Source organism: Tenacibaculum ovolyticum DSM 18103, from assembly GCF_000430545.1.
Classification (GTDB): domain Bacteria; phylum Bacteroidota; class Bacteroidia; order Flavobacteriales; family Flavobacteriaceae; genus Polaribacter; species Polaribacter ovolyticus.
In genome coordinates this window covers 57672-115134 of the sequence record NZ_KE387166.1, presented here as the reverse complement: position 1 = coordinate 115134, position 57463 = coordinate 57672, and the positions used below count along the sequence as shown (strand labels likewise).

Annotated in this window: 68 protein-coding genes (2 of these 68 only partly in view); 10 read left to right on the top strand and 58 right to left on the bottom strand. The window is 28.1% G+C overall.

Translation table 11 applies throughout. The features are described from left to right. On the bottom strand, nt 1–131 hold the beginning of the coding sequence (locus H518_RS0118435; RefSeq protein WP_028890447.1) for an Lrp/AsnC family transcriptional regulator. 280 nt of this gene lie to the left of the window's left edge; the window shows 131 of its 411 coding nt (coding positions 1–131); the start codon lies at nt 129–131; its stop codon lies beyond the left edge, outside the window. A 120-nt stretch (nt 132–251) separates the two neighbouring features. Between H518_RS0118435 and H518_RS0118430 the strand changes: the two genes are divergently transcribed. Both H518_RS0118430 and H518_RS0118425 read left to right on the top strand, forming a co-directional pair. Continuing rightward, nucleotides 252–1181 carry a 2-hydroxyacid dehydrogenase gene (locus H518_RS0118430; RefSeq protein ID WP_028890446.1) on the top strand — a complete coding sequence of 310 codons (930 nt, stop codon included), beginning with the start codon at nt 252–254 and terminating at the stop codon, nt 1179–1181. A 3-nt stretch (nt 1182–1184) separates the two neighbouring features. Further along, on the top strand, nt 1185–1598 hold the full coding sequence (locus tag H518_RS0118425) for a VOC family protein (protein ID WP_028890445.1): 414 nt from the start codon (nt 1185–1187) through the stop codon (nt 1596–1598). A gap of 35 nt (nt 1599–1633) precedes the next feature. On the opposite strand, the gene H518_RS20205 is transcribed toward H518_RS0118425, so the two are convergent. The 22 genes from H518_RS20205 to H518_RS21205 form a co-directional block, all read right to left on the bottom strand. Continuing rightward, entirely contained in the window at nt 1634–2488 is an 855-nt protein-coding gene (locus H518_RS20205; RefSeq protein WP_051263856.1) for a mechanosensitive ion channel family protein, read from the bottom strand. Beyond that, a complete protein-coding gene (locus H518_RS0118415) occupies nt 2489–3175 on the bottom strand; it encodes an aspartate/glutamate racemase family protein (protein ID WP_028890444.1) in 687 nt (228 codons plus the stop codon). Beyond that, nucleotides 3176–5881 carry a DNA gyrase/topoisomerase IV subunit A gene (locus H518_RS0118410; RefSeq protein ID WP_028890443.1) on the bottom strand — a complete coding sequence of 902 codons (2706 nt, stop codon included), beginning with the start codon at nt 5879–5881 and terminating at the stop codon, nt 3176–3178. It abuts the gene before it with no gap. A gap of 204 nt (nt 5882–6085) precedes the next feature. After that, a complete protein-coding gene (locus tag H518_RS0118400; protein WP_028890441.1) occupies nt 6086–6280 on the bottom strand; it encodes a hypothetical protein in 195 nt (64 codons plus the stop codon). Further along, complete coding sequence (locus H518_RS0118395; RefSeq protein WP_028890440.1) at nt 6267–8126, bottom strand: DNA topoisomerase IV subunit B; 1860 nt, start codon at nt 8124–8126, stop codon at nt 6267–6269. The genes H518_RS0118400 and H518_RS0118395 overlap by 14 nt, the downstream gene beginning before the upstream one ends. A 93-nt stretch (nt 8127–8219) precedes the next feature. Beyond that, nucleotides 8220–8978: a thermonuclease family protein gene (locus H518_RS20675; RefSeq protein WP_051263854.1), complete on the bottom strand. Its 759-nt coding sequence runs from the start codon at nt 8976–8978 to the stop codon at nt 8220–8222. Nucleotides 8979–8980: 2 nt separating this feature from the next. Beyond that, nucleotides 8981–9886, bottom strand: coding sequence for a hypothetical protein (locus H518_RS0118385; protein ID WP_028890439.1), 906 nt, complete (start codon nt 9884–9886; stop codon nt 8981–8983). Between the two features lie 6 nt (nt 9887–9892). After that, the gene (locus H518_RS0118380) at nt 9893–11158 is read right to left on the bottom strand and encodes an ABC transporter permease (RefSeq protein WP_028890438.1); all 1266 of its coding nucleotides are present in this window, start codon (nt 11156–11158) and stop codon (nt 9893–9895) included. A 3-nt stretch (nt 11159–11161) separates the two neighbouring features. Further along, entirely contained in the window at nt 11162–11560 is a 399-nt protein-coding gene (locus H518_RS0118375) for a hypothetical protein (RefSeq protein WP_028890437.1), read from the bottom strand. 3 nt (nt 11561–11563) lie between these two features. Beyond that, the gene (locus tag H518_RS20670; protein WP_051263852.1) at nt 11564–11980 is read right to left on the bottom strand and encodes a DUF6804 family protein; all 417 of its coding nucleotides are present in this window, start codon (nt 11978–11980) and stop codon (nt 11564–11566) included. Between the two features lie 4 nt (nt 11981–11984). Further along, nucleotides 11985–12182 (bottom strand): hypothetical protein, encoded by a 198-nt coding sequence (locus H518_RS0118365; protein ID WP_028890436.1) that lies wholly within the window; start codon nt 12180–12182, stop codon nt 11985–11987. A gap of 79 nt (nt 12183–12261) precedes the next feature. Next, nucleotides 12262–12672 (bottom strand): SH3 domain-containing protein, encoded by a 411-nt coding sequence (locus tag H518_RS0118360; protein ID WP_028890435.1) that lies wholly within the window; start codon nt 12670–12672, stop codon nt 12262–12264. A 49-nt stretch (nt 12673–12721) separates the two neighbouring features. Then, nucleotides 12722–12880 carry a YegP family protein gene (locus H518_RS20945; protein WP_081411225.1) on the bottom strand — a complete coding sequence of 53 codons (159 nt, stop codon included), beginning with the start codon at nt 12878–12880 and terminating at the stop codon, nt 12722–12724. Nucleotides 12881–12963: 83 nt separating this feature from the next. Next, entirely contained in the window at nt 12964–13245 is a 282-nt protein-coding gene (gene yidD, locus H518_RS0118350; protein WP_028890434.1) for a membrane protein insertion efficiency factor YidD, read from the bottom strand. A 2-nt stretch (nt 13246–13247) separates the two neighbouring features. Then, nucleotides 13248–13478, bottom strand: coding sequence for a hypothetical protein (locus H518_RS0118345; protein ID WP_028890433.1), 231 nt, complete (start codon nt 13476–13478; stop codon nt 13248–13250). A gap of 377 nt (nt 13479–13855) precedes the next feature. Next, complete coding sequence (locus H518_RS0118340) at nt 13856–15376, bottom strand: DUF4041 domain-containing protein (RefSeq protein WP_028890432.1); 1521 nt, start codon at nt 15374–15376, stop codon at nt 13856–13858. 94 nt (nt 15377–15470) lie between these two features. Then, nucleotides 15471–15806, bottom strand: coding sequence for a YegP family protein (locus H518_RS0118335; protein ID WP_028890431.1), 336 nt, complete (start codon nt 15804–15806; stop codon nt 15471–15473). 111 nt (nt 15807–15917) lie between these two features. Beyond that, nucleotides 15918–17144, bottom strand: a complete 1227-nt coding sequence (locus H518_RS20665) for a hypothetical protein (protein WP_051263850.1) — start codon at nt 17142–17144, stop codon at nt 15918–15920. A gap of 18 nt (nt 17145–17162) precedes the next feature. Beyond that, nucleotides 17163–17462 (bottom strand): hypothetical protein, encoded by a 300-nt coding sequence (locus H518_RS0118325; RefSeq protein ID WP_028890430.1) that lies wholly within the window; start codon nt 17460–17462, stop codon nt 17163–17165. A 159-nt stretch (nt 17463–17621) separates the two neighbouring features. Then, a complete protein-coding gene (locus tag H518_RS0118320; RefSeq protein ID WP_028890429.1) occupies nt 17622–18287 on the bottom strand; it encodes a helix-turn-helix domain-containing protein in 666 nt (221 codons plus the stop codon). 2 nt (nt 18288–18289) lie between these two features. Next, a complete protein-coding gene (locus H518_RS0118315) occupies nt 18290–20059 on the bottom strand; it encodes a tetratricopeptide repeat-containing sensor histidine kinase (protein WP_028890428.1) in 1770 nt (589 codons plus the stop codon). 67 nt (nt 20060–20126) lie between these two features. Beyond that, the gene (locus H518_RS21205; protein ID WP_155995266.1) at nt 20127–20288 is read right to left on the bottom strand and encodes a hypothetical protein; all 162 of its coding nucleotides are present in this window, start codon (nt 20286–20288) and stop codon (nt 20127–20129) included. Nucleotides 20289–20667: 379 nt separating this feature from the next. On the opposite strand from H518_RS21205, the gene H518_RS0118305 reads away from it, so the two are divergent. Then, nucleotides 20668–21432, top strand: a complete 765-nt coding sequence (locus tag H518_RS0118305) for a hypothetical protein (RefSeq protein WP_028890427.1) — start codon at nt 20668–20670, stop codon at nt 21430–21432. A gap of 99 nt (nt 21433–21531) precedes the next feature. Here the strand turns inward: H518_RS0118305 and H518_RS0118300 are convergent, their stop codons facing one another. From H518_RS0118300 to H518_RS0118290, 3 genes are all read right to left on the bottom strand, one after another. Next, on the bottom strand, nt 21532–21717 hold the full coding sequence (locus tag H518_RS0118300; protein WP_028890426.1) for a hypothetical protein: 186 nt from the start codon (nt 21715–21717) through the stop codon (nt 21532–21534). A gap of 5 nt (nt 21718–21722) precedes the next feature. Continuing rightward, complete coding sequence (locus H518_RS0118295) at nt 21723–23708, bottom strand: alpha/beta hydrolase family protein (protein ID WP_028890425.1); 1986 nt, start codon at nt 23706–23708, stop codon at nt 21723–21725. Nucleotides 23709–23772: 64 nt separating this feature from the next. Continuing rightward, complete coding sequence (locus tag H518_RS0118290; protein WP_028890424.1) at nt 23773–24120, bottom strand: hypothetical protein; 348 nt, start codon at nt 24118–24120, stop codon at nt 23773–23775. 260 nt (nt 24121–24380) lie between these two features. Between H518_RS0118290 and H518_RS20660 the strand changes: the two genes are divergently transcribed. Then, entirely contained in the window at nt 24381–25823 is a 1443-nt protein-coding gene (locus H518_RS20660) for a sensor histidine kinase (RefSeq protein WP_051263848.1), read from the top strand. 1 nt (nt 25824) lies between these two features. Next, a complete protein-coding gene (locus tag H518_RS0118280; protein WP_028890423.1) occupies nt 25825–26532 on the top strand; it encodes a response regulator transcription factor in 708 nt (235 codons plus the stop codon). Nucleotides 26533–26557: 25 nt separating this feature from the next. Here the strand turns inward: H518_RS0118280 and H518_RS0118275 are convergent, their stop codons facing one another. The 5 genes from H518_RS0118275 to H518_RS0118255 all read right to left on the bottom strand — a co-directional run bounded on the left by H518_RS0118275 (nt 26558) and on the right by H518_RS0118255 (nt 31953). Then, nucleotides 26558–27223 (bottom strand): class I SAM-dependent methyltransferase, encoded by a 666-nt coding sequence (locus tag H518_RS0118275; RefSeq protein ID WP_028890422.1) that lies wholly within the window; start codon nt 27221–27223, stop codon nt 26558–26560. 98 nt (nt 27224–27321) lie between these two features. Further along, nucleotides 27322–27720 (bottom strand): GlcG/HbpS family heme-binding protein, encoded by a 399-nt coding sequence (locus H518_RS0118270; protein WP_028890421.1) that lies wholly within the window; start codon nt 27718–27720, stop codon nt 27322–27324. Nucleotides 27721–27826: 106 nt separating this feature from the next. Beyond that, a complete protein-coding gene (locus tag H518_RS0118265) occupies nt 27827–28660 on the bottom strand; it encodes a helix-turn-helix domain-containing protein (RefSeq protein WP_028890420.1) in 834 nt (277 codons plus the stop codon). Between the two features lie 20 nt (nt 28661–28680). Then, complete coding sequence (locus tag H518_RS0118260) at nt 28681–29676, bottom strand: PLP-dependent cysteine synthase family protein (RefSeq protein WP_028890419.1); 996 nt, start codon at nt 29674–29676, stop codon at nt 28681–28683. Between the two features lie 114 nt (nt 29677–29790). Further along, nucleotides 29791–31953: a S9 family peptidase gene (locus H518_RS0118255; RefSeq protein ID WP_081411224.1), complete on the bottom strand. Its 2163-nt coding sequence runs from the start codon at nt 31951–31953 to the stop codon at nt 29791–29793. A gap of 74 nt (nt 31954–32027) precedes the next feature. On the opposite strand from H518_RS0118255, the gene H518_RS0118250 reads away from it, so the two are divergent. The 4 genes from H518_RS0118250 (at nt 32028) to H518_RS0118235 (ending at nt 33752) form a co-directional block, all read left to right on the top strand. Beyond that, the gene (locus H518_RS0118250) at nt 32028–32351 is read left to right on the top strand and encodes a YbaB/EbfC family nucleoid-associated protein (RefSeq protein WP_028890417.1); all 324 of its coding nucleotides are present in this window, start codon (nt 32028–32030) and stop codon (nt 32349–32351) included. 14 nt (nt 32352–32365) lie between these two features. Then, nucleotides 32366–32647 carry a DUF2752 domain-containing protein gene (locus H518_RS0118245; protein WP_028890416.1) on the top strand — a complete coding sequence of 94 codons (282 nt, stop codon included), beginning with the start codon at nt 32366–32368 and terminating at the stop codon, nt 32645–32647. Between the two features lie 16 nt (nt 32648–32663). Beyond that, complete coding sequence (locus tag H518_RS0118240; RefSeq protein WP_028890415.1) at nt 32664–32981, top strand: CCC motif membrane protein; 318 nt, start codon at nt 32664–32666, stop codon at nt 32979–32981. Nucleotides 32982–33062: 81 nt separating this feature from the next. Further along, nucleotides 33063–33752: a hypothetical protein gene (locus H518_RS0118235; protein WP_028890414.1), complete on the top strand. Its 690-nt coding sequence runs from the start codon at nt 33063–33065 to the stop codon at nt 33750–33752. Nucleotides 33753–33858: 106 nt separating this feature from the next. On the opposite strand, the gene H518_RS0118230 is transcribed toward H518_RS0118235, so the two are convergent. From H518_RS0118230 to H518_RS0118200, 7 genes are all read right to left on the bottom strand, one after another. Then, nucleotides 33859–35190, bottom strand: a complete 1332-nt coding sequence (locus H518_RS0118230) for a DUF58 domain-containing protein (protein ID WP_028890413.1) — start codon at nt 35188–35190, stop codon at nt 33859–33861. A gap of 2 nt (nt 35191–35192) precedes the next feature. Beyond that, nucleotides 35193–36200, bottom strand: coding sequence for an AAA family ATPase (locus H518_RS0118225; RefSeq protein ID WP_028890412.1), 1008 nt, complete (start codon nt 36198–36200; stop codon nt 35193–35195). An 84-nt stretch (nt 36201–36284) separates the two neighbouring features. Then, nucleotides 36285–36884, bottom strand: coding sequence for a M23 family metallopeptidase (locus tag H518_RS0118220; RefSeq protein WP_028890411.1), 600 nt, complete (start codon nt 36882–36884; stop codon nt 36285–36287). Continuing rightward, nucleotides 36881–38128, bottom strand: coding sequence for a DUF4350 domain-containing protein (locus H518_RS0118215; protein WP_028890410.1), 1248 nt, complete (start codon nt 38126–38128; stop codon nt 36881–36883). The genes H518_RS0118220 and H518_RS0118215 overlap by 4 nt, the downstream gene beginning before the upstream one ends. Before the next feature lie 4 nt (nt 38129–38132). Continuing rightward, nucleotides 38133–38864 carry a DUF4129 domain-containing protein gene (locus H518_RS0118210; protein WP_155995265.1) on the bottom strand — a complete coding sequence of 244 codons (732 nt, stop codon included), beginning with the start codon at nt 38862–38864 and terminating at the stop codon, nt 38133–38135. A gap of 4 nt (nt 38865–38868) precedes the next feature. Continuing rightward, nucleotides 38869–39726, bottom strand: a complete 858-nt coding sequence (locus H518_RS0118205; protein ID WP_028890408.1) for a hypothetical protein — start codon at nt 39724–39726, stop codon at nt 38869–38871. After that, the gene (locus H518_RS0118200; protein WP_028890407.1) at nt 39719–40684 is read right to left on the bottom strand and encodes a stage II sporulation protein M; all 966 of its coding nucleotides are present in this window, start codon (nt 40682–40684) and stop codon (nt 39719–39721) included. Before H518_RS0118200 ends, H518_RS0118205 begins: the two co-directional genes overlap by 8 nt. A gap of 118 nt (nt 40685–40802) precedes the next feature. On the opposite strand from H518_RS0118200, the gene H518_RS0118195 reads away from it, so the two are divergent. Continuing rightward, complete coding sequence (locus tag H518_RS0118195; protein ID WP_028890406.1) at nt 40803–41519, top strand: RDD family protein; 717 nt, start codon at nt 40803–40805, stop codon at nt 41517–41519. On the opposite strand, the gene H518_RS0118190 is transcribed toward H518_RS0118195, so the two are convergent. The 20 genes from H518_RS0118190 to H518_RS0118095 form a co-directional block, all read right to left on the bottom strand. Continuing rightward, nucleotides 41488–42027 carry a hypothetical protein gene (locus H518_RS0118190; RefSeq protein ID WP_028890405.1) on the bottom strand — a complete coding sequence of 180 codons (540 nt, stop codon included), beginning with the start codon at nt 42025–42027 and terminating at the stop codon, nt 41488–41490. The genes H518_RS0118195 and H518_RS0118190 overlap by 32 nt on opposite strands. A 210-nt stretch (nt 42028–42237) precedes the next feature. Continuing rightward, nucleotides 42238–42435 (bottom strand): hypothetical protein, encoded by a 198-nt coding sequence (locus tag H518_RS0118185; protein WP_028890404.1) that lies wholly within the window; start codon nt 42433–42435, stop codon nt 42238–42240. Next, nucleotides 42413–43708: a restriction endonuclease gene (locus tag H518_RS0118180; RefSeq protein WP_028890403.1), complete on the bottom strand. Its 1296-nt coding sequence runs from the start codon at nt 43706–43708 to the stop codon at nt 42413–42415. The genes H518_RS0118185 and H518_RS0118180 overlap by 23 nt, the downstream gene beginning before the upstream one ends. Before the next feature lie 250 nt (nt 43709–43958). After that, a complete protein-coding gene (locus tag H518_RS20180) occupies nt 43959–44453 on the bottom strand; it encodes a hypothetical protein (protein WP_051263845.1) in 495 nt (164 codons plus the stop codon). Between the two features lie 36 nt (nt 44454–44489). Further along, complete coding sequence (locus H518_RS20175; RefSeq protein WP_043707292.1) at nt 44490–45014, bottom strand: mechanosensitive ion channel domain-containing protein; 525 nt, start codon at nt 45012–45014, stop codon at nt 44490–44492. Nucleotides 45015–45182: 168 nt separating this feature from the next. Further along, nucleotides 45183–45566, bottom strand: coding sequence for a DUF4345 domain-containing protein (locus tag H518_RS0118165; RefSeq protein WP_028890402.1), 384 nt, complete (start codon nt 45564–45566; stop codon nt 45183–45185). Continuing rightward, the gene (locus H518_RS0118160) at nt 45563–45970 is read right to left on the bottom strand and encodes a hypothetical protein (protein ID WP_028890401.1); all 408 of its coding nucleotides are present in this window, start codon (nt 45968–45970) and stop codon (nt 45563–45565) included. The genes H518_RS0118165 and H518_RS0118160 overlap by 4 nt, the downstream gene beginning before the upstream one ends. Before the next feature lie 74 nt (nt 45971–46044). Beyond that, entirely contained in the window at nt 46045–46635 is a 591-nt protein-coding gene (locus H518_RS0118155; RefSeq protein ID WP_028890400.1) for a hypothetical protein, read from the bottom strand. A gap of 84 nt (nt 46636–46719) precedes the next feature. Continuing rightward, nucleotides 46720–47544, bottom strand: a complete 825-nt coding sequence (locus tag H518_RS0118150) for a tetratricopeptide repeat protein (RefSeq protein ID WP_028890399.1) — start codon at nt 47542–47544, stop codon at nt 46720–46722. A 137-nt stretch (nt 47545–47681) separates the two neighbouring features. Next, on the bottom strand, nt 47682–48167 hold the full coding sequence (locus H518_RS0118145) for a DUF2938 domain-containing protein (RefSeq protein ID WP_028890398.1): 486 nt from the start codon (nt 48165–48167) through the stop codon (nt 47682–47684). Between the two features lie 85 nt (nt 48168–48252). Continuing rightward, nucleotides 48253–49104: a helix-turn-helix domain-containing protein gene (locus H518_RS0118140; protein ID WP_028890397.1), complete on the bottom strand. Its 852-nt coding sequence runs from the start codon at nt 49102–49104 to the stop codon at nt 48253–48255. Between the two features lie 206 nt (nt 49105–49310). Further along, nucleotides 49311–49700: a VOC family protein gene (locus tag H518_RS0118135; RefSeq protein WP_043707290.1), complete on the bottom strand. Its 390-nt coding sequence runs from the start codon at nt 49698–49700 to the stop codon at nt 49311–49313. Further along, the gene (locus H518_RS0118130) at nt 49684–50175 is read right to left on the bottom strand and encodes a GNAT family N-acetyltransferase (protein ID WP_081411223.1); all 492 of its coding nucleotides are present in this window, start codon (nt 50173–50175) and stop codon (nt 49684–49686) included. Before H518_RS0118130 ends, H518_RS0118135 begins: the two co-directional genes overlap by 17 nt. Nucleotides 50176–50422: 247 nt before the next feature. Further along, nucleotides 50423–52237, bottom strand: a complete 1815-nt coding sequence (locus tag H518_RS0118125) for a S41 family peptidase (protein ID WP_028890394.1) — start codon at nt 52235–52237, stop codon at nt 50423–50425. Nucleotides 52238–52302: 65 nt separating this feature from the next. Then, entirely contained in the window at nt 52303–53076 is a 774-nt protein-coding gene (locus H518_RS0118120; protein ID WP_028890393.1) for an AraC family transcriptional regulator, read from the bottom strand. 414 nt (nt 53077–53490) lie between these two features. After that, complete coding sequence (locus H518_RS0118115; RefSeq protein WP_043707288.1) at nt 53491–54900, bottom strand: pyridoxal phosphate-dependent decarboxylase family protein; 1410 nt, start codon at nt 54898–54900, stop codon at nt 53491–53493. A gap of 30 nt (nt 54901–54930) precedes the next feature. Next, a complete protein-coding gene (locus tag H518_RS0118110) occupies nt 54931–55329 on the bottom strand; it encodes an NUDIX hydrolase (RefSeq protein ID WP_028890391.1) in 399 nt (132 codons plus the stop codon). A gap of 58 nt (nt 55330–55387) precedes the next feature. Continuing rightward, nucleotides 55388–56200, bottom strand: a complete 813-nt coding sequence (locus H518_RS0118105; RefSeq protein ID WP_028890390.1) for an MOSC domain-containing protein — start codon at nt 56198–56200, stop codon at nt 55388–55390. A gap of 128 nt (nt 56201–56328) precedes the next feature. Continuing rightward, a complete protein-coding gene (locus H518_RS0118100) occupies nt 56329–56718 on the bottom strand; it encodes a VOC family protein (RefSeq protein WP_081411233.1) in 390 nt (129 codons plus the stop codon). Between the two features lie 162 nt (nt 56719–56880). Beyond that, on the bottom strand, nt 56881–57463 hold the 3' portion of the coding sequence (locus H518_RS0118095; RefSeq protein WP_028890388.1) for a helix-turn-helix domain-containing protein. The gene runs 233 nt beyond the window's last position; the window shows 583 of its 816 coding nt (coding positions 234–816); its start codon lies beyond the right edge, outside the window; its stop codon occupies nt 56881–56883.

The window sequence follows — 57463 nt, the reverse complement described above, 5'->3', positions numbered from 1 at the left end:
TCTTCTAATTTTTGTACCCGCTCTCTTACTGCTGATGGTGATAAGTTTATTTTTCTACCTAAATCAGCAAAAGACAATCTAGAATTGTTTTTTAACTCTTCAATTAATTGTTTATCTAAATCATCTACCATCGAATCAATTTTAATTAAGCTATAAAATAGCTATTTCAATTGTAAATATAAATAAATTACAAACATTCAATTTTAACTTCTATTAATTTATTTCTAATTTTATATAAAAATTCACAAAGTATGAGTATCCTTTTAGTCTTTGAAAATAAAAACGTTTCACCTTGGATAAAAGCTCTAAAAAAAGAGTTACCAAACACAACAATTGAAGTATATCCTGAAGTAAATGATAAAAATACTGTTGATTTTGTTATTTGCTGGAAACCTACTAAAAATGTATTAACAGAGTTTCCCAACATCAAAATAATTCAATCTGCTGGTGCCGCTATAGATCATATTACGAATTCACAGATAATATCTAAAAACACCATTATTACGCGTATTATTGACGAAAGACTATCTAACGATATGTGGGAGTTTTTAATTACTGTTGTTTTATCTGAGTTAAAAAACATGTCGCTATATTCAACTCAAAAAACAACAAAAAACTGGAAACAAAACAGTTATAGATCTATTAACAATACCACCATTGCTATTTTAGGTTTGGGAGAAATAGGTGGTTATGTTGCTAAGAAATTTACTGAGATTGGTTTTAATGTAAAAGGTTGGAGTAATTCTAAAAAAGAAATACCTAACGTTAAGAGTTACCATGAAAAAGACAAGTTTGATGCTTTTTTAAACAATGCTGATTTTCTAATTAATCTTTTACCTTTAACAGCCAGTACAAAAAATATTTTGAATAAAAACACCTTTAATAAATTGCCTAAAGGTTCTTTTCTTATCAATGTTGCACGGGGTGAACATTTAGTTGATAATGATTTAATAAATGCTCTTGATACCTCAATGCTTTCTGGTGCCTTTTTAGATGTTTTTAGAACAGAGCCTTTGCCAGCTGAACATCCTTTTTGGAAACATCCGAAAATTAAAATAACACCACATATAGCGAGTTTAACGAATGTGAATACTGCTATCAATCAAATTACAGAAAACTACAAAAGCTTCTTAAATAAAGAAGAAATAAAAAATAGTGTATCATTAAAAAAAGGATATTAAATTATGAACAGTAAATTTCATCTTGCATTTAAAGTAAAAGATATTGAAAGTACTATTAAATTTTACCACACAATTTTAGATTGTGAATTAGGTCGACAAACAAAAAATTGGGTTGATTTTAATTTTTTCGGACATCAGTTATCTGCCCATGTATCTAAAGATATTCCAGAATTAGATTACTGCGGAATTGTAGAAAACCTAGAAGTTCCTATTCCTCATTTTGGTTGTATTGTTGATAATACTACTTTTAATACCATAAAAGTTAGTTTAGAAAAACATGGAATAAATTTTATTGTTAAGCCTCAAAAAAGATATGAAGGCAAAAAAGGAACGCAACAAACAATGTTTATTTTAGATTATAGTAATAATGCTTTGGAGTTTAAAAGTTTTGAAAATAGTGAAGAAATTTTCAAATAACCGTAATTATAATCTCTCTCTCCTATTTACAGCTATTATATTTTTGCTATTTTATAAATAGGAATAGGTAATGCAACACCTTCTGCTAAAAATCGTTTATGTACTGCTTCTTTTAAAGCACATTTGGTTTTAAACTCTTGAAATGGTTCATTTAACCAAACATAAGCACGCATATGTATATGATCTGTATGTACATCAATTACTCGTACGTCAACCTGTTTTGCATCTGCCATTACTTGTTCTGGCGTTCTAAAATCAATTACTGAAGGTAACTTAATAGCTTCTTCTTGTATAATTTGTCGAGCTAAATCAATATTTGCTTTTATTCCTAACTTAAAATTATTAAAACTAAGCACGTGAGAGTCTTCAATAGTATGGTTTAATACCGAATCGGTACTTATTACCGAGTTTGGTATAATTAATCGTTTATTTTCAAAATTATTAATTACAGTATGCCGTAACGTAATGTCTTCAACAATACCTACACGGGTATCATCTAACTTAATATAATCTCCTACTCGAAAAGGTCTGAAAATAACAATAAATGCCCCTGCTATTAAATTAGATAAAGCTGCTTGCGCAGCAAAACCAATAATAGCTGCTAAGATACCGGCTCCAGAAAAAATTAAAGTAGCTTTACTTCTAAAAACAGGCACGGTCATAATAATATAGAGTATACCTAATACTCCCATAAAAAACTTTACGGAGTTACGTAAAAACTGAATACTAGTTCTTCCGTTTTGGTCTGTTTTTCTAATTTTTATAATCTGTACTATACAATATCTTATAATTCGTGAAATTACCCAAGTAATGAAAACTATGAGTAATACATACGCTAAAATCCCTAAAAAAGAATCTAAATTAAAACGATATGATAGTAAATATTCCATTTATACCGATTGTTTAAATGCTGCTGTTGCATGTATGGTTGTTGTATCGAAAACAGGAATTGAAACGTCTTTTTGTGCAACTAACAAAGGGATTTCTGTACATCCTAAAATAACACCCTCAGCTCCTTTTTGTGCTAATTTTTCTATAATTGCTATATATGCTTTTTGGGATGCTTCATTTAAAATTCCTTTAGATAATTCGTTATAAATTACATCGTGAATTATTGTTCTGTCTTCTTCTTCTGGAATTATTGCTTCTATCCCCATGTTTTTTAAAACATCGGTATAAAAGGTTTTCTCCATAGTATATTTCGTTCCCAACAAGGCTACTTTCTTTAGTTTACTTTCTAAAATTATAGTACCTGTGGCTTCTGCGATATGAATTACAGGAATAGTAACTGCTTCTCTAACCTCAGCAATGGTTAAATGCATGGTATTCGCACAAATTAAAATACAATGTGCACCTGCTGCTTGTAAACTTTTTGCAGCATCTACCATTATCCTAGCTAAAAGATCCCATCTACCTTCTGATTGTAACTTAGAAATCTCTCCAAAGTCTACAGCGTTCATTACTACTTTTGCTGAATGTTTTTCACCAAATGTTTCACTGGCTAATTTATTTAGCACTTGATAATACATAATGGTAGACTGCGGTGTAATACCTCCTATTAATCCTATTGTTTTCATTTAAAATAAACTTTCTTGACTATCGTCATCTTTTGCCTTTTTCTTTTGAAGCGCTCTTTCTAATGCTTTTTTTGCTTTATCTTCTTTTGTTGTTTTAAACTCTTTTTGGGGCACTTCTTCAATATCTAAAGGTAAGCTATCTTCAATAATTTCTTCTTCTTCATTTACCTCAATCTCTTCTACCTTTTCTTCTTCAGGTTCTTCATATGGGAAAGATTCTAATAAATTAACGGTACGTATTTTATCTGTAGTTAATTGATTTCCGTTTGCTTTTATACCTTTTATTGCTATAAAATCTTCAAAATTCACTTCTATTTTATCTAAGCTTCGTTTTGAAAATAGTACTTCTGCAACTGGTCGATAATCTGTAGAAACAATCTCTAATTTCGATTTTTCTGTATCTGAAATAAAAAGTTCTTCTTTATCTGTACTTTCTATTAAAAAACGTTTTACATAATAACGTTCTTTTTCTCCATCGAAATAAATAGCAGAAATAGGTTTGTTAGGTTTCCATTTTTCTAAGATAATCATATCATTATCAAAATGCATTGCTAAATCTGGCGCTACTGCTTTGATTTTACCTGATTGAGTTGCAATTAATATTTTATCTTCAGCTCTAAACTCACCTAATAAATCACCTCTATCATCAACATTTAAACGTTGTACAGCTTCATCAAACCAAATTTTACGAGGTTTTAGTGTAGAAACACCCGCAGATTTAAATTCAATTTTTCGAATTGCAAACTTGGTTATTTGATTACCACGAACTGCACGTCCTTTAATTGCTAAATCAGCAAAATCAATATCCCATTTCAACTTTTTTATACTTCCTACAGATCGTAAATTAATGGTAACAACCTCAGCTTCTCCATTAGGGTTTACTGTAAAGTATAAAACTTTAGAGCCTTTATTTCCTGTTGTTAAATCGTACTCTTTATCTCTTGTTACACTTGTTACATTAAAACGCTTCATATAACTCGGTCCCTTTGTACCGTCTTTATACATCATATTATACACCGTACGCTTATCTTTCTTTTTAAAGATTGCGATATGAATAATGTCTTTACCTACAAAAGTTTTCGATGCTACTTTGGTAACAATCATTTTACCATCGCTTTTAAAGATAATTATGTCATCAATATCGGCGCACTCAGTAACATATTCGTCTTTTTTAAGTGAAGTACCTACAAAACCTTCTTCTCTATTTACATAAAGTTTGGTGTTTCGCATTACTACTTTGGTTGCTACGATATCGTCAAAAATTCTAATTTCTGTTTTACGCTCACGACCTTTACCGTACTTTGTTTTTAAGTTTTTAAAATAGTTTATAGCAAACTCAATTAAATTATCTAGGTAATTTTTTACTTCCGCTATTTGTTCTTCTAAACTTTCAATATGTTGTTTCGCTTTGTCAATATCAAATTTTGATATTTTTTTAATTCTAATTTCTGTTAAACGAACAATATCTTCTTCTGTTATGTCTCTTTTTAAGTGTTTTATATGTGGTTGTAGACCTTTATCAATTGCTTCAATTACTCCTTTCCAAGTATCAACCTCTTCAATATCACGATATATTCTATTCTCAATAAAAATTCGCTCTAAAGATGCAAAGTGCCATTGTTCTTGTAATTCATTTAACCGAATTTCTAATTCTTGTTTTAATAATTTTACGGTTAAATCTGTAGAGTGTTTTAACATCTCTGAAACTCCAACAAAAACGGGCTTATTATCTTCAATCGTACAGGCTAATGGTGAGATAGATGTTTCACAATTTGTAAATGCATATAAAGCATCAATTGTTTTATCTGGCGATACATTTGGTGGTAAATGCACCAAAATTTCTACATTGGCTGCTGTATTGTCTTCAATTTTCTTAATTTTTATTTTTCCTTTGTCATTCGCTTTTAAGATACTATCAATCAACGAGGTTGTTGTGGTTGAAAAAGGAATTTCTGTAATAACCAACGTCTTTTTATCTTGTTGAGAAATTTTTGCTCTAACACGAACTTTTCCTCCACGTACTCCATCATTATAATTAGTTACATCTGCGATTCCTCCTGTTAAAAAATCAGGTATAATACTAAAGCTTCTTCCTTTTAAATATTTAATAGAAGCATCTATTAACTCATTAAAATTATGTGGTAATATTTTTGTTGATAATCCTACTGCAATTCCCTCTGCTCCTTGTGCTAGTAATAAAGGAAATTTTACTGGTAAATCTATTGGTTCTTTTCTTCTACCATCATACGACATTTTCCAATCTGTCGTTTTTGGATTAAAAACAACTTCTAATGCAAATTTTGATAAACGAGCTTCTATATAACGAGAAGCCGCTGCACGATCTCCTGTTAAAATGTTACCCCAGTTTCCTTGCATATCAATTAGCAATTCTTTCTGTCCAATTTGCACCATCGCATCTGCTATTGACGCATCACCATGTGGGTGATACTGCATGGTGTGTCCAACAATGTTCGCTACTTTATTATAACGCCCATCATCTAAGTCTTTCATAGAATGCATTATTCTACGTTGTACTGGTTTTAAACCATCTTCTAATGACGGAACTGCTCTTTCTAAAATTACATACGAAGCGTAATCTAAAAACCATTCCTTATACATTCCGGTAACTTTCGTTATCGTTTCTACCGGATCAGCTTGGTGCTGCATTTCTTCGTCGTGTTCGTTTTCGTTTATTTCTTCACTCATTAAATAATAGGTATTCGTTTAAGAGTTTATTTATTGTATTTTTTACTAAGTATTAAAATTGAAATGCAAACTAGTGCAGCAACAATCATATTTATATAATGTCTTTTATTAGTTACCCAACTCAAGTTATCAAAATCGACATTAAATAAATTAACACAAAAAATTGTAAAAGCAATTATTATATATATTCTTACTCTCTTAAGTTTATCCATTATTGCTTTTTGTTTTCATTTGTAATGAAAAAATAATCATTACGGCTGTTAAAACACCTAAGAAAGCTCCTGAATTATTTTTATTAAATATATTATTCCAATCAATATAATACAACCAAAATAATAAAACCAACACAAACAAAACAGTAATAATATTCTTTATTTTCTTTGCATTATATTTCTTCATCAGCAACGTCTAATTCAACTTTTAAATTTTCGATAATAAACTTTTGTCTATCTGGTGTATTCTTTCCCATATAGAATTCTAACATTTGCTCAATCGACATTTCTTTATCTAACATTACCGGATCTAAACGAATATCGTCTCCAATAAAATGAACAAACTCATTGGGAGAAATCTCCCCTAATCCTTTAAATCGAGTTATTTCTGGTTTCCCTCTTAATTTAGCTATTGCTTCTCTTTTTTCTTCTTCTGAATAACAGTAATAAGTATCTTTCTTATTACGAACTCTAAATAAAGGAGTTTCTAAGATATATAAATGTCCTTCTTTAATTACTTCTGGAAAAAATTGTAGAAAGAAGGTAATTAATAACAAACGAATATGCATACCATCTACATCGGCATCGGTAGCAATTACAATATTATTATATCGTAAATCTTGTAAACCATCTTCAATATTTAAAGCTGCTTGTAATAAATTGAATTCTTCATTTTCGTATACAATTTTCTTACTAAGTCCGTATGAATTTAAAGGCTTTCCTTTTAAACTAAAAACGGCTTGTGTGTTTACATTTCTAGATTTTGTAATTGATCCAGATGCAGAATCTCCCTCCGTAATAAATAAAGTAGAATCTAAATACGCTTCCTTTTTTGTATCTCCTAAGTGTATTCTACAATCACGTAATTTTTTATTATGTAAACTTGATTTTTTTGCCCTGTCTTTAGCTAATTTTCTAATTCCAGATAATTCTTTACGTTCTTTCTCTGCTTGAATTATCTTCTTTTGAAGTGCTTCGGCTGTATCAGTATTTTTATGTAAAAAGTTATCTAATTTCGTTTTTAGAAAGTCGTTAATATAAGTTCTTACCGTTGGTAATTCTCCACCCATATCAGTAGATCCCAGTTTTGTTTTTGTTTGACTTTCAAAAACTGGTTCCATCACTTTAATGGCTATTGCCGAAATAATAGATTTACGAATATCTGAAGCTTCAAAATTTTTACCGTAAAACTCACGAATAGTTTTTACAATAGCTTCTCTAAATGCTGCTTGGTGTGTACCTCCTTGTGTTGTATGTTGCCCATTTACAAACGAATGGTATTCTTCTGAATATTGTGTTTTACTATGCGTTATTGCAACTTCTATGTCGTCTCCTTTTAAGTGAATAATCGGATATAACATATCTTCCTGGCTATTGTTATCTTCTAATAAATCTTTCAATCCATTTTCTGAAACATACTTTTCACCATTAAATACAATTGTTAATCCCGTATTTAAGTATACATAGTTTTTAAGCATTTTAGAAACATACTCGTTTCTAAATTTATAGTTTTTAAAGATGGTTTCATCTGGTATAAAAGAAACTTTTGTTCCTTTTCTACGTGATGTTTCTTCTAAAAATTCTTGATTGGTTAAATTACCTTGTTCAAATTCAGCTGCTGCAGATTTACCATCTCTTGATGATTCTACTCTAAAAAATGAAGAAAGTGCATTTACTGCTTTGGTACCTACACCGTTTAATCCTACTGATTTTTTAAATGCTTTAGAATCGTATTTACCACCAGTATTCATTTTAGATACTACATCAACCACTTTACCTAAAGGAATACCACGACCATAATCTCTAACAATTACTTTATTTCCTTGAATAGAAATTTCGATGGTTTTACCCGCCCCCATTACATATTCATCAATAGAGTTATCTAAAACTTCTTTTACTAAAATATAAATTCCGTCATCGGCTGATGAACCATCACCTAATTTACCAATGTACATTCCCGGACGCATACGGATGTGTTCTTTCCAATCGAGCGAGCGTATATTATCTTCGGTATATTTTGTTTCTTGAGTCATAAAAGTTGAGGAAATTGAAGTCTTTGCTAAAGTAGTATTTCCTACGGTAAAAATAAAAAAACTCAGCTAATTTAGTTATTAACAGCGTTTCGTTTATTTCTTTTCTAATTGTTTTTTTTCAAATTTACACAATATTCTCCCCAGTCTTTCTGCCTTCTTTACCGTTGTTGTTTTCACTTCTGTCTTACACATTTTCAAACCTTTACATGTTTTTTTTAAATGATAGCGTTTACTTGCAACACTCTTACATATAAATACTTTTTTAACTTCTTTTTCTTGAAAGGCTGTTAATGCAAATCCTATTAACATAAATGGTATTATTTTTCTCATTTTTATAATCTTTTGTTTACTTACATGTAATTTTTCAATGCTTTTTCTCTTTTTGCCTCCTCTTCTGTATTCCCAAGGGGATATTAAACTTGAGTTTGACCAAATACCAATCTTACTATTTTTGGCCTCAATCTCTAATTCACTATATTTTTTGTCTTTTGAGTATTTTTTAAAGTGCATTGCCAAACCATTACTTATCAATTCTTTATTTAAATTTTTGTTGTTATCATAATACACCTCAGCTATTAATCTATTCCAATGCCACTTACCGTTATGAATTATCTTCACTTTTTTTCCAAAAATTTCATTGGATACGAATTGTTTTGATTTTTTACCAAAGGGTTGTTTTTTTTCTGGACAATCAATATGCGCCAATCGTATGTGTATTGGTTTGTTTTCGTATAACACCTCTATAGTATCTCCATCTATAACACCAATTACTTTAGCACAGAAATTTTCTGGTAGTTTTACTGTTTTTGGTGTTATAAATAGTAGTAAAATGAATAGTGTTTTTAAATGCATAGTTATTTAAAGAGAAACTTTTTTATAATTTTGTCAATATGTGAAGGCAGATCAGTTCTTTTCAATTCAAACTTTTTCACATTCATAGCTGTTAGCCACTTTTTCCAATACTCCTTCATTACATCTTCTTCATACGGGTTTCGTGTATCTGGATTAATACCTAATACTAAAACTTCTAAATTTTCTAAATTCTGATCTATTGGTAAAAACCCTAGTTCTTTTTCATCAAACTTCTTTTTCCATTTACTTGTTCTTAAATTAAATCCTTTAATAGTTTCTGGAGTTAAATAGGTAGTACTGTTCTTTTCTTTTCTTATATTATCCCTATGATAAATATAACCGTCTGTTAAAATTACAACGATGTTTCTGTAATTATCATCTATACAGTAATCTTCAATCTTATTTTTAAAGAAACCCCAAGTATCTGACCCTACATATTTTCCGTCTGATATTGCCTGTTCATAAATAGCGGTACAAGTTTTTGTATATTTTTTTGAAGTTTCTAATATTAACTCTTTAGTTGCGTTTGTTTTATCAAAAGATATTTTTAAATCTGATATTTTTTGATTCAACGCTTTATCTGACGGCTCTGGATCTAAAAACAACTGAATTTTATCTTTTATTTTTCTACTTTTTTTATTTCGAATATGATTTTCAAAATTTTTAGCTATCAATTCTATATACCCTATATCTCTTTGAAAAAGCTCCATTGATTCTTTAGGATATTTTTCTGGATCTATTCTATCTGAAAGATCTAATAAAATGCTAATATTCAAATTCGAATTTTTCTTCTTTACCTCAATCTGTTTTGCTGTTTCTAATACTACCTCTGAAGCATTTTCTTTTTTACAGGCATTTGTAGTAAAAAAGAAAATAGCTACTAGTATAAATAATATACTTCTTTTCATTGCTTTTTAATTTAATTGTGATTTATAAATAATTCCCTCTGTATGTTCGTCATTCAAATCATATTTTGTTAAATGATCTTTTTCTACCACTTCACATGTAGAGAGTACTTTATTCTTTTTATCTAGCTCTAGATAATTATCTGCTATTGATAAATACCAACCTTTTACATATTCTGCGTGGTATGTTAAATAACGTTTGTTAGGAAAAACAAAACCATCAATAGTTCTTTGCATCTCTGCGATTTTTCCTTCTTTTTCTGATATTGCTTTTTTTACTTCATTTAGTTTATCCGCTATTTTCGATATCGATTTATCTAAATTTACAATAGCTTCTCTTTTAGCTCTTATAAATGCTTTTATTTTATCTATGTTATCGTATTCTTTCATTATAAAATCGAATACTAATCCCCAAATAATATACACTACAAAACCTGCAAAGATGATTCCCCAAAACTCTGCTTTGGTAAAAGCTATTGACAAATTAAACTCTGGAGAGTTTGGTGTTTTATTAAAATTATAAATCTTCATTTCTATTAGATATGCCAAAATAGCATCGAAAATAAAAGTGATAATAAATAAAGCCCCCACTTTAACATGCGACAACCAATTTTTATGTTTTTGAAACATATGAATCAAATACCCTAAGCCCATAAAAGCAAATGGTATTGTAATTATAAAAACAGCTTCTAACCAACCGTGCTCTAAAGATTTTGATAATGAATTACCATCAAATATTGCTGCGGATAATTCTGCTTCTTCAAAATTTTTAAAAAAGGCCGAAAATGATGCTGACATGTAAAATACCAAGAGATAAAAAGTTATTGGTATTAATACTGCCAACCCTAAATAAAATTGTGCTCTAGGTTTCTTATCAACATCTTCAACATATTTTTCTGGGTCTTGTTTTACATCTACTATTTCATGTTTATACTTTTCTATTTTACCCTCTTCTTTCTTTATCTCTTCTTCAAACAATCCTTTGGCTGTTTGTCTTTTCTTTAACTCAATACCTATTCTTCCTTTTTCTTGAACATGAGGTTCTTTTAATTTTTTTTGTAGTTCAACGTTTTCAGCACATTCTGTTTTATAATCCATATACAAATCATTCAAACATGCTCTAAATACTTTTGAATTTCCTGATGATTGTTTTGAGCTACCATAACCACTTTCAAAAAAAGTTAATCTAAGTTTTTTAACAATTTCTTTCTCTGATGTTTTAACAGTATTAAAATCCTCTTTTTTTATTGTGAATATTTTTTTTATTACTCCCATAATTTATACTGTAAGTTGTTTTAATAGTTCTTCTTTTGTCGTATTTTCTTTTGCGTTACTTATTAAAAACTCGCACAATTCAGCAATGTTTTCTTCTAAGAAACCAAATTTTAAACAATACTTTTTTAAAGCATTTATTTCATCATCAGTAACTACCTCATCAGCCCAAATCATAATTGCTAAATCATATAAATACTTTAATTTTTGTTCTAAACTTTCTGGTACAACACTTTCATGATGTGGTGATAATAAAACAGCTTCTAACTCTTGCTTAGATACTTGCCTTTCTTCTGCAAACTTGTATAACATTTGCATTTCTAATACATCAAAATTATCATCTGCAAATGCTATTTGATAGAGTCTTAAGAAATGACTTTTAAGTTCGGTAGTTATTTGATTCATATTTTAGTTTTTAATTTTATACATGTTTCGAGTTTCATTTTTAGATTCTTTTACTATCTCTTTAGTTTTTGTTTTATACCCATAAAAAGCAATCAAAAGAAAAAGAATTGCTGCTACAACATCTAAAGACATCCAATAAGGTTTTAAGTATAGATAAATAGGGAGAATTGGATTAAATAAAATTGCGATAGGAAGAAAAATAAGTTTCCAAAAAAATTGAACTTCTTTATTTATTATAATTAATAAACATCCAACAAACACCATAATTCTTAAGAATCGATAATACTGAATTGGTAAATGCAGTAGCGCTATTAATAATAGAAAAGCACATATTATATTAAACGCTATTATTATTCTTTTTCTATAAATAAACTTCGGTAATCTCTTTCCTTTTTTAATTAACTGGTAAATAGTTTTCATACTATTAACAGTTACATTCAGATCTATCTACGTATGTTTTATTCCCATTACTATTTTTATAATAGCATCCATCTTTGGGACCTGTCCATAATTCTTTTCCGTTATGAGTTCCGCACCTTTTTTCTAAATCATCATCACTTGTTGAACAGCTTAAAATTGATAAAACGGTAATAAATAGACTTGTTAAAATTATTTTCTTCATGTTTTCATTGTTTAATTAGATACCTCAAAACTAAACCTATACAAAAACAAAACCTTACGGGATTCCGTAAGGTTTTATTTTAATACCTCTTTTTTCTATATCTTTTTCTTCTTTTGTAAGATTTTCGATATTTATATTTTTTAGCTTTAGGATAACTTCTAGAATGAGGCCTTACATAAGTGCCATCTTTACGATAATACCCCTTTACTGATACACTTCCGCTATAGTTAGAAAAATCATGATAAGTATATTTCTTTTTTATGTAGGGATTGTAACTCCAGCCATACATATTTTTATATTTAATCCTCCTATACCCTTTACCCCTTATCACTCTAACACTCTCTCCTTTGGGGACTATAATTATTTTATCACTATCCTTGGATTTCTGAGAGTATAGCACAAATTCCTCTTGTGCTTCATATAAATTAGAAGTTATTGAACATGAACTACAAATAAATAATAAACAGATTAATCTAATTATATTTTTCATTTTAATAAAATTTTAAACCTTGAGTCAAGCTCAAGGTTTAAGTTTAAATTTAGCCTTTATAGCCACTTCTTTTCGCATTATCTATACAATCCGATTTATTTACATACCCTTGTGATGAAGCTCCCACTATTTTTCCATTAGAAGAAACTGTTCTTCTCCATCTCCATTTACTACTTGAATCTTTATAAAATTCCCACTTGTCATTCATAATTACTATATTTTTTAAATTAATTATTCAAAACTACCTATCTAAAAAAACAAAACCCTACGGATTTCCGTAGGGTATAAAAATTAATTTAATAATCTTTCAGCAATATTATGCTCATCAATAACACTTTTATCTAGTAACATCATTTGAGTTTTATTACTTATCGGATTACTAAACAACTCAAAACCTTGTCTACAATTTTTAATTCTAAATTTTAAAGCTTCAAATCCTATTACAAATCCTTCATTTATTGTTTTTTCATATACATAATGAGAGCAAGATTTTCTAAAAATACAACAAGGTGCTTTTCCTTTGGGTTTTAAAAACCAATATACTTTGATGCTAAATATTAATGCATATTTCATTACTACTTACTAAAAACTATCATTTGTCGAGAAGTTGTATATCCTGGTTTAGCTCCAAAACCAAAACAACCTGATTCTGGTTGAATAAAAGTTTCTACACTTTCTAAACGAACATAATTCAACCCTTGATTAGAATGATGTTTAATGACATCTTCTAATTGTTGAGCTACTTGTGTTGAATTTTCTTTATTTCTATTTATTGCTGGCACGAATGGTATTACTTTATATTTCATACTATTTTATTAATTATAACTTTTTCTTTATTAAGTTGAAAAGCATATTCTACATCACTTACTTTGCTTTCTTTTTTTGCTTTTTTTAAATCTTCTATAATAGTACTAACTGCATCACTATATATTACTTTATCTTTAAATGATACTTTCCACGAAGTTGTTAAACTTTTAATTTTTTCCCAATTTTCTTTTCCTAAAACTTCATAAAACTTATCTCGCTCCTCGTCATTTGTTTTTTTAAATCTAAGCTTACTAAAACTTCATATCCCATTACTTCTCTTTATTTTAAATTAATATTACCTCGAAACTACGCTACTAAAAACACAAAACCCTACGGAAATCCGTAAGGCTGTTTGTTCTTATAAATTTTAAAGTTATTATAAAGACTGTAATACTTCTTGATTCATTATTTTACTTTCTCGATATTCTTGTGCCTCAGCTTTCATTGTCCAATGTGGATTTAAATTCATTGATGCTACTTCATTTTTAATATCCGTAAGCTGTAGGTTGAAAAATTCTTTTCTTGAATTCACTTTATTTACTTGATTATTTTTAAAAACACTGTGTAATTCTTTTTCTAATTTAGGCGCATCTTCTGAGTGTATCATTGCATGGACATCGAATGAAAAAGGAACGGATGCATCTCCTAATTCTTTAACCCTATCTAATGGGTTTAACCTTCTTGTTAATCCTATTTTAAATATATTTTCTCCAAAAGATCCTATATTAGAAATAACATATACATGCCCTTGTTTTGTTTGTTGTGCCATAGATAATGCTCTATTTCCTTTCTCTTTTGCTATTATCAAATCTTCTTTTAATTTATTCAACTCTTCCTCGTATTTTTCTTTTTCTTCTAAAGCAGCTGATTTAAATTTCATTTCTGCTTCTTTTAATGCTTTTGCTAATAACCTTTCTTCTTTTTCAGCATCTTTTACTGCTTTTTCATATTCTCTTCTCGCTTTTTCTTCTTCTCGTATGGCCTCTCTAATTACTTTTTGTTCTTCTCTATCTTTATTTTTTAACTCTTGAACTATAACCGATAATTTTAATTGCTCTAAAATTACGTCATAATATCGTTTTGCTATTCTAGCATTCTTAAACGCTTTTCCATTGTGATTTACCAATCTATAAGCATCTTTCAATTTTTGCTCTAAAACACCATAATTATCATGTTTCACTTTCGACATAATAGAATCTACCTTTCCATTAAATGCATCAATAACAAATTCTATTGCTGTTCTTTTTCTTTCCTCTATCACATAGTCACAATCAGCTACTTCATGATTTTTTATCATTGATTTTATTAAAACTCTAACATTATTTAAATCTCTTCCTGCTACTGTGTGATTGTATTCTTCGGCTAATTCATCTAATAATGATTCATTAGGAACTAAATATTCATCTCCATAGCCTTTTACTCTATTTTTCATTGCTTTTAAAGTGGCTTCATAATGTGTAGCATTTTGTTTTACCTCCCATGCTTCACCTGCTACCTCTATTGCTCTTTTCTCTGCAGTTGCTTCCATTTCCGAAACTATTAAATGTGTGTTATTTAACAACACTTCAGCTTTATTCTTTATATCTTTTGCTGCACTTCTTGCTTCTTTTAAAATTTCTTGCTTATCAAGAAAAGCACGTTCTTTATCTTGTTTTATACTATTTCTTATACGACTGTGCTCTATTTCGATATCTTTTATGATTTCGTATTTTTTTAAATATTCTGTAGTAGTATAATATTGTCTATATTTTTCTTGTTCCTCATATAATTCTTCTTTTAATTTTTCATTGTTCGCTAACGCTCTTTTTTTTTCTTTAGCTAGTTCTTCTTTTACACTTTTTATATTTCCTATTTGTACTAATATTACAATAAGTAATAAGATAATTATAATCCACATTTTATTTTTATTTTTATCAAAACTACCTCGTTAAAAACACAAAACCCTACGGGTTTCCGTAGGGTAATAAAAATTCTCTTAGTATTATTTTAGCCTAAGTTAAATCTATAATTTCAGCATCTGGAGCATTTGTTTTTACAGATGCTATTCCTTTATCTCTACCATCAGTAGATACATACATTTCACTTGTTCCTATAACCTGTCCGTTACTAGCTTTTAAATTGAAATAATAATCTGAATTTACAGCTTGTTTTTTATCATAACGATTATCAAAAGGAGCATTCACTTTTACAGAGGCTATACCTGTTTCACATCCTTGCTTCGACTCATATCCTTGACTTGTTAAAATAACTTCGCCATTTCCTGCTTTTAGATTAAACATAAAATCTTCATCTTTTCTTTTTTTAATTTCAAACTTTGATTTACCCATTTCTTTTTACTTTAAATTAATATTACCTCAAAATTACCTATCAAAAAACACAAAACCCTACGGGTTTCCGTAGGGTTTTAATTTTACTATCATCAAAATAGCATTGTTTTATTATGACAATTCAGAAACTGGTATAAATCCGCTTGTTTTCTTAAAAGACATATTGTGTTTAAAATTACTCATGCTTTCAGACGGATCTAATAAATCAAAATTTAGTTTTTCTAAAATAGCTCTTTCAACCTGAACAGCAACAATTATTTCCTCTTCATAATTACCGGTTGCTAAATTTAATATACTCCCCTTTGCATTTACAATAATTCTGTTAATAGGTAATAACAAGAAAGACTCTTTTGCTATTCGTAAAATACAACTACAAACATAATCTTGGTAAATTTCGTTAAATCTTGAAGTTGGTATAAGTTCTTCCTTTATTTCTAAACCATTTCTCATTGTTTTTTTTGAAACAGTAGGTAAAACCTCTTCACCATGAACAAAAAAATCAACTGAAATTTGGTTATTCTCTACCGAAAATGATAAATCGGAACCATATTCTTTTAAATCAAAAAAAGGATTAAATAAGTTAATAGCATATGTAAAAGCGTTTAAATCTTTTTCGATTACTCCATCTGCTACCATTAAGAGTTCTTCATCTTTTTTTAATTCTCGTTCATAAGTTTCTCTTTTCTCTTCATGTTCCTCTAATTTTTTATGTATCAAATTTTCTCGACTATTAGTCTTTTCCTCAATTTGAAACTGCATCGATTGTTCTTTTTTATAATCGTCTGCAAAAATTAATTTCTTAATAAACATAAATCTATTTTTAAATAGCTTGTCAAATAACTTTCTACAAAAAGACAGATCTAATTCGTTTTTATATATCTCAACAGACTTTTCAATATACCTATCAACCTTTTTTTCTATTATACCACTTACCTCTTTAACTGTTTGAATATATTTAGGACTGTCTTGATTTACAATTTCATTCCAATCTACATAATCAGAATAATCTTTATGAACTGACTGAATTACTTGAATATAAGTATTATGTTCCTCTACCTCAATTTTATTATTACCAATTATTAAACGTTTTTGAGATTCGGCTTCTTCTTTAGCAAGTCTTTTTAATTCCTTTTCATTTTCTCTTCTACTTATTTCAAGTTCTTTCTGATGAATTTTATACTCTTTTACTTGAATTCGCTCACTATTACGCTGTTCAACTTGCCTATTATAAATAAATTTATGTGGTGTTGCATGCTTATCTCCAAAAACAGCATTACTCATCCATTTACCTGTATTTTTACCTAACTCACGAGCTAGGCTTCTTCCAAAATTACCCATATTATTCGTTTAATAAAATTAGCCTTTTAAAGCAAGTTTAATAAACCAGCTAAGTATTCTAAATGGTAAGAATAAAATATTACCATTAAAATCACTACCTCTTTTACTCGACGGTTTATTTCCTTTAAGCTCTCTTATTTCTTCTTTATATTGTTTTATCGACTGCTGTTGACTCTTTATCTTTCTTCTACCAGATTCTTGATAATGCTTTGGATTACCATTAGCTTTATGATTGGCTGTATTTGTTCTTGTTATTCTTATATTTTCTTGAGCATTACTAATTTGCTCTTTCAATTTTTCAATTCTTCCTTTTGACATATTACTTTTAATTGTTATTTGTTATAACTACTTCTAGTAGCCGCTAATTTATTAGCATTTCAAAACTACCTTACTAAAAACAAAAAGCCTTACGGATTTCCGTAAGGCTTCTAATATTTTAAATAAAATTACTTATTTGTTTCTCGCTATAATAACAAATTAAATTAATCCAAAATCTTTAGTAATTGCTATTAATTGAGTTGGATTATTAGCATTAAAATTTTCTTTAAGTAATTTTAAGCGTTTCTCTACCGAACTAATACTATTGGGTTTAATATCTTTTATTTTTAACGCTTCACTAATTTCTTTTTGATCTAATCCTTCTGCTAACTGTTGTAATATAATTACATCATAATCGGTTATTTCAAAAGTTTCTTTATGCTTTAAAATATGTGATAATTTTGGAGATATAAAAAAGGCTTCATCAAATACTAATTGTACTGCTTTTTTCAATTCTTTTTCTCCATATATTGATTTCCACACATAGGCATTTACATTTAATTGATTACACAATTGCTGTACTCTATATGGTTTATCTTCAACCGAAAAAACGATTGTTTTTAATGACAAGTCTAACTTTTTAGCTTCTGCTACTAAATCTTCTCCTGATGTTAATCGTTGCGGATTGGGGTTTTCAACAAATGACAAATCACTAATTAACAAATCAAATGGTTCATTGTTTACAAAAGCTTTTTTGAGTTTTAAAAAAGCTTCATCACAATATTTAGCATATTCTATTACTGGAATTTGTAAACTATCTAAAGCTGCTCTAATTCCACTTGACATAAAATCGGCATCTTCTGCTATTAATACTTTTTGAAACATATTTATTTTTTTAATTGAAACTTAGCTTGAAATCCTTTCTGTATTTCTGATTCAAAAATAATAGTTCCTCCTATCGATTTTATACGGGTTTCCATATTTTGCAAACCATTTTTTAAACTTAAATTATCAATACCAATTCCGTTATCTTTATACCTTACTTGTATCGCTCCTTTTAGTGCTGAAAATGAAATGACTACCAAATTTGCCTTGCTATGCTTTTTCATATTTACTAATAACTCTTGCAACACTCTGTACATAACAATTTGTTTTTCTTTAGCCAAAATATTTATTTGTACTTCTGATAATCCTTTACTCATAACCCGACAAGTATCTATTGAAAATTCTAAAAACAATTGTTTTAAAAAGTCTTCAAATTGTTCACCTGTAACTACAGGGCTGTTTTCATGAGAAATGTTTCTGGTTAACGAATAAATTTTTTCTAAATCACATAACACCGAAGTATCTTCTCTATTCTCTTTCTGAATTTTATTCATCGCTAAATACACATCATTTGCCAATTCATCATGTATTTTTTTAGCCAAACGGGTTTCTGTTTTATAAACTTCTATTATTTTTTCTTTTTTGGTTTTATTTCTTTTGTAGAAAAAATATACTATAAAACCTAAGAAAGTAGTTAAACCGATAAAAACCCAAAGTTGTTTTTGAGATTTTTGTTGTTCTGCTAACAATTTACTCTCAATAGCTTCTTTTTCATTTTCTTCACTTTCATATTTAACCAACGCATATTTATATTGAGCTTTATCTTTAGCAGATTGTAAGCTATCATTTATTCTAATTCTTTCTTTTGCGTATTGAATTGCTTTTTCTGGTTTCTCTTGTTTTATAATTTTATCCAAAGCTTCTATAACATCATTTGAATTCTTTTCTTGCTTAGAAGCTACATACATTTTATACGCAAACTCTAACGACTTATTCAAATTAATAGAATTATAATAATCTGATAAATGTGCATAACTTGCTATTAATCCATTAGAATCTTTTTTTTCATCTCTAATTAATTTAGCTTCAATAAGCTGAGTCAGTACATTTTCTTCAGGGTCTTTTAACCATTTTGTATATGCTAAATTATCTATAATTCTTGCCTTTGTTTTCGGTTGAGTTTCAAGAATAGAATCAATTAAAAGGGTTTTTAAAATTTCGATAGATTTTGAGTATTCTTTTAAATCTTTATAAATATTTGCTTTATTATTATAATATGTATATTTATTAATATTTGAAGAAAATTTTATTGCCTTATCATAATATTTTATTGCCCCTCTAGCTCTATTTAATCTTCTTTCATTTACCGCTAAACAATTATAAATCCCAGATAAAAATTTAGTTTTTTCTCCTTTAATATATTTTAAAGCACTAACCCCTGATAAACTACTACTCAAATAGTCATTATAATAATCTGATTCAAGTATTGCGATATTACACAAACTTCTAGCCACCCTAATACTATCATTTATACTTTTAAAAGAAATAACTGATTGCTTATAAAAATAATAAGACGAATCAATTTGTCTAAATTCTCCATAATAGACCCCTAACCTAAAAAATGCTTTCCCCTTGTAAAAATTATTCTTATTCTCAACCGCTTTAAATAAATATTTTTTTAAGTAGATTTTAGTTTTATCTATATCACTCTTTTTATATGAACTTTCTATGCTGTCTAACAATACTTTATATTCTGTTTTTATTACATTACCCTTTTTTGTACAAGAAGTAACAACAAAAAACATAACAATAATATTAATGTATCTTTTCATTCTGTTAATATAAAAAAAAGGTTACATGTATACATGTAACCTTGATATAAATATTTCTTTTTTTTAACTAGTCATCATCATCATCTTTTGCAGGAGTTTGACCATCCTCTCCCCCCGTATTCTGAAGTTCTTGTTCTACTTGATTTGGTACTATATCTTCTTCTAAATCTGTACAAGATGTAAATACTCCACTTACTACTAAAACTGCTATATAAATTAAATTCCTCATGTTTTCTCTTAAAATTTTGAGCATTAGTTTTCCTTTCCAAGCTGTTGCCCAGTTTTTAATGATGCTTGAAAAGCCTAATAATTTTAAAAGAGTCTCGAGCCTCTTTCGTGGAAAGTGAAGTTTAAAACCAGTAACTATTTAGTAGCTTTCCTTCTAATAAAAGCACTGGTTTAAAACCTTTTAATTGTATTAATCAATTTTTGTTTTTTTGTTATCGATTAATGACACTGCAAATATTGGAAGGTTTTTGAGTTTTTATTTAGTCAGGATTTAGACAATTTTTAACCAAATAGTTTTGGCTATTTTATGGGTAACCGTAACCAATAACTGTCTAAGAGAAGTAATTTTGGACAATTATTAGACAACACACTAACCTACTATGATTGAAAAACTAATTATTGATTTATTTACTAAAATAAAACAGGAAGAATCTATTACTTCAAGAAATGGAAAAGCAGTATTTTTTGTTAAAGAAATCCTTGAAACAAAACACGATGCTTTTAATCGCACAAGCGTACAAACTATTACACGTTTACATAAAAAATATATTGACCGACAAGAAGATGTTATTGTTGGAGTTCCAGAACCCTTTATAAAAGATATTATGGCACAATATTTAAATTTTGAAAATTTTGAAGAGTATAAAGCCAGTTTCCAATATCCTGATAGAGAAATAACCTCTTCATCTCTAGAAACAGAAAAAAACCCTGTTTTTGAAAACGCTAAAACAACAATAGATACAGAAATTCCTGTAAAATGGTATAAAAAGAATGCCAATAAACTAGTCGTTACTGCTTCAACTGTATTTATGTTAGTATTATCAATATATACTTATCAAAATAACTATTCAATTAAAGGGGACTGTATTATTTGGAAGACAGATCATTTTGAAAAATCTTCTTGCCTTGCAAAAAATGCTATTAACAACGGAAAATATGCTATAAATATTGAAAAATTTAAAAAATTTACTATTTCAGATAGCACTATTTTTTTTGAAAATGGAGAACCTAAAGTTTGGTATGGGGAAAATAAAAAAGGGGTAAAAGAATATTTCAGAGACAGAGGATTTCATCCAGAAACACTCAAAAGACTCAACCCTATTACAAGAACAATTTTATATAGAGAAAAAATATTAAACGAATAAAAAAAACGCTGTTAATAATTAAATTAACAGCGTTTTTTATAATTAATTAATAGATAATTAGAGTATCTATATATTGTAAAAAAATTTCTTTTTAAGTTTTTAATTCAAAACTTTACATAATTCATTAGCCTTTGTAGAATCAAAATAAGTATTCTTTAATTTAAGACATATAGTATTAATTAAACTATTTGTTTCTTTTTTTGATAATTTTTCAGAATCTTGAGAGAATAATATTACTGCACTCAATAAAAACACAGTTGTAAGAATTTCTTTTTTTCTATTCATAATTCTTATTTTAAGTACTTTGCAAAAAAACCAAGCATTGATTTGTAGAGTTCAATTTTATTTTCTTCTCTACCAAAACCATGTCCTTCATTATATTTTACCATATAAGGAACATCAAATCCTTTACCTCGAAGTTTTTCAACTATTTGATCACTCTCATTAATATTTACTCTAGGGTCATTTGCCCCCTGTATAACAAATACAGGTTTGTTCAGTTTGTCAATATTTAATGCAGGAGATACAGCAGTCATAATTTCTTTTTCTTCAGGAATTTCTGGATCATACCATTGTTCATAAAACTGCTTCATTAATGGCTTCCAATACGCAGGAAAAGAATCAATAAAAGTAAAAAAGTTACTAACACCTACATAATCAACCCCACAAGTATATATTTCAGGAGTTTTTATTAGGCTACCTAAAGTTGCAAGCCCACCATAACTTCCACCATAAATAGCTATTTTGTTTTTATCAATAAACCCTTGTTTTAGTATATGTTTTACACCATCCTCTAGGTCATTTAACATTTTACGACCAATTTGTTTACTACCCGCTAAATAAAACTTTTTTCCATATCCTCCAGATCCTCTATAATTTATTTTTAAAGTAGCATAACCTCTACTAGCAAATAGTTGAGCTTCTGGGTTAAAGCCCCAAAAATCTCTCTCACCATAAGGACCTCCATGAGGGTTTACAATCATTGGTGTTTTCCCTTTTTTTGCATTTTTGGGAAGAGTTAAATATCCATAGACACGAAATCCATCTCTTGATTTAAAAGATATTGGTGTCATTTTTGCCATATCTTTAGGGTTTAGATTAGGCATTAAATCTTCCAATAATTTAAAGCTATCCTTAATTACATCGTACTCATAATATTTTCCATAAACAACATCACTTGAAACATAAATTAAAAGTTTATCTTCTTTTTTAGTAGTACTTAAAATGCTATAATCATGCGGATAAAATTTGTTTTTAATTTTTTGATCTAAATTTTTAAAATATCTACTTATAGGTTTTATCACTTCCTTTTCGCCGTTATACCAAAAATAGTCCAACTCGTAGTTGCGTTTTTTTGATCTCGAAATACCCCCTACATCAAAATTTTCGTTACGATACAAGTGTTCAATAATTTTTTTATTTTTTAAATCATACAATACAATTTCGCTTTTATCACTATATAAATTGGTTTTTACATAGGCAATATCACTTTGGTCAGAAACAAAATCTAAAATCGAAAACTTATCTTTCCAATTTGTAGTAATTATTTCTTTAAACTTTGTTTCTCCAATAGCCTTATATTCTAAAGTATAATCTACACCATTTTTACGTTTTTTTAAAGCACGTAGTTTTCCAACATTATCAAATTCGTATGAAACTACTGGGTTTTTAATATCTGAATTTTCAAACAGCAATTGAATATCACCTGTTTCAATATTAATTTTATAAGGTTCAAATATTTGTTTGTTTCTTTTATTTAAGGGTACAATTACATACTCAGGCAAATCGTCTAAGTTATAAATTGTATTTAATGTTACTCCTTCAAAAGGAGTAAGATCTATATCTTCTTTTGTATTGATGTTGTAAGAGTATAGATGATAATTTTCATTACCTCCTTTATCCATTAAATAAAGTAACGTATTATTATTACCCCAAAAGTATTGACCTATAAGCTCCTTTTTTTCTTCTATAGTTAATGTAATTTTATTGGTTTCAATATTTTTAATATACACATGAGTTTTTCCATTTTCGTTTTTTTTCTTATAAGATAAATATCTTCCATCTGGTGATAATATGAAACTGCGTTTCTTAGGCTTTTTAAAATAGTCTTTAACATTGTATTGATAATTTCCAACATCTAAAACTGCTAGTTTCTTTAGTTCTTCTGAAGATGAAGGTAAAGTTGGATTACCAGGAAGGCTGTCTTTTTTTTTCTCTTGTGCCAAACTGTTTGACATTGCGTATATAATAAATAGAATTGTAATAAATTGTTTCATTTTTTATGTATAAGATTATTAGTGTTTTTTAATTTAAGATTGTGATTCGTAAAAAAAATAAGGGTTATTCATCTTTAATTTTAATGCTTATTATAATTTTGTCATCTTCGATGCTATGAGAAAATATTAATTCTTGATTTTTTTTTTCAGGTTTTGTATTTATTGTTTTTTGAAGACCATTTATGTCTATATGAATTCTATTGTTTTTTAAATGAATGTAATTAGAAATAGTAAGCCCTGTTGTTTCAAAAATTTTGTTATTTTTAAGTTCTTTGTATGAACTAAATTTATCTGTTATCGTTTTTTTATTTTTTGTAATATTAATTTCAATTGCTTTATTATTATAATTATCAATTATTAGATCAATACCACTACCTTTTTGTTTGTTGGTTTGCCCTACACTACAAATCATATTAATGAAAAGAGAGAGGATTAAGACTATTTTTTTTAAGCACATAACTTTAATTTATTTGATGAGACAAATTTAACTTCCAATTGGTTATTTTATAGGTAACTAAAATTTAACAATACTTAATTAAAGGTTAAAAAGAGAGCGGCGTTATTTTATGTTTTAATTAAAACCTTAAAAAAGATTAAAAAACAATAAATAAGGTTAAAGAGTTTATCAAATAATTAAAAAATGTTTTATTTTGAAGACTAAATGAATACAATATGAAGAGTACTAATTTTAGATACATTATTCTTTTAATAGGTTTGTCTACATTAGGTATTATCTTATTTCAATTAAATTGGTTAAGTAATAGCTATACAATTACAGAGAAAAATTTTGAAAAATTAGCTTTTCAATCGATAAATACAGCAAAAAAAGCTCTTGAAGATTATCGTTTACGTTATAGTATTGTAATTGATAATAATATAAAGGCTGCTTATACTTATGAGGCAAACGATTCATTATACAATTTTAAATTTTATTCGGTATCTAAATTTGGTTTGCCCCCTAATTATGATGATAAGTTTTACAGGACTTTGGAATCTTTACAGGATGAATTTCTTCAAAGAAGAAAAAGAACTAGTTCTTTCTTAGAACAAGTAATTATCATTTACACACAAGCTGATACAATTAAAAGAGATTCTTATAAAGAGGTTAATATTGATAGTGTTTTTCAAAACAGTATGGCCAACAACAATATAAACCTTAAGTATACTTTTGGTTTTAAAGATAAAGCGACAAAAAAATGGAATTGTATTGGAGGTGAGAAATTAAAAGACACTACCTTATTAGATAATAGTAGTTATATGATAGATACAATGGATCAAGAAGATATTCATCTTGTATTTTATGATAAAAAAGTATATTTATATAAATCATTACTTGTAAATATTCTGCTTTCAGTATTATTAGTGGTTATTATTTTGTTTAGTTTTTGGTATGCTTTGAGAATTATTTTAAAACAGAAACAATTGTCACAAATTAAAACTGATTTTATAAACAATATGACTCATGAGTTTAAAACACCTTTAGCTTCTATAGGAACAGCAGCAGTAACTATAGAAGAACCAGAAATTATTAGAAATGAATCTATGGTTAGGCAGTTTACAAAAGTGATAAAGGAAGAAAATGAGCGAATGAATAAACAGGTTGAAATGATATTGAAATTAGCCCAAAACGATCATTTAATTTCTAAATTAAATAAAGAAGATATTGATATTAATAATATTGTTAGAAGTGTTATTTCTCAGCATAATGCTAGATTAGACAAAAATAAAGGGACTATAACCTATGAAGTTAAAGCACAACAAACTAAAATAAAAATAGATGAAATGCATGTATACCAAGCTATTAACAACTTAGTAGATAATGCTATTAAATATTCCTACAATGCTGTTGATGTGAAAATTATTTCTGAAAATAAAAATGAATATTTGGTAATACATGTTATTGATAAAGGTATTGGAGTAAAAAAAGAGGATGAAAAAAGAATTTTTGAAAAATTCTATAGGGTTTCTACCAAAGATTTACATAATATAAAAGGATTTGGCTTAGGTTTAAGCTATGTTAAACAGATCGTAGAGGCTCATAATGGTTATATTAAGCTTTTAAGCAGTAAAAAAGGAAGTACTTTTTCTTTATTTTTACCTTTAAACACTAAGTAAGATGGATATAGAAACAAAAAAAAAATTACTTTTAGTAGAAGATGATCCAAATTTTGGAATGGTACTAAAAAGTTTTTTAGAAATTAAAAAATTTAGTGTTACACTATGTAATGATGGAAATGACGCAATTAGAATTGCAAAAAATAATTCATTTGATCTTTTTATCTTAGATGTAATGTTACCAAATAAAGATGGATTTACTATTGCAAAAGAGCTTAAAGAGGAAAAAATTATAGCTCCTTTTATTTTTTTAACAGCTCGTGCTATGAAAGAGGATAAAGTAAGAGGATTTGAATTAGGAGCTTTAGATTATTTGGTAAAACCATTTGACCCAGATATTTTAATATTAAAAATTAAAGCACTTTTAAATAATGAATCAAAAGAAGCTATAAAAGACAAAGTAACGGTATATGAAATAGGTAAATTTAAGTTAGATACTTTAAAAAGAGTACTTATTCTTAATAAAAAAGAAACAAAACTTACCTCTAAAGAAAGTGAATTGCTAAGAATGTTAATTGAACATAAAGATAATGTTCTTTTAAGATCGCAAGCACTATCTGAAATATGGGGTGATGATAATTATTTTACCACGAAAAGCATGGATGTTTATATTACTAAATTAAGAAAATATTTAAAAAATGATATTGAAGGTAAATTAGAAATACAAAACATTCATGGTAAAGGTTTTAGACTTATTGTTAATCAATAAAATTTTCACCAAAACTCTAATACTCTTAAAAAACCGTATATAGTGTTGTTACAATAACTCCTTTATTTTCTTTTAAAGAAACAGTTATTAATTGTTTTTGCTCTTTTATTTTAAAATTAAACGGAGAAATTAATAAATTTAAACCACTTTGCTTTTTAAGTCTAGTTCCTTGACCCGAAATAATTTCTTTATTAGCTACAAAATCTCCTTTGGGAAGATGCTCAGTTAAAATAACATATTTAAATTTGGTTAGCTTATCTACAACCTGTGTCACTTCAGTATTCGATAAATGTTGTAATACTTGCCTTATTAAAACACAATCTGTAATAGGTAACTCATCCTTCGCTATATCCAAACAATGAAATTCTAAATTCTCTTCTTTAAATTTCTCTTTATTATACACAATAAGTTCTGGCACAATATCTACTCCAATGTATTTTTTTGTATGTTTTACCAACTCTTTACCTACATTAAAATCACCACAGCCCAAATCGCATACCGTAAGTGGTGTTTTAAATGTTGTTAAAAATGACGTTATCGCTGTTATATATGGACTTACAATTTCAATGTTATGAGAACCTTCTCCTGAGTAAAATTTAGTATTATCACTTCCCCACAGCTTCTTTTCATAAACCTGCTCCATTGCTTCTTTTGTTGGCCAAGGTTTTTTTTCTCTTTTTTTAACACTCATAAACACTATTATTAACCACAAATGTACAACTACATCTTTATTCATAAAAAAAAAGGATGGCAAAGCCATCCTTTTTAATTACTACTATTTTTTTAAAATTACAGTGCGTTTGCTCCTGTTTCAGCTACTGTATGATCATTTTCTACAGAACTACCACTTACACCAATTGCTCCGATAATAGTACCGTTCGCATCTTTCACTGGTACACCTCCTGGAAAAGTAATTAATCCATTATTAGAAGATTCAATATTAAATAAAGGCGCTCCTGGTTGAGATAATTCTCCTATAACACCTGTATTCATATCAAAAAAACGAGCTGTTTTTGCTTTTTTAATTGAAATATCTAACGATCCTAACCATGCGTCGTTCATACGAGCAAAGGCTACTAAATTTGCTCCAGCATCAACAACTGCAATATTCATTTTAGTATCTATTTCTAAAGATTTAGCTTTTGCTACTTCTATAATTTTTTCTGCTTGTTCTAAAGTAATGTTCATCTTTTGTCTTTGTAAATTATACTGCAAATTTACGCTGTATATGATATTACATACTTACTAGAAAAGGTCAACCTGTTATGAAAAAAGGTCAAAAAAATATTGTTGTTTATATTTCAGAAGGATTGATACCAAACTTACTTTTAAAAGCACTGCTAAAGTTAGATAAATTATTATACCCTAAGTCTAAATAAATATCTGATACTTTTATACTTGAAGTTTCTAATAATTCTTTTGCTCTTAACAATCGTTTATCTCGAAACCATTTTCCTGGAGATTGTTTGTATTCTTTTACAAAATGTCTCTTAAATGTAGATAAACTCATATTACACAAAAAAGCAATTTCTTCTAAACTAAGTGAAGTATATAAATTTTTTTCAATCGTTTTTTTTAAAGGAGAAGTTTCTTCTGCAATTAACGATTTTAAGTAATTTTCAAATACTACTCCATATTTATTCGTTAAATACAATAACAACTCTTCAAACTTAACGGTTAATAAAGTATTCATAAAAGCTACAGGTGCAGCCATTATAGTAGCTAATGAATTTAGGTAAGAATCAATATAAGAATCATTTTCTATTGTAAAATAAGATGGTGTTTCTTGTATTTCGTAATTGTGCTTTACATGTTTATGTAAAAACTCTTTTATCTTTTTGTCTGAAAAAAAAAGAAGCTTACAATAATAAATTTCGTCAGTATCTAATAATTCTGTCCAAAGGCAATTTCCTTTTTTTATCAATAAAGATTGTGAATTATCTACTAAAACTGATGTATCTGAAAAATGAACTTGTTTTTTTCCTGTTTGCAAAAAACTAAACATATGACTGTTTAAATTAACCTTGGTTTTAATAAGGTTTTCAGTCATTTTAAAATCATACACAAACAAATCGGGTATTTCTCCTTTTGTTATAAGATATGATTCTGGTATGTTTTCTACACTCATTTAATATTATAAAGATATTTTTATAAAAAACCTTGTTCTTTCATCCAAGCATCTGAATAGATTTTATTCATATAACGAGAACCATGATCTGGTAAAATAACAACCACAACACTATCCTTATCAAAATATCCTTTATCGTTATACTGTTGAGTAGCCTGTAAAACCGCCCCTGAGGTATAGCCACAAAATAAACCTTCTGTTTTTACTAATTCTCTTGACTTAAATGCCGCTTCTTTATCTGATACTTTTTCATAAATATCAATTACATCAAAATCGGTTGCCGTAGGAATTAAATTCTTGCCTAGCCCTTCAATTTTATATGGAGATATTTCATTTTCATCAAACTCACCTGTTTCATGATATTTCTTTAAAACCGAACCAATAGCATCTACTCCTAAAACTTTTATAGCAGGATTTTTTTCTTTTAAAAACTTCCCAGTTCCAGAAATCGTTCCTCCAGTTCCGCTTGCAATTACAACATGAGTAACCTTACCTTTTGTTTGTTCCCATATTTCAGGCCCTGTAGATTTATAATGAGCTTCTATATTTAACTCATTAAAATATTGATTTATATAAATAGATCCAGGATTTTCTTTATGTAACCGCTTTGCTACTTCATAATAAGAACGAGCATCATCTGCAGGTACGTAAGCAGGGCAAACATGTACTTCTGCTCCCATTGATTTTAACATGTCAATTTTATCTTGAGATGATTTATCACTCACCGCCAAAATACACTTATATCCTTTAATAACACTTATCATTGCTATAGAGAACCCTGTGTTTCCTGATGTAGTTTCAACAATAATATCTCCTGGCTTTAAAATACCTTTTTTCTCAGCACTTTCAATAATATGTAGTGCTATTCTATCTTTAGCTGAATGTCCTGGATTAAAAGCTTCTATTTTTGCATAATATGTACCTAAAAAATTTTTAGTTATTCTATCTAGTTTTATCATTGGGGTTTGTCCAACTAAATCTAAAATTGAATTGGTAATACCTGTATGTCTATCCATTTTTATTATAAAATAAGAAAGCGTCATTGTAAAAATGAACACGAATTTTCTTGTTGAGATTTTTCGCTATTTTTTACAATGACGCTTACACTCAAATCGAGTGCAAAAATATAATTATTTTTCTAACTTACCCTCTAACATTAAAAAGAAGCTATATTCTTCTGCTGTTTCTTTTAATGCATCAAATCTTCCAGACGCTCCTCCATGTCCTGCTTCCATATTAGTATGTAAAAATAATAGGTTGTCATCTGTTTTTACATCTCTAAGTTTCGCAATCCATTTAGCTGGTTCCCAGTACTGTACTTGACTATCGTGTAAACCTGTTGTAATTAACATGTTTGGATATGCTTTTGCTGTTACTTGATCATAAGGAGAGTATGATTTAATATAATCATAGTATTCTTTATCGTTAGGGTTTCCCCATTCATCATACTCACCAGTTGTTAAAGGAATCGTATCATCTAGCATTGTAGAAATTACATCAACAAATGGTACAGCAGCTATAATTCCGTTATATAACTCAGGATTCATATTAATAATAGCTCCCATTAATAATCCTCCAGCAGAACCTCCCATTGCGTATAAGTGTTTTGGAGAAGTGTAACCTTCAGCGATTAAATACTTAGAACAATCAATAAAATCATTAAAAGTATTCTTCTTATTTAACATTTTTCCGTCATCATACCAATCGCGACCTAAATATTCACTTCCTCTAATATGTGCTAAAGCATATACAAAACCTCTATCTAATAAACTTAAACGTGTTGTTGAAAATCCATCAGAAATAGTATGTCCATACGAACCGTAAGCATACTGTAAAATTGGAGTGTCTTTAGTTAATTTGGTATTTTTATGATGTACTATTGATAATGCTACTTTTTTACCATCTCGTGCCGTAACCCAAATACGTTCACTTACATAATTATTTTTATCAAACTTACCTCCTAAAACTTCTTGTTCTTTTTTAACTTCTTTTGATTGATCTTTCATATTAAAATCAATCACAGAACTTGGCGTTGTCATAGAATTATAAGAATAACGAATAATATCTGTGTCGAACTCAGGGTTTCCATGTACACCTGCTGAGTATGTTTCTTCATCAAAAGGTAAATAATAATCTTCACTATTATCCCAACGTTTAATGCGTATTTTATTTAACCCGTTATTTCTTTCTTCTAAAACTAAATAGTCTTTAAATATTGAAAAATCTTCAAATAGAGTATCTTCTCTATGCGGTATAACATCAACCCAATTCTCTTTTGTGGTTTTACTTTCTGGAGTTTTCATCAACTTAAAGTTGGTTGCTCCATCTTTGTTGGTTTTAATATAAAAATGATCTTTATAGTGTGCAATATCATACTCTAAATCGCGCTCACGCGTTTGAATCATTCTAAACTCACCATTTGGTGTATCTGCTTCTAATACTTGATATTCATTAGATACAGTACTATAAGATCCTATTACTAGGTATTTTTTAGATTTTGTTTTTGTAACAAAAGTTCCGAAAGTTTCATCTTTTTCTTCAAAAACTAACACATCTTTAGCTGAATCAGTTCCTAAAACATGCTTATAAATTTGTGAACTACGTAATGTTTCTGGATCTTTTTTGGTGTAAAACAATGTTTTATTGTCATTAGCCCAAACTGCACCTCCTGTTGTATTCTCTATTTTGTCAGAATAAATTTCGCCTGTTTCTAAGTTCTTTATTTTTATAACGTACTGACGACGACTTACCGTATCTGTTGCAAAAGTGGTTAACTTATTATTTGGTGATATACTTAAACCGCCTAATTGAAAGTAATCATGCCCTTTTGCTTCATCATTTACATTAAATATAATTTCCTCTTCAGCTTCTAAATTTCCTTTTTTACGACTGTGAATAGGATATTGTTGTCCTTTTTCATATCGTGCAATGTAAAAATATCCGTTACTTTTATAAGGTACCGACTCATCATCTTCTTTAATACGACCTTTCATTTCTTGAAATAACTGCTCTTGAAACTCTTCTGTTTCTTTAGTACTTTCTTTGTAATAAGAGTTTTCAGCGTTTAAATAGTCGTATACTTTTTGAGTTTGTTCGTCTTTAATTGCAGCTTCTTTTTGTGCATCGGTTAAACGCATCCAAAAATAATCATCAGTACGTACGTCTCCGTGTTTTTTTAATGTTGTTGGCTGCTTTTCAGCTATTGGAGCTATAATATCTTTCTTCATTTCCTGTTTTTTGCAATTCACAAAAATAAGGTTAAAAGCTATAGCAGTTAGTATTATTTTTTTCATTTTTACTTAGTTTGGTTAATTTTCTTGTGAAAATACTATTTTTGTTACCGTAATAATTATAAACACAACGATAAATGTTTGGAGATATTTCAGGGATGATGGGCAAATTAAAAGAAGCTCAACAAAAGGTTGAAGAAACTAAAAAACGATTAAACACTGTTTTAATTGATGAGAATGCTACTAATGGCGCACTAAAAGTTACTGTTACTGCCAATAGAGAGGTAAAAGCAATTACGATTAACGAATCTTTATTAGCAGACAAAGAAGAATTAGAAGATTATTTGATTTTAACATTAAATAAAGCTTTAAAACGAGCTGGAGAAATTAATGAGCATGAACTAGCTGTTGCGGCTAAAGATGGAATGCCAAACATTCCTGGAATGGATATGTTTAAATAATAATATACTTACAAATGGATGATTACATGCTACCTTGTTTAAATAAAAAATTCTTTGGGGTTGATTGTTTGGGCTGTGGTATACAACGAGCTTTAAGCTTATTAATTCATGGTGAGTTTATTGCTGCTTTTAAAATGTATCCTGCTATATACACCTTACTTTTTTTAGCGGTAATTATTGTACTTAATTTCTTTTATAAAATTAAATACGCTCAAAGAATTATAAGTATTTTAGCTGTTATTAATGTACTTATCATTGTAGTAAGTTATCTAATAAAAATGAATCAATTAATATAAAATTATTTTAAAGACTATGGAAAAACAATTTAACCCAACAGTAATTTACGTTCTATCAATAATCAGTTTTTTATGCTGTTGTTTTGCTGGTTTAGGTATTATACTAGCTGCACCTGCTTTTATTATGGCTAATAACAAAATGAAAGACGCCCAAGCAAATCCAAACGATTATGATTCTGCTACACTTAAAGCGATAAAGACAGCTAGAACAGTTGCTATGATTGCTTTAATTGTAAACTCAGTTTACTTGCTTTTAACAGGTTATAGATTAGCCACTACAGATTGGAGTGTATTTATGGATCAATACCAAGAAGCTTTAGAAAAATATCAATAAAATTACTTCTTATAATAAAAAAACGACCAATTTGGTCGTTTTTTTTACGCCCCATAACAAACCCATATACAAACGATTAAAATGTTTTGTAATCAAAAAAATCATTTGACGTTATTATTTAGTATTATAATTACCTGCCTATCATTAAATGCTCAAGAAGTGAGAGTTGTTGATAATAAAGGCACAATTAAATACGTAAACAACAACAAAGTAACAACTTCAAATACAGCACCTTTATCTCCTTTAGAAAATGATATTTGGTTTGACACAAATAATACGCCTACCCTAACTAAGATTTGGGATGATATTGACGGTTGGAAAATGTTAATAGCACCTAGCACAGAAAGTAAAACTGTTATTTTAAACAGAAATAGTTCTACTAATTTAAATACTGGCACTAATACTTTTTACGACCTCCCTTTAAATACTCCTCAAATACAGTTTATAAACACATCGTATTATTCAGTTGTAGAAAATTCTGAAATTAGAGTACTACACGACGGTAATTATTTAATTTCGGGAGAAATATCTGTCACAAATATGCCTTCTGGTGATACTAAATTTATTTTAGGGGTATTTATTAACGGAATTAGACGTGGATATTTATCTAGAGGGTTCACTTCTTTTCCTTCACAAGATTATTGGGGTACAACTGGTACTTTAATGTATGCGCTAAACCAAAACGATCTTGTAAACGTTAGATACGTAATTAATGCTGGAGGAACTACCTTAAATTCAAACCTCTTAAATATTGGAATTACTAAATTATAATAAATAGATCTCGACTGCGCTCGACCTGACATAGTTAATTTATATATACTCACCTCTACTAATAAATTTAACTCCATAAAAAAAGCGACCAATTTGGTCGCTTTTTTTATATCATTCCTTTTGCTTTAAACTCAAGATATTTATTTATCACATTAACCGATAATTGCTGTGGCTTCGTTAAAATAGCATGAATACTATTTCGCTCTAATTCTTTTACTATTAAACGTTTTTCAAACGCATATTTTTCAGCTATTGTTTTATGATAAACATCTTGTAAATCTTCTGAATTTTCATTTATCAAACTATCCAATTCTGTATTTTCAAAGAAAACAGTCACTAGTAAGTGTTTTTTTGCAATTGCTTTTAGGTAAGGCAACTGCCTTTTTAAAGCCGAAATATGTTCAAAATTTGTATATAAAATTAATAAACTTCGTTGATTAATTTTTCTCTTAGTCGTTGCATACAATAGTGCAAAATTAGCATCGGTAAAATCGGTTGTTATATTATACAGTTCTTCGTTAATTACCGAAAGGTTTGTTTTTTTATTACTTGCTGCAATAATTTTTTCTACATTTTTAGAAAACGTAAGCATTCCTGCTTTATCATTTTTTAACAAGGCTATGTTCGAAAAAGCTAAGGTTGAATTTATAGCGTAATCTAACAGACTTAATTCTTCAAAAGGCATTTTCATAACACGCCCTAAATCGATAATAGAATAAATGGGTTGTGATTTTTCATCTTGGTATTGGTTTACCATCAACTCCCCTCTTTTAGCTGTTGCTTTCCAATTCACATTTCGTACATCGTCACCCGGAATGTAATTCTTTATCTGCTCAAACTCCATTGTTTGACCAATTCGTCTGATTTTTTTCATTCCGAATTCTGTCAAATTATTATGCATTGCCAAAAATTCGTACTTTTTCATTTGCACATACGACGGATATACTTTTACACTTTTATCATCTGAAAAAGTATATCTTCTTGAAAACATTTGTAATACAGAAGAAACAAATACATGTACATTTCCAAAATTATAGGCTCCTCTTTCTACTGGTCGAACACTATACACAAATGTTGATTTTTCTGCTGATTGAAGCGCTGTTTTATAGGCAAAGTCTCTTTTTTGAAATTGTGCTGGTAATTCATCTATCACATTTATAAAAACTTGAAACGGATAGTTATTTTCTAACGTTACTGATATTTCATTAGCATCAGAATTTGATAATTTTTCTGACACTATTCGCTTCGCTAAAAAACCGTTTTTATAACGATATAGAATAACTAAATCTATAAACATAGTTATTGCAAAAAACAAAACCAATAACCATGTTACGTTATATATAATAGGAAACCAAAACGACATTAAAAACAATGCCGACAGTACGCTTATATACGTAAAAAAGCGATTATGAATATATATTGATTTAAAGAATTGAATCACTATCTCGGAACTTCTACAGATTGAACAATCATCTCAATAACCTTGTCTGTCGTCATTCCTTCCATTTCTCTTTCTGGAGTTAACATTATTCTATGACGTAATACCGGATAAATACTCTTTTTTACATCTTCAGGAATCACAAAATCACGTCCGTTAATCGCTGCAAATGCTTTTGACGCCATTAATACTGCAATACTTGCTCTTGGTGACCCTCCTAAATATAAATGTGCATTGTTACGCGTATTTGAAATTAATTGCGCAATGTATTTAATAATTTTTTCTTCTACCAACACTTCAAATACTTTACTTCTGTATTCTAATAAATCTGCCTCTGTTAATACAGCTTCAATTTTTGATTGTGGTAATGCTCCTTTTCGATCGTTATGCGCTGCAATTATTTTAATTTCTTCTTCTAAACTAGGGTATCCTACATTTATCTTAAACAAAAAACGGTCTAATTGTGCTTCTGGTAATGCATAAGTTCCTTCTTGTTCTATAGGATTCTGTGTTGCTAAAACCATAAATGGCGGACTCATTTTATATTGAGTTCCATCCATCGTAATTTGCTTCTCTTCCATTACCTCAAACAAAGCTGCTTGTGTTTTTGCAGGCGCTCTATTTATTTCATCAATCAATACAACGTTAGAAAATATAGGTCCTTTTTTAAATTCGAAATTAGATGTTTTCATATTTAAAATTGATGTTCCTAATACATCCGAAGGCATTAAATCGGGCGTAAATTGAATTCTACTAAAATCGGTTGCAATAGTTTTTGCTAACAATTTTGCTGTAACTGTTTTTGCAACTCCTGGTACTCCTTCAATTAACACATGTCCATCTGCTAATAACGAAACCAATAACAACTCTATAAAATCTTCTTGACCAACAATTACTTTAGCCAACTGCTCTTTTATGTTACCAACAGCTTCTTTTAATTTTGATAAATCTATTCTACTAGAAAATAGTTCATTCGTTTCTGTTGTTTGATTGTTATCTTCTGTATTCATGCTCTTATTTTTTTATTCTTTGTTTTTTTGAAGGAGAAAGCATTGTGCTTTTTCTCACTTTTTTCTTTAAATATTGTTTGTTTATCAATTTAAATGCTTCTCTAAAAAATCTAACGGATCATAAAAATACTTGTTTAAATCCTCTTTCGTGTAAGCTACCAAAGTATAAGACGAAAACAACCTTTCTGGTTTTAAATTATTTCGTTTTAGTTTAAAAGGCTGAACTTTTAAAACCTCAAAATGAAAATGGTCAAATTGCCATCCATACTTATTAAGTTCATTTCTATTCATAAACCTAGCTATTTTAGTATCCGTATTTACATGGTCGAATAAATTTACTTCTATTCCTGCAATATGTTCGTAAACTGTCCAAAATTTGTGATTATCTCCATGTTCTATTATCAGCTGTGCATAAGGTCCGTCCTCTCGCTTACTAATTACAACGCCTTCAAATATTGGAAATATTGGTTCTGACTCATAATTATTTGTAGCTCTCTTTATATCTATTCCTGTATGATAATGTGCAGGAACTTTAGGCCTCTCTTTTCTTAGCAGACCAAATTCACCAATTCCTGTTAATTTTAATGAGCTAATAGAATTTCTATCTAAAGCATTAACTGGCAAACGATATCCTAACCCTACATTAAAGGATAGTATAAGTAGTAAGCCCCAAGTTTTAATCATTTTTTATTATCCTTTTTAAACATTTCAATTCCCTTATTCAATGCAATCAACTCTTCTTCAGTAATTTTTTCTTTTGATTCTATTATAGTTACCTTTTTAAATAATTTCTCTACACTTCCTACTGAATTACCACTTCTACTCGCTAAATGCTCGTAGAAAACAGCATCTATTTTTAAGGTTGCTAATCTATGGTGTACTCGTATGTATTCTAAAAAGTAATTAATTTTATGAATTGCTATATTTTTATGATCTGATTTTTCATAATACATATTCGCAATTGTTCTGGTAAAAGCTAATGTTTGATTTTTTAAAGGCGTAATTATAGGTATAAATCGTTGATCCCTTTTTCCTTTAAAAATCACAAAAAACAACACACCAATTAAAGCCGTATAATAAGCCCATTTAAGATGCTTTGAACTTAAAATATAATACATTGGCGAACTTATTCCGCTTTTTCCTGTTTTATAATACGCATCCCAAAGAATTGTAGTACTACTGCTACTAGAACTTGTATTTTGCTCTCTTAAACTATTTTTGTTATTTGTATTCAAATACGATAATACACTTGCTACATAGGTATAATTGGTATTTAAAAGCATATTGTAATTGGTAAATGTTTGCGGAAATGTATGTAAGTAAAAAGATCCTTTTCCGAATTCTGTTTTAACAAAGTTAGGCTTATGACTTACAATGGAATCTTTTTCATTTTTAATAAGCAACGCTCCTAAAACTGTTGTTTTTAAAGTATCTACACTCGAAAAATAGGCTTTCGGAAAATTTCTATCAAAATGATACTCATTCGTATCTAATTTTTTATTAACTATATTTTGGTATGCTTTTTCTTCAAAAGCCGTAGTACTTAACTGTTTTGTTTTAATGTTTAATGTATCTAAATTAAAATCATTGGTAGCTATAAAAACATCATTTCCTCTTGCTACAAATTTTAGCAACTCATTAAACTCTTCTTCTCCAAAATTTAGCTTACCATCAACAAAAAAATAAGTTCCTTTATTTATTGAATCTTTTAAAAATAAATATGGACTTTGATATACGTCTCTTACCTTTTTATTAGCAAAAAGCGAAGGCATTTCTTTATGCAAAATATAGGTTCCGTATGGTATTTTATGTTTCGCGTCATAACTTGGAAACCAATTAATTTCTTTTGGTTTTATCGATTCGATATATATAATACCAAGTACAATAAACACCAATAAACCAATATATATTTTTAGCTTTTTATCCAAATTCTTAAATTTTAGCAATCACTTTTTTAAAACTCACTTCTGCTTGTAAAAACTTTTCTTTATCTATTAAAAATTCTCCGTACCAAACGTAATCGTATAAATGTGTTACTTCTTTAAATTCTTTATGCAAATTTTTATTTGATGAAACTTCTTTTATATAATCTTCATTTGTTTTTTCTTGCTGCCAAGAAATCAACTCTTTTTCTGATAACTTTTTTAATAACAGCAAATAATAATAACGCGTTGCTAATTTGTAATTTCCATCTGTTATTGCCTCCTTTATTAATTTTGGTAAATCTCTATCTCTTATTAATTCTTCTTCATCAGATAAGTTTACTATCGAATTCGCTTTTTTACCTATTACAATATTGCTAGCATTTACTTTTAAAAAGAACTTAATGATAAAGTACAGTACTAAAACGGCAATTACATATGGTAAAATTCTAAACAGACTCCATAAAAAACCTACTGCTGGTTTTATATCATCAAAAATATAAGATAGTATGCTTTTTATTTTTCGTTTAAACCAGCTCCATGCTTTTTCTAAAATAGTAGGTTCTCTTTTTTCAACAACATATATAAAATCATCTTGTTGCTTGTATGCTTCTATTTTTTTTGCATCAAATTTTCGTTGCTCAATAAATGTTTCATCAAACTTAACTTCCTTCGTTGTTGTTTGTGAAAACACAGAAAAAGAAAGCAATAAAAATGCTATATAAAAAAGTAAGTGTTTCAAATTATTACTGACCTAGGCCGTCTATTTTTTCAAGGGTTCCTGTTAAGTTTTTTTGCTCATTTATATCAAAATATAAAAACACATTGGTTACCAATGTTATTGTATAAAACATTAATTGACCTACAATAGAAACTAAATTTAAGATTATGTAAACGGGGTCTTTAAATAAATTAAAAATTTGAGTAGGATCTTCATTATTCATGCCAATTCCCATTTGAACAAACTGATATATAATTGCTGGTATTTTAAATACATATCCTAACATACCTACTAATAAACCAACTACGAAAATCACCCCAAAAGTTTCCCAAAAATGACCACTTATAAGATTAAAACATTTACTAACAGTAGCAGTTGCTGATTCATTTTCAAAAACTAATATTGATGCGCCTAAAGATAAAACTATTGCTGTATAAAACATCGGAAGAACACAAAACAACATACTAAACATAACAATAAGCATTGCTAAAATTCCAAAACCGGTAAATGACCAAAATTTATTTTTAGAATTATCTTTTACTTCTTCTTCATTTACATTTCCATTGTTATCAATATATGATTTTATGTAATACATACCTGCTAAATTGATAAATACAAGAGTTACAATATATGCTATTATTGTTAAGAAACCTGCACCACCAATACTAAGCCCCATCATTTCTGGAGTACTTTCACTTGATATAGTTGATAATGAATATCCTATAAAAATAGCTCCTATTATTGTTATTAAAATAGGAATTGCTGCCACTTTAACAATTGTTGAGAAAAACTCTTTTCCTTCTAGTCTCATAAACTTAAAAGCATCGCTAATAATAGCTCCTAAATCTCTTTCTTTTTTAAACTCTATGTACTCTTTATTCATTGGTTACTTGTTTTTTGTGTAGTTGAATTGGATATATAACGTAATAAAATATAATACTTGCTAATGATAATAAGATGATAAGAATTGCTAACCAATCTGGCATTTCGGTATGGCGTGTTACAAAACCTTCTAAAAAACCTGCAATTATAAAAAACGGAATACTACTTACCATTATTTTTAATCCGTCTTTCATACTTCTTTTAAAGGATTCTAATCTAGAATAGGTTTTGGGAAATAGTAATCCGTTTCCTAAAACTAAACCTGCGCAACCAGCTATTATAATTACTGATATTTCTATAGTACCATGAATCCAAATTGTTCTAGAAGATTCCCAAAGTAAATCTTTATCATAAAAAAAATATAAAAATGAGCCTAACATTATACCGTTTTGCATCATAATATATAAGGTTCCTACAGAGAATAACATTCCTAAAACAAAAGCATACATGGCTACTTTTATATTATTTATGGTAATCCCTATAAACATATCAACCTCATTGGCTTTTTTATAAACAGCCATCGGATCACCTTTTTCAATATTCTCTAAAGTCATGTTTACATAACTATCACCTAAAATAAGTCGAACAAAATCAACATCGTTTGCTGATGAGAAAGCTCCCACGATACTAAAAAAAGCAAAAACACTAAAAGCTATTAATAATTGCTTTTGATGTTTGTAAAATGATAATGGAAATTCTGTTTTAAAAAAACTAATGAATCTATTTTTACTTTCTTTTTTAGTTGTATAAATTTTTTGATGTGCTGTAACAGCTATGGCATTTAAATACACCAAGGTATTCCCCTTTGGATAAAAGGTTTTAGCATAACTTAAATCATCTGTTAACTCAACATATAAATCTGATAATTTATCAGGAGAAAGACTTGTTTTATTATACAACGCGTCTTCAAACAATTGCCATTTCTCTTTATTTTTTTTTACAAAAGCAGCTTCTCTCATTTAAAAAATAAATTATAGCAAGTTTTATGAGAACTCTTTCTTTTCATAGAATATTTTTATCTTCGCTAATCTAAAAAAAGTTATAGAATTATCAACAAAAAAAATGAAAAACTAATTAATGGATAATTTTCAAATAGAAACGGCTCAAAATATTGCTATAACTCAAAATGTAGCGCATGTTACTACCCGTATTGGTTCTTATTTAATAGATGCTTTATTTATTATCGGCTACTATATTATTATATTTTTAATAATGGGTATGCTTAATATGGTACCTAGTATGGAGTATATGAGCTTATACCTTCTTTTAGGTTTGCCTACTTTTTTTTACAGTTTACTTTTTGAAGTTTTAATGAACGGGCAAACTCCTGGTAAATTTTTTAACCAAACTAGGGTTGTAAAAATAGACGGTTCTAAACCTACTTTTGGTAGTTATTTAATTCGTTGGTTATTGCGAATTATCGATTTTGGGCTTGCTAGTGGTTCTGTTGCTGTTTTAACAATTCTTTTAAACGGAAAAGGGCAGCGACTTGGCGATTTAGCTGCTAGTACTACTGTTGTTTCTGAAAAGAAAAGAATTACTTTAAGAGATACTATTGCGAATGATATATCTGATAATTATACACCTATTTACACACAAGCAACATTATTGAATGATGATGATATGCATACCATAAAAAAGGTATATACTGATGCTATAAAAAAAAGGAATCATAAAGTAATTTCAAAACTACATTTAAAAATTATAGAAATAACAGGAATTACAACAAAACAAAACCCAGTAGATTTTGTAGATACTATTATTAAAGATTATCATTATTTTGCTCAGCAATAAAAGCTGCTATGTAAGCTACCTCAGCTTTTAAGCCATTTATTTTTGCTTTTAATTCTATCTCTTTAAAATAAGTATTTTCGGCTAATCTTATTTCTAAATGCCTTTTACGTAAATCAACCCATTTTGCATCACTTTTGGTTAACGTTTTTTGTTCTAACAACTTAATAGAAGCATGCAATCCCCTTTGCCAAGCTTTTCGTTTTGTTTTTAATGTTTGTAAAGATGTTTCTCGTGTATGTAAGTTTCTCTTTTTTGTAGCTAACAATTTATTTAAAGGTTTTTCAGCTGCGGTTTTTTCTGCCATAAAAAAATCGCCTGCACCAGGTAATTCTTCTAAAGGAGTTTTTAAAGACAAGGCTTTGTATAGTGTTAACAACTTGTTCATTCCTTCAAAACTATAGCTCCTGCGATGTACTGATATCGATTGCATTGTTTCGAAAGAAACGCCTAAATAATTAGCTAGAGATATAATTCTTGCATCAAAGTATTTTCTTATTTCTTTTATCATTTTTGTACAGTTTTTTTTTTAGTATTAAAAAATGTACATCGCTTGTACATTTCTATTTTATTTCATTTTTTTCTGTACAAAAATATAACCTCATTCAATGTACAGTTTTTATTTCTAGAAATAAATATGTACAAAATACAAAAAAACAGCTCGTTTATAAAAATTAAGTAGTTAGAATATGGTGTTTTATGAAAAATTTAAGCTTTTTTGTTAAGATCTTCCATAATACTTATAAGACCTTCTAAACCCTTTTTCAATTGCTTCTTGTATGCTCTTTGCTAGAAAACCTTGTCCTTTCTTTATTTTTGTTCTATCATAATGTTGATCGAATGGTAAATGATATATTTTTGTTTCAGTACCTTCAGTGCTAACTCCAATATTACATTTAATTCTTGGAAATTCTTTCATCTCCCATTTTTCTATTCTCACTCCCAAAAATTTTAGCAAATTTTGTTGCAGTTTCCGAAAGAGAAGTATTTGTTATAAATACAGGTGTAACAACCTTAAATAAATCTGGATTGATTAGCCTATCAATTATTGTTGTGCCATATAATTGTAAAATATGTTTTTCGTGTATTGTCTTTGTTTTCTTCCAAAGTTTACATTGTATAATTTCTACCTCATTACCTTTTCTTGCAATTAAATCACGCCCAAGGTCATTTAACCTTTTTTCCATGCCAAAATACTCAACTTCCCAACCTCTTTCTTCATATGATATCCCACAAGACATTTCATAATCTCTACCTATTTGCCAATTAGTTTTTTTACCTTTTAAATATCTATCTAAAGCTAACTGGTTTCTATAATTTTCATCTAAATCAAAATATTCTTCTTTTGTGAGATAATTCTGAACATTATCAAAATCATCCTTGAATCCTTCTATTGAATTTACATTCTCTAATCGTTTTAAAGTGTCAAAATCGTCTACATAGTTTGTTAACTCAGGGAAAACATTTAAAAGATATTCATATTTATATAGCATTTGACGATATTGCTGAATATGAAACTTACTTTGAACTTTTAATTCTTTTATTCTTTTACTTTCAGATATTGCAGGTCTTTTTTTATTCTCTAAACGTCTTGCAATTATATCATACTCTAAAAGTAAAAAATCAGAGTACATAGATGTTATTTTGCTAACAGAATTATCACTTTTATTTTCTATTGACAAATATAAATCGTGCTGCTTTTTTAGAGTGTTTTTTAATTCATCTCTTTCTCTTAAAATATTAATTGATTTTTGATTTGACTCAATATATTTTGTTTCTATTTTTTTAAAATCATTGTTTAATTTATTATTAATTCTAATCTGTTCTTTAAATCTTAATTCATTTTCATCCTTTTTTATTTCACAATTATTTAGTTCTTTTTGATAGTTTTCTAAATATTTTATTGATTCATCAAGTTCTTGGCTCTTGGTATTAACTTTTAAAGTTAAGTCTTGAAGTATTTTATTTTTATAGCTAATTTCAGATAAAAACCTGTTAGTTTTAACTATTTCATTCTCATAATTATCTTTATATTTTTTTGATAATAGTTTTTCATCAGAAAGTTCTTTTAAAACTTGGGGATATTCATTTATTTTTATTCTGTTTTCTTTCCTTTTTTCAATAAAATTTGAAGCTAAATTCCAAAGAATAGCAACTGTAATTAAACTTCCGATAATAAATATTATTTCCATGAATATTAAGATATTTAACTTCGAAGCGTAAAGTTTCTCCTGGATTTCTGACAACTTCTTTATATGCGTAATTCACATCTTTTTTGTTCACTAAATAAATAAAACTGCAACATTATTTTCGTGTCAAAAAATTATTAATAGTCCAAATTGATTATGAAAACTAAATAAAAAAAGACCTAAAAAGAGTTTATATGATCGTTATTTTTATAATTATAGACTTATGTAACAGTTACTATTGCTATATCTTGATTTATTCTAAATCGTCATCTTCTATTCTATCAATTAGTATATCTATTTCTTTAATCGTAGCTTTTCTTTTTTCTTTCGCTTTTAATATAACTTCAGGAGTATTATTAGAATTATCAATTTGAATATTATAATAGTCAATTAATGTTTTTAGCGCATTTAATTTCGATGCTTTTTTCATTTGTTCAACTTGCTCAATCAATGCTTTTTCAGAATTTTGCTGTGCTTTAGCAGTCTTTTTAAGTTCTGCTCTGTTCAAAGTAATTTCATTCCGTTGTAATTCTAAATCTTGTTTTTGTAATACTATTGTGTAAATCAGTCCTGCAAAAGCTAATCCAGAAAACAAAGCATTTACCGCTCCAAATAAATCACCAAAAGTACCTCTGTCAGACCAATTATCAAGACCAAATATTATTAGAATTGTTGAAACAATCCAGATAATTATAACTAAAAAAATCATTTTAGTTAAAAGTCCAATATTTGATGTAAGCTTTTTCATTTTTTAGAGTTTGATTTAGTTTTAGGCTAAATAAAGTTAAACATTATCATTTGATATTTTAATTTCATTCGTAATATTCTTAATACTTTTTAAAATAAAAATATTATTAGGTAAAGTAATTTTTCCAGATTCTTTTGTTTCAAGTGTCACAAAGAATAAACCTATATCAACAACTCTGCCTTCGATTACATAGTCTTTTGATTCTAGTATAATAATAGAATCATTTAATTTAACGGGGTGATTAAAAAATAAGATAATACTACAAGTAATATTTGACAGTAATGACCATTGAGCAAAAAAAGCAACTCCTACAAATGTTAAAACGGAACCTATAAACAATGCTAAATCAGCTTGTTTTACTCCCCAAATTAATGAAGTAATAATTAGAAAAATTAATGATAAGATAATATTTATAACTTTCTTAATTATCATTCCACGAGAGCTATGAATTAATTTTTCAGAAAGTGTTCTATTAATAACTTTTAAAGAGATTTTTCTTAAGATAAGATAAATCGCAATAGCGATAATAGATTCAAATATTTTTATATAGTATATTTTCATTGTTTATTACTTTTTGATAACTTATTTATATGCGAAAATCGTATCCTGTTATCACGCATACATAGGTTGATTACGCTAAAATTTTATTCCTGCTTATAAGGCCGCTAATATATTCAAAATACTTTGATGAAAAAGTTATAAAAAGCTACTCTTTTTCGTAAGTCTAAACTATATTTCATTATACTTTTTAAGTTGATAAATCGAAAAAACACCTAGCACAAACTCCGCTATAATTCCGAAAATATAACCTCCTGTTGGTAATCCGTCAATTATCATACTCAGCGCACGTCCTGTTGCAAGGGTTAACATAAATAATATATTCAGTTCGGTAGCTCGTTTCCAGTATTGGGTTTTCCAAATTCCAAAAAGCCATACAAGTGAAATACCAAGATACAAGCACATATTGGCTTTTAACATATTTGAAAGGTCGATAGTATTTACTTGAATATCTAATTGTTTTTGTAAAATTGATGGCGAACCGTAAATTATTCCTGTTGGTATAACTATCAACAAGGAAACAAGAAGGTGTAAATTCTTAAAAAACCAATTCATTTTGTATCTTCTATTTTTTCTGGTAGTGTTGTCTCAAAATCTACATTATGCCTTTCTCTTAGCTTATAATTAAGAACACCGTCTTTTTGAAGCGAATCCAATCTGTTTAATTTTTCTAAAGGAGAATCTTCTGTCATTCTCATTATTTGATGTCCGTATTTTTCTATACGATCATTATAAAACACCAAAGTACAATAAAGTAATTCAGGATTTCCATCCTTAAAAAACAAAAATTTACGTTTAGGTTTCCCGCTATAAAACTCAACGTTTAAGTTATACATAAAGCGTTCAACCCAACGTATATTTAATACAATTTTCCCTTGCTGATAATCTCTTTCTGCTTTTAGATAGTAAGATGTATCTGCATAATTTCTTTTATTTTCTTTAATTATCTTCCAGTTCACAATTATACATAACTTATTTAAACGTTGAATTCGTGTTCTTTTCTTATCATTACATAAATTAGTTATATGAATATTTATTTTAAAATTTCAAGATGTATATAGTTTTCATATTTATTAACTTTATTACCCCATCCGCATTCTAACTCAGAAAGCCATAGTTTAAAATCATCATGATAACTTAAAAGTTCTTCATGATCTATTTCCTCTCGAATTTTTGTTGCATATTCATAAGTTTCAAAATCGAATTTTTCACCTAAGTTCTCTGTCATTCTAATTTTATTATTATCAGGGTATAAATAAGCCTGAATTATAGAACGAATAATCTTACCTCTATCAAAAAATGCAAATCGACAAGAGCCACTTGTTGTTTGTTCATATGCAATTATGGCTTGTGTATTATATTCCCTAGTAAACTCAATAATCCATTCATCAAACTCTTTTAAATCTTCGGTAGACTCTCCTAATTCATAATCGACCTGAGTCCAGTTATTATTTCTTTCTTTATGAATTACAAAAGTTCTAGTTTTACTTTCCTCTTCATAATATCTCTGTAGTTGAATTTCAGAATAAACATCTTTCTTACCAATAGTATAGTAAATAGACAAAAAGGAAATAATTAAATCTTTATCCGTGTGACGGATAAATACTTCTGATATGGTTGCCATCTAGTTTATCTTAATATTTTTTTTATGATAATTGTTTGTCTTAGAACGAACATTTAATTTTTCTCTTAGCTTAAATTTAAGTATTTATTTATTCTCAGAGATGTTATTTAAAACAAATTTAGCCATTTCAATATTTCCTAAAGTAGCATTTAAATCAAAAATTACGCTGGTTAATAATTCGGCTGCTTCTTTAAAACTTCCTTTCTCATTTATTACAAGTGCTTTATTAATAAGTAAAATTCCCTTTGTTTCAACATCAGCATTTTGCTCAAGCCCTTTTTCTATAGCCGCTAATCTTTCTTCATTCACTAATAAATCTGAATAATCTTTCCAAGATGGTGCAAAAGAAGGATACTTTTTAACTAATAGCTTTATAATTTCTTTTTTTTCGGTAGGATTATTTATCCATTGAAGAGATAAGTATGACTTATATAACCCTCTTTTTAATTCTCCTTTATTTTCTCGTTCTAACGTATGCAATGCGGTTTTAGATGTATAAAATCCTTTAGGTGCCATTTTATTGGTAATGCGATAATACTTTAAAGCGTTTTCGTGATCATCTAGCAATAAATAAGTATATGCTAAATCATAAAGCGGATATGGCCAATTAGGTGCTTCTTTATTGGCTTCGTTCAATTTTTTAATTGCACTCGTATAATCACCAGATTGTCCTAATTGTCTTGCTTGGTTATGTAATGATTTTGCTAAATCAGACACTCCTTCTACTCCATAAACCTCATAATTAAATCTTCCTGTTGAAGTGGCTAATTCTTTTTTTGAAATTTTATTACCATTAGCATCTGTAAACTCGATTCTATTATTACTATCTGTATTTTTTTCAGTCTCACCATTTTTACAAGATGACATTAAACCTAGGGCAATTAAGATGCCTATTATTCTATTTTTCATAGTTTTTTCAAAAAAATTATTACAACCTATTTATATTCAAATATCTTAATAAAAAATGATATAGAAGTTAATTTTAAAAAGCAAAACACAAGCTTTAAATGACTTGTATTTTATTTTATTTACTATGTATTCGTTTCTTAATCAGTAATTTTATTTACAACTACTGCTGTTATAAATAACCCCATACCATATACACAATGAATAAAAAAGCTCATTAACCTAGCTTTGTTGGGATCTGGTAAATTTGAACCTGCAATACCAAAACCAAAGACAGGTTGCATTACAAAAAAAGGGGCAATCATTGTTAGTAAACCAATAACTAAAGCAGGAAAAAGTGAAGGATTATCTAGCCATTTTTTTTCGAAAACAATTACTAACAAAAAAGCAAAGGCAATTCCTATAGCATAATGGCTTACCTGCCCGATAATTTGCTCGTACTTAATAGGTAACGCATCAAATATTTTATTGTGATTAAATTTACCTTTAAATAGATGCCCAATCCAACGACCTAGAAATTTGTAATCGAGTCCTTTAATTTTGAATAATTTTAAAATAAAGGCATAAACATCCATTGTAATAGTACCTCCAATTCCTATTAGTACGATTTTAAATATTGTATTCATCTTTTATATTAAGTTGTTAAATTCTTAGCAAAGATGACTCGCAATACAATTAACTTGATAGGACAAATATCAAAAGGGATTGTACTTATTTAAAATTCTGTCGAAAAACCTGAGGTGTATACCCCGTATTTCTTTTAAAAAACCGAATAAAATATGCAGGATCTTCATAACATAATTTAAATGCTATTTCATTTATCTGATTAGATGTTGCTAATAACAATCTTTTTGCCTCAAGAATAATTTGTTCATTTATTAATTGAGAACTGGTTTTGCCAAACATTTTCTTGGTAATAGCATTTAGTTTATAAGGTGTAATGTTTAACATTTTAGAATATTCGGTTACTTGTTTATTTGTACATATTTTACTATCTAACAGTTGCATAAACTTTTCAAATAATTCTTGTTCGTACGGATTGTTCTGTTTTATTTGTGTGTTTTTTTCATGAATATCTCGCATTAACTCTATAAATAGAATGTTTAAATTGGCTTTAATTACTTCTTTATACCCTATTTTTTTTTGAGAAAATTCATTAAAAATATATTTGAAAATTGATAAAACAGCATAAAAATTTTCATTACCAAAATTGTAATAATTATGTTGGATTATCTTTCGAAAAACCTCTCTTTCTTGGTTACAACTAAACGAATAAAAAGTAGCGTTAAATGTAATAAGATAGCCTTTGCTGCATTGTTTAAGAATTAATTCATGAACTTGTCCTGGCCGGATAAAAAAAACTGTATTTGAAGCTATGGGAAAACTATTAAAATCAATATGATGCTTACCTCTTGCTTCTTCTAATACCATAAGGAAAAAAAAATCATGACGATGCAACCCTTCTTCCATATTCTTACCTACAAGTAAATCTCCAAGATTAATAATATCAAAGCTCCCATGAAAATCAGGTTCTTTTATATTTCGAATCGTTATTTCTTGCATTTAACAGGATGGTATTTATAATGTTTTAATGGACTCGTAACGTTAGCTTATTTAAAACCCAACGTTTATTTTTTATTTCAAATTTAATAGAATAATATGAAGATTTTTAATTTGACAGAAAATCATATTTGTAATCGATTGATCTTTATCGTAGTTCTTTTTGCTTCATTTTAGATTTATTAATTCACTTACGATCAGTTTTTGCCTTAAAAATTAAATTCTTCAATAGGAGAAGATATATCTACTAAAACTCCATTCGGATCTTTAAGTAATAATCGTCTTTGGCCATAAAACGTATCAGTAGGTTCACTTATAATTTCAAATTTTTCCGATTCAGCTATTTGAAATATTTCGTCTGCGCTATCAACAACGAACGTTACATAGAATCCTTGTGGATTGTCTTGAAAATCTTTCGGTACAATATCATTTGTTCGGTCTATTATTCCTAATTCAAGTTTTTTGTCCTTCGAGATTAAATGAATAAACCAATCACTATCAAAATCAACATTAAAGTCAAATAATTTTGTATAGAAATTTCTGCTTTCAGGTAAATTATCAGAACAGATATTTGTCATTATTCTATTTATTTTCTTCATCATATTCTTTTAATTGTTTCTCTAAAATTATCATATGTTTACATTGAATGCCATTCTCGAAAATTGCTTCCTTATAATTCCTGATAAAAAAACCTTTATCTATTCGTGACATCTCGAATCCTTCTTTTTGATATAAAGCAAGTTGATTTATACTTGAATTTCCTGTTCCAATTACTAATTTTTTAAAATTAGATTCTTTACTAATTTTATAAGCATATCTCAATAAAACTTTACCAAATCCCTTTCCTTGAACAGATTCTTTAATTGCAATATTTTTTATCTCAATTGTAGTTGAATCAACTTTATTCAAAACAATTACACCTATTAATTGAGAATCAAGTTTAGCTATATAACATTTCCCTGATTTTAAATAATCATTAATTTGATCTATTGATGGATCTGCCAATTGAAGTAAATCAAAAGGGATTTCTTTCTTATTCTTTAATAGTTCAATATTTAATATCAATTCATTCAAACTAATCCCATTTTTATAATGCCCTATAACTTTTTTGCTACTGAATTCTTATTTATCGAGTACTAATTTATTCAAATATTTTGACAGAAAAAATAACACAGGAACATACCTGCTACATGTATCTTTAAAATACAATCACTATTTTTCACTACACTAAGCTTCAAAGAATATTTTTTATTTCACCTCATCTCTATTACTCTAAATGATTACTCTTTATTTAAAGGTAAACTCTCTGCTATACAACGCTTTACTTAGTCGTTTTGTTTTTTATATATTTAAGTGCATAATTTAATTGAGAGTCTTTATTTTCTAAAAAATCTTTATGACTTTGTATTATTTTAATATCTGGCATAACACCGTTACCAAATTCTTCATCTTTTAACTTAACTACATCTTGTTCTAAATTTACAACCGAAAAATTTAAGCCGAGTTTTGAGTTAGGTAACTCATATGTTGCTGGAAGATGCCCCGTATGCCCATAATAAGCTCCGCCAGTTTCTTCACCTATAATAATAGCTCTTTTATCACTTTTAATATGTGCTGAAAAATGAGAAGCAGCAGATGCTACGAAAGGATCTATTAATAAAATAAAATTCTTTTGATATCTGTTTTTGTTAGGTTTCCATTCTGGATTAAATTTTTGATTTTGATAATATTTCCCATTATTAAATTCCGTAACATAATCAAGTAAAAAATCTTCAGATTGTTTTATTGATCCTTTATAAAGTTCAGGGTACGGTATTTTATTAAATATAGTATATGCGCTTACATTCTCTTTTACAATTCTATTACTTAAATAAGTAGTAAGTAACATAAGTGCATCACCACTTCCTCCCCCATTTCTACGTAAGTCAACAATTAAATTCTTTTTATTTTTTAAGGAGATAAAAACAGTATCTAAAAAAGATTTATATTTAGAATAGCTTTCGTTTCCTTTTTGCCCTACAGCAAAAGATTTTACAGATAGTAATCCAACATCTAAACTATCAATATATTCATAGTGATAATCATCTTGTATTTTCTCTTCGTATTTTTTTGAATACCTTTTATTATAGTTGTCTTTATAAGTAGCATAGTTAACACTTTTAACAGTTACAGACTTTACATTTGTATCATATTTATATTCTATAACAAATTCATCTTGTTCTCCGTAAGCTTTGTAAATATAAAAAGGAGCCCAATTGGTTTGAATAAAGTTAAATTTAGATGTTTCATTAAAACCGTCTGTACTTCTAAATCTAGATATTTTATTAGCAAATTGAGTTGCTGCTATTTTATTTACACTAATTATTTCTGCACCAGAAGGAATGTCTTTATAGTTACAGTTCGAATAAAGTTTTTTATCTAAAAACTTTAATGGTATTGGAAAGAAGATGTCTTTTCTAAATAAAAGAGTTTTTAAATATTTAGGAAAACGTAAGTTATTATGGCAGCTCCCTGTGTAATCTATAACATTCCAAATTAGATTCTGAAATTCTAAATATGTTGTTTTACCACCTATTTTGCTTTTATTTATTGAAAATACACTATCAACTTCTTTTTTAGAATGGTACCTATATAATCCTGAATTTGCTTTTTCAAAAATCCCTCTAAATATTTTAAAATCTTCTAAATACTGTGGCTCACTTAATGAAATTTCAGTTTCTGTAGAAACTTCTGAAATTGCTACAGAATACTTTCCTTCTTCTGAGTTTTCGTTTTCATTAAGTGGTTTAATTTGCAGTTGATATTCATCTTGATTCTCACAATAAAAATAAAATTGCTCTGCCCCATTAATACCATTTGGACTATCTTTTTCTTTTACAATTTCGTTTTTACTATTTACTAGATACACTACTAAGTCTATTCCTTTTTGATCTATATTAAATGAATAAAATTTATCTTTTATCAATTTAACACTATACGCTACAGTATCTGTTTTTAAAATATGAAACTCTTGAGGAGCTGCATTAATAGATAATCTGTTTTTCTTACTATCGCAAGAATAGAAAAATATAACTAGAGATAGAATACATAGTATTGTTTTATAGCCCAAAGATTGATTTGTTTTTATGTTACTCATTTGAATATTAATTTTGCTCCAAATCTACTTCTAGTAAAAAGTAACTACTTGTATAATCTTGGTTATTACATTTTTTTTGCAATACTTTCTTTATATTTTTTTGGTGAAACACCTATAAACCGCTTAAAAGTCTTAGAAAAATGTGCTAAATCTGTAAAATTGTATTGATACGCTATTTTAGTAAGTTCTGAATTTGACTTAATGATTTTTTTACTTGAAAATACTTTTCTCATTAAAATGTAATTCATTGGCGTCATGCCAGTAGTCATTTTAAATTTTTTACTAAATCCAAACTTGTTAATGTTTGCTAATTTAGATAGTTCATCTAAACAAAGTTTTTCCTGAATATGGTTTTCTATATATTCATTAACCTGGTTAAAATTGTCAAAATTTAATCCTAAATACTCTTGCTCCTTTTCTACCGAACAGAATTTTAGCGTATTTATAAATTCAGATAAATGTGTCTCTATAATATTATCATCTTTTGTTTCTAAAGCACTTTTTAGTTTTAAGAATAATTGAGTTGCTTTTTTATTGGTTATTTTATGTGCTATAAATTTGATATTTCTCCCTTTTAAAACGTGTTTTACCAATTCATTTGGCACGTATATCGTTTCAAATTTTATATGAGAATCACTATCTATTATTGGATTAGAATGTATTTCATAAGGATTAACAATTGATATACAACCTGCTTCACTAAAAATACTTTGATTTTTAAAATCAATCTGATTCACTCCTTTCTCAACAAGCGAGAAACAAAAGGTTTCATGAAAGTGCTTTGGAAATTCAGCAGTTTGCTTTTCAATAGTTATATGTTCAATGTTACTAAATGTCATTTTTTATAAATATTCCTCAATGTAACGCCCCAAAATATTAATACAGGTTAAATATCTTTTATCTTGATAATTTACATACTATATAAGGTATTTTAAGGGCTAAGGTAACTGTAATCTTATATCATTGTATAAATTAATTTCGCTTTTCAAGTAAATCAAGTTTGTGTAAATTTGGTCAAAACAAAGTCCTTCTTTCAATATCATGTTTACATGTTAATTCATAACCTTTTAGTAGCAATAAATTTCTTCTTTCACGCTAATACTTACTATTTTTAGCACCTACCTGTATATATTACTAGAATAAAGAATTCCTATATCATTAAAACATAGGAATTCTTTATCGATAAAATGATTTATTCTATTGAAACCAACGAAAATAAAAACAGCTAATAAATTTAATGAAAGTGTTCTATTTTATCCCAGTTCTTTGTTTGTTTTAGTTAGTGCTAACGCTTTTGCAAATGATTTTACTGATTTTAATATATCTTTTTCGGTTGTTGCCCAGGAGCAAATACTTACTCGCATTATTTTTTTACCAAACCATACAGATCCACCAAGCCAGCATTCTCTTAACATTTGAACATTACTTAATACTTGCTCAGTAATTTCATCAGAATTACACCTAACAATTACTTGATTAAATACAACATCATTTTCAACGTAAAAACCTTCTATTTTCACTATTTCTTCAGTAAACTGTTTGGCTCTTTTATGCATTGTTAAAATCATTTCATCAATTCCATTTTTTCCTAGATACTTCATTATAGACCACAATTCAATTATTCTAGCTCTACGAGACATTTCGGGTGTGTAAAACATTCCGTCTCTTTCTGTGCTTTCAATAATGTAGCTTCCAGACATATGAAGTGCCGAAGTCATTGCTTCTTGATCTGAACATAAAATAATTCCACAATCATAAGGTGTATTCAGAGTTTTATGTCCATCTACAGCCCAAGAACTAGCATTTCCTATTCCTTTTGTTAAATACTTCAATTCTTCTACTGCCTCAGCCCACAAACCAAATGCACCATCAATATGCACCCAAGAATTTGCTTTTTTTGCTTTTTCACAAATAGTTTCAAAATCATCAAAAGCGCCACTATTTACATTACCTGCTTGTAAAATAAGAATTGTATTTTCATCTAATTCAGGAATAGCTTCTGCAATAATTCTACCTTGGTTATCTATGTCTACCCATTCAATATTTTCTGTTCCTAAACCCAATATACCTATTGCTTTTAAAACTGTAGAATGTGCTTGTTTTCCTGTTACAATTCTTATTTTAGGTGAACCATTAAGTCCTTTTTTATTTATATCCCAATTGTTTCTTTGAAGAATACGATATCTAGCAGCAGCCAAACCACATAAATTAGCTGTAGATGTTCCGCTAACAAAACCTGCAGATGTATTTTTAGGTAAATTAAATAAATCTACTAACCATTTCTCAACAACCGATTCTAGCTTACTTCCTATGGGTGATAATACATTCATTGCTGGAGCTTGATCCCAATATGTTCCTAAATTTTTAGCTGCTAAACCTACGGGAACTGCGCTTCCACAAACAAACCCGAAATACCTTCCTCCTAGTGTTGCTGTTGTTGCAGGACTTCCGTATTTATTTAATTGTTCTATTACATTTTTAGCGTTTGTAGAGTTAGCTGGTAGCCCTTCATTAAATATCGATAAATTTTCGAGCGCTTCTTCTGTTGGATAAACATTTCGATCAAAAACACTTTCTAAGTATTCAAAAGAATACTGTTGCGCTTGGTTAAATATTTCTTTGTCTCTAATTTCTAGAAACATTTTATTTTGAATTTCACTCATTTTCATTTAATTTATGCCAACGCTTAGTTTTTATTTCAGTTCTCCGTTTTCTTTAAAAAACTTAAATATTTTTTTATCTACTTCCGATATAATATTTAAATCTTTATAATTCAGCCATTTTATTTCTTCAATTTCACTCTTTGGTTTTAAAACCCCATCATATTCCGCTTTATAACAAGTCATTTTAACTAAAACACCTTCTTTTACTCCGTCAGATTGAGCTTTAAAAGTTCCTACATATTTAATTGTATTCTGTTTAATATGCACATCTAACTCTTCTAGTATTTCTCTTGTAAGCGTTTCTTCATCAGTTTCTCCTAATTCTCTTTTACCTCCTGGAATATAGTATTTTGATTTCCCTTTAGATCGTGTGCTTAAAATTTGTCCGTCCTTAGTTTCAATAAACGCTATTTTATCAACTTCTTTCATTTTTATAACCTTTATCAAATGTATTGCTACTTCTCACCTATAATTATTTGATTTACACTTAAACTTCTGTTTTTATTATCAAAGAGTCCGATTTTTTAATTAATCCTATTTTTGTTGGGACTAAGTAAATTCCAAAACTAACTTTCCCATTAGATTTAAATTCTTTTGCTAAAGTTCTTAATGGTTCTTGTTTGTTATCCTTATCTCCATTCTCAGGGTTTATAGTAATTAAAGAACATCTTACTGTGTCAGAAACAACTTTAAACTCACATTCTCCAATAATTATTTTTTTCCAATTTCTTTCTTCAAAAGCTTTAACTCCAGAAACTATAATATTAGCTCTAAAACGATTTATCTCTATTGGTATTGCTAGTTTTTCATTAAGAGCTTCAACAGATTCTTTAGTTATTAAATGAATAGGACATGAATCACTAAAAGATATTTTAGTGTTGTTTTTTTCTCGAAGATTCTTTAAGTTTATTTTTACTAGCTTACTTTCAGTCTTTAATATTTTAGTAAACCAATCGTTTATTTCATTATCAATAACCTTTACACTTACTTCTTTTTTAAATAGCGAAGTTTTAATATCGTTAAATTTACTATTTAAAGGAAAGTTTACAGACTTGTTTTCATAAATCACTTTAAGCTCTTTAGCATTAATCTCGGGTTTTAATTTTAGTAATTTTGGGTTTTCACGAGCTGTAATAATTTCATTTAAAGAATTAGCTATTCCAAAATATCTATCATTTTCAAAACCAATTTCACTAACGTTAACTTCGTTTAAGAGTATTCCTTTCGTTGATTTGATCGGATAAGTATATAAACTGTCTATTTTCATTTTTTTATTATCTATTGTAATGGCTAATAACATCAGTTTACTTTAATAAGCCAACTTTTAATTTTTCATTCCAAATTTAATAGAATAATAGCAATATTTTAGAATTGAATATTAATATATCTAAACCTACATCTTTTTAACTTTATATTTAACGTTTTGCTTTATAATGTTTTCATTACTGGTTCTGTGTATTTTACGATATCTATCCCTATTCCGTTTGGGTCTTGAATTGCAAAGTGTCTATCTCCCCAAGGCTCATTCCTAATGTCAATTCTAATTTCAATTCCCATTTTCTTTATTTCATTATAAATTTTATCCACATCATTAACTTCTATTGTCAAAAACATTCCTTTACCATTAAAAGGTTCCTGAAACAATGCTTGTTGTGATGGGTGATTTGGTAACAAAAAAGCTAAATTCATATTCTTATCTGGCGTATGTAACAAGAGATAAAATTCATTTTCAAATGTTACTCCAAAATTTAGAACTTTAGTATAAAACTCTTTGCTTTCTGCTATTTTTTCTGTTGTTATTCCTGCATTCAATTTCATTTTTAAATCTTCTTTTTTATTAATATTTGATTGTGATAATACGCTTACTGATAGGCATACTGCAATTAAAAATGTAATAGTTTTTTTCATATTCTTCAGTTATAATTTATAACCCAAAACTATCATAGAATTAAAATCAAGTATTGTAAAAATTGGACATAATTATTTTTCGAATGCTTTTGAAGGTGTTACGCCATAGAAATTTTTGAAATCTTTTATGAAATGAGCTTGGTCGTAATAACCAATGTCATAAAATAATTTGTTCGTTCTTAAACTTTCATTTGAAGGTTTTGCTTTTAAAAAATTTTGGAATTGAACCACTTTACAAAAAGTCTTTGCGGTATCGCCAATATAATATTTAAATAATCGCTGAAGTTGCCTTGAACTAATGCCTGTGTTTAAATCTCTTTGAATATTTACAACTCCGAAATTTTCAAGAATTATCTCAATTGCAGCATATAGTCTTTTGTCAATTGTAAAATTTGTATCAGAAACTCTATGCTGAAAATACTCGTTAAATATTGCGCCAATATCTTCTAAACTTTGACTTTCATTTATTTTCGTTGTGATAAACACTGCTGTTTCCGATTCAATCTTATTCAAATTTTCAAATCGATTACTTAATTCAGAAGCATTAAAATTGAATATTTGTGGAAACATTGTTGGTAAAAACCGAATACCTATATAATTGAATGTGTTTTGTAACGAGAATTCCGTGTACTTTTTACAAAACCCCATTACAAAA

Excerpts from the sequence above, each read along its gene's own strand:
- H518_RS0118430 (WP_028890446.1), top strand. The coding sequence starts at position 252 with ATGAGTATCCTTTTAGTCTTTGAAAATAAAAACGTTTCACCTTGGATA.
- H518_RS0118425 (WP_028890445.1), top strand. The coding sequence starts at position 1,185 with ATGAACAGTAAATTTCATCTTGCATTTAAAGTAAAAGATATTGAAAGT.
- H518_RS20205 (WP_051263856.1), bottom strand. The coding sequence starts at position 2,488 with ATGGAATATTTACTATCATATCGTTTTAATTTAGATTCTTTTTTAGGG.
- H518_RS0118415 (WP_028890444.1), bottom strand. The coding sequence starts at position 3,175 with ATGAAAACAATAGGATTAATAGGAGGTATTACACCGCAGTCTACCATT.
- H518_RS0118410 (WP_028890443.1), bottom strand. The coding sequence starts at position 5,881 with ATGAGTGAAGAAATAAACGAAAACGAACACGACGAAGAAATGCAGCAC.
- H518_RS0118400 (WP_028890441.1), bottom strand. The coding sequence starts at position 6,280 with ATGAAGAAATATAATGCAAAGAAAATAAAGAATATTATTACTGTTTTG.
- H518_RS0118395 (WP_028890440.1), bottom strand. The coding sequence starts at position 8,126 with ATGACTCAAGAAACAAAATATACCGAAGATAATATACGCTCGCTCGAT.
- H518_RS20675 (WP_051263854.1), bottom strand. The coding sequence starts at position 8,978 with ATGCATTTAAAAACACTATTCATTTTACTACTATTTATAACACCAAAA.
- H518_RS0118385 (WP_028890439.1), bottom strand. The coding sequence starts at position 9,886 with ATGAAAAGAAGTATATTATTTATACTAGTAGCTATTTTCTTTTTTACT.
- H518_RS0118380 (WP_028890438.1), bottom strand. The coding sequence starts at position 11,158 with ATGGGAGTAATAAAAAAAATATTCACAATAAAAAAAGAGGATTTTAAT.
- H518_RS0118375 (WP_028890437.1), bottom strand. The coding sequence starts at position 11,560 with ATGAATCAAATAACTACCGAACTTAAAAGTCATTTCTTAAGACTCTAT.
- H518_RS20670 (WP_051263852.1), bottom strand. The coding sequence starts at position 11,980 with ATGAAAACTATTTACCAGTTAATTAAAAAAGGAAAGAGATTACCGAAG.
- H518_RS0118365 (WP_028890436.1), bottom strand. The coding sequence starts at position 12,182 with ATGAAGAAAATAATTTTAACAAGTCTATTTATTACCGTTTTATCAATT.
- H518_RS0118360 (WP_028890435.1), bottom strand. The coding sequence starts at position 12,672 with ATGAAAAATATAATTAGATTAATCTGTTTATTATTTATTTGTAGTTCA.
- H518_RS20945 (WP_081411225.1), bottom strand. The coding sequence starts at position 12,880 with ATGAATGACAAGTGGGAATTTTATAAAGATTCAAGTAGTAAATGGAGA.
- yidD (WP_028890434.1), bottom strand. The coding sequence starts at position 13,245 with ATGAAATATGCATTAATATTTAGCATCAAAGTATATTGGTTTTTAAAA.
- H518_RS0118345 (WP_028890433.1), bottom strand. The coding sequence starts at position 13,478 with ATGAAATATAAAGTAATACCATTCGTGCCAGCAATAAATAGAAATAAA.
- H518_RS0118340 (WP_028890432.1), bottom strand. The coding sequence starts at position 15,376 with ATGTGGATTATAATTATCTTATTACTTATTGTAATATTAGTACAAATA.
- H518_RS0118335 (WP_028890431.1), bottom strand. The coding sequence starts at position 15,806 with ATGGGTAAATCAAAGTTTGAAATTAAAAAAAGAAAAGATGAAGATTTT.
- H518_RS20665 (WP_051263850.1), bottom strand. The coding sequence starts at position 17,144 with ATGGGTAATTTTGGAAGAAGCCTAGCTCGTGAGTTAGGTAAAAATACA.
- H518_RS0118325 (WP_028890430.1), bottom strand. The coding sequence starts at position 17,462 with ATGTCAAAAGGAAGAATTGAAAAATTGAAAGAGCAAATTAGTAATGCT.
- H518_RS0118320 (WP_028890429.1), bottom strand. The coding sequence starts at position 18,287 with ATGTTTCAAAAAGTATTAATAGCAGAAGATGCCGATTTTATGTCAAGT.
- H518_RS0118315 (WP_028890428.1), bottom strand. The coding sequence starts at position 20,059 with ATGAAAAGATACATTAATATTATTGTTATGTTTTTTGTTGTTACTTCT.
- H518_RS21205 (WP_155995266.1), bottom strand. The coding sequence starts at position 20,288 with ATGAGGAATTTAATTTATATAGCAGTTTTAGTAGTAAGTGGAGTATTT.
- H518_RS0118305 (WP_028890427.1), top strand. The coding sequence starts at position 20,668 with ATGATTGAAAAACTAATTATTGATTTATTTACTAAAATAAAACAGGAA.
- H518_RS0118300 (WP_028890426.1), bottom strand. The coding sequence starts at position 21,717 with ATGAATAGAAAAAAAGAAATTCTTACAACTGTGTTTTTATTGAGTGCA.
- H518_RS0118295 (WP_028890425.1), bottom strand. The coding sequence starts at position 23,708 with ATGAAACAATTTATTACAATTCTATTTATTATATACGCAATGTCAAAC.
- H518_RS0118290 (WP_028890424.1), bottom strand. The coding sequence starts at position 24,120 with ATGATTTGTAGTGTAGGGCAAACCAACAAACAAAAAGGTAGTGGTATT.
- H518_RS20660 (WP_051263848.1), top strand. The coding sequence starts at position 24,381 with ATGAAGAGTACTAATTTTAGATACATTATTCTTTTAATAGGTTTGTCT.
- H518_RS0118280 (WP_028890423.1), top strand. The coding sequence starts at position 25,825 with ATGGATATAGAAACAAAAAAAAAATTACTTTTAGTAGAAGATGATCCA.
- H518_RS0118275 (WP_028890422.1), bottom strand. The coding sequence starts at position 27,223 with ATGAGTGTTAAAAAAAGAGAAAAAAAACCTTGGCCAACAAAAGAAGCA.
- H518_RS0118270 (WP_028890421.1), bottom strand. The coding sequence starts at position 27,720 with ATGAACATTACTTTAGAACAAGCAGAAAAAATTATAGAAGTAGCAAAA.
- H518_RS0118265 (WP_028890420.1), bottom strand. The coding sequence starts at position 28,660 with ATGAGTGTAGAAAACATACCAGAATCATATCTTATAACAAAAGGAGAA.
- H518_RS0118260 (WP_028890419.1), bottom strand. The coding sequence starts at position 29,676 with ATGGATAGACATACAGGTATTACCAATTCAATTTTAGATTTAGTTGGA.
- H518_RS0118255 (WP_081411224.1), bottom strand. The coding sequence starts at position 31,953 with ATGAAAAAAATAATACTAACTGCTATAGCTTTTAACCTTATTTTTGTG.
- H518_RS0118250 (WP_028890417.1), top strand. The coding sequence starts at position 32,028 with ATGTTTGGAGATATTTCAGGGATGATGGGCAAATTAAAAGAAGCTCAA.
- H518_RS0118245 (WP_028890416.1), top strand. The coding sequence starts at position 32,366 with ATGGATGATTACATGCTACCTTGTTTAAATAAAAAATTCTTTGGGGTT.
- H518_RS0118240 (WP_028890415.1), top strand. The coding sequence starts at position 32,664 with ATGGAAAAACAATTTAACCCAACAGTAATTTACGTTCTATCAATAATC.
- H518_RS0118235 (WP_028890414.1), top strand. The coding sequence starts at position 33,063 with ATGTTTTGTAATCAAAAAAATCATTTGACGTTATTATTTAGTATTATA.
- H518_RS0118225 (WP_028890412.1), bottom strand. The coding sequence starts at position 36,200 with ATGAATACAGAAGATAACAATCAAACAACAGAAACGAATGAACTATTT.
- H518_RS0118220 (WP_028890411.1), bottom strand. The coding sequence starts at position 36,884 with ATGATTAAAACTTGGGGCTTACTACTTATACTATCCTTTAATGTAGGG.
- H518_RS0118205 (WP_028890408.1), bottom strand. The coding sequence starts at position 39,726 with ATGAATAAAGAGTACATAGAGTTTAAAAAAGAAAGAGATTTAGGAGCT.
- H518_RS0118200 (WP_028890407.1), bottom strand. The coding sequence starts at position 40,684 with ATGAGAGAAGCTGCTTTTGTAAAAAAAAATAAAGAGAAATGGCAATTG.
- H518_RS0118195 (WP_028890406.1), top strand. The coding sequence starts at position 40,803 with ATGGATAATTTTCAAATAGAAACGGCTCAAAATATTGCTATAACTCAA.
- H518_RS0118190 (WP_028890405.1), bottom strand. The coding sequence starts at position 42,027 with ATGATAAAAGAAATAAGAAAATACTTTGATGCAAGAATTATATCTCTA.
- H518_RS0118185 (WP_028890404.1), bottom strand. The coding sequence starts at position 42,435 with ATGAAAGAATTTCCAAGAATTAAATGTAATATTGGAGTTAGCACTGAA.
- H518_RS0118180 (WP_028890403.1), bottom strand. The coding sequence starts at position 43,708 with ATGGAAATAATATTTATTATCGGAAGTTTAATTACAGTTGCTATTCTT.
- H518_RS20180 (WP_051263845.1), bottom strand. The coding sequence starts at position 44,453 with ATGAAAAAGCTTACATCAAATATTGGACTTTTAACTAAAATGATTTTT.
- H518_RS20175 (WP_043707292.1), bottom strand. The coding sequence starts at position 45,014 with ATGAAAATATACTATATAAAAATATTTGAATCTATTATCGCTATTGCG.
- H518_RS0118165 (WP_028890402.1), bottom strand. The coding sequence starts at position 45,566 with ATGAATTGGTTTTTTAAGAATTTACACCTTCTTGTTTCCTTGTTGATA.
- H518_RS0118155 (WP_028890400.1), bottom strand. The coding sequence starts at position 46,635 with ATGGCAACCATATCAGAAGTATTTATCCGTCACACGGATAAAGATTTA.
- H518_RS0118150 (WP_028890399.1), bottom strand. The coding sequence starts at position 47,544 with ATGAAAAATAGAATAATAGGCATCTTAATTGCCCTAGGTTTAATGTCA.
- H518_RS0118145 (WP_028890398.1), bottom strand. The coding sequence starts at position 48,167 with ATGAATACAATATTTAAAATCGTACTAATAGGAATTGGAGGTACTATT.
- H518_RS0118140 (WP_028890397.1), bottom strand. The coding sequence starts at position 49,104 with ATGCAAGAAATAACGATTCGAAATATAAAAGAACCTGATTTTCATGGG.
- H518_RS0118135 (WP_043707290.1), bottom strand. The coding sequence starts at position 49,700 with ATGAAGAAAATAAATAGAATAATGACAAATATCTGTTCTGATAATTTA.
- H518_RS0118125 (WP_028890394.1), bottom strand. The coding sequence starts at position 52,237 with ATGAGTAACATAAAAACAAATCAATCTTTGGGCTATAAAACAATACTA.
- H518_RS0118120 (WP_028890393.1), bottom strand. The coding sequence starts at position 53,076 with ATGACATTTAGTAACATTGAACATATAACTATTGAAAAGCAAACTGCT.
- H518_RS0118115 (WP_043707288.1), bottom strand. The coding sequence starts at position 54,900 with ATGAGTGAAATTCAAAATAAAATGTTTCTAGAAATTAGAGACAAAGAA.
- H518_RS0118110 (WP_028890391.1), bottom strand. The coding sequence starts at position 55,329 with ATGAAAGAAGTTGATAAAATAGCGTTTATTGAAACTAAGGACGGACAA.
- H518_RS0118105 (WP_028890390.1), bottom strand. The coding sequence starts at position 56,200 with ATGTTATTAGCCATTACAATAGATAATAAAAAAATGAAAATAGACAGT.
- H518_RS0118100 (WP_081411233.1), bottom strand. The coding sequence starts at position 56,718 with ATGAAATTGAATGCAGGAATAACAACAGAAAAAATAGCAGAAAGCAAA.